This window comes from Pseudoalteromonas sp. S2721, from assembly GCF_005887425.1.
Classification (GTDB): Bacteria; Pseudomonadota; Gammaproteobacteria; order Enterobacterales; family Alteromonadaceae; genus Pseudoalteromonas; species Pseudoalteromonas simplex.
In genome coordinates, this window is sequence record NZ_PNCZ01000001.1 from 1 (window position 1) to 57,671 (window position 57,671).

General features: G+C 41.4%; 58 protein-coding genes and 1 tRNA gene (1 of these 59 running past the window's edge). 22 read left to right on the forward strand and 37 right to left on the reverse strand.

Annotated features, from left to right (window positions below; translation table 11 throughout):
* Positions 1–154: 154 nt before the first annotated feature.
* The 5 genes from ruvB to CWC02_RS00025 form a co-directional block, all read right to left on the reverse strand.
* Positions 155–1,159 carry a Holliday junction branch migration DNA helicase RuvB gene (gene ruvB / locus CWC02_RS00005; protein WP_054553011.1) on the reverse strand — a complete coding sequence of 335 codons (1,005 nt, stop codon included), beginning with the start codon at positions 1,157–1,159 and terminating at the stop codon, positions 155–157.
* Positions 1,160–1,166: 7 nt separating this feature from the next.
* Complete coding sequence (gene ruvA, locus CWC02_RS00010; RefSeq protein WP_054553010.1) at positions 1,167–1,787, reverse strand: Holliday junction branch migration protein RuvA; 621 nt, start codon at positions 1,785–1,787, stop codon at positions 1,167–1,169.
* 1 nt (position 1,788) lies between these two features.
* On the reverse strand, positions 1,789–2,313 hold the full coding sequence (gene ruvC / locus CWC02_RS00015) for a crossover junction endodeoxyribonuclease RuvC (RefSeq protein ID WP_054553009.1): 525 nt from the start codon (positions 2,311–2,313) through the stop codon (positions 1,789–1,791).
* A 137-nt stretch (positions 2,314–2,450) separates the two neighbouring features.
* Positions 2,451–4,952 carry an ABC transporter permease gene (locus tag CWC02_RS00020; protein ID WP_138615723.1) on the reverse strand — a complete coding sequence of 834 codons (2,502 nt, stop codon included), beginning with the start codon at positions 4,950–4,952 and terminating at the stop codon, positions 2,451–2,453.
* Entirely contained in the window at positions 4,942–5,661 is a 720-nt protein-coding gene (locus tag CWC02_RS00025; RefSeq protein WP_054553007.1) for an ABC transporter ATP-binding protein, read from the reverse strand. Before CWC02_RS00025 ends, CWC02_RS00020 begins: the two co-directional genes overlap by 11 nt.
* On the opposite strand from CWC02_RS00025, the gene CWC02_RS00030 reads away from it, so the two are divergent.
* On the forward strand, positions 5,662–6,279 hold the full coding sequence (locus CWC02_RS00030; RefSeq protein WP_138615725.1) for an arylesterase: 618 nt from the start codon (positions 5,662–5,664) through the stop codon (positions 6,277–6,279).
* A 105-nt stretch (positions 6,280–6,384) separates the two neighbouring features.
* Positions 6,385–6,461 (forward strand) — tRNA-Pro (locus tag CWC02_RS00035).
* Positions 6,462–6,952: 491 nt separating this feature from the next.
* On the opposite strand, the gene CWC02_RS00040 is transcribed toward CWC02_RS00035, so the two are convergent.
* The 15 genes from CWC02_RS00040 to lrp all read right to left on the reverse strand — a co-directional run bounded on the left by CWC02_RS00040 (position 6,953) and on the right by lrp (position 20,869).
* Complete coding sequence (locus tag CWC02_RS00040) at positions 6,953–7,240, reverse strand: hypothetical protein (protein ID WP_138615727.1); 288 nt, start codon at positions 7,238–7,240, stop codon at positions 6,953–6,955.
* Between the two features lie 114 nt (positions 7,241–7,354).
* Complete coding sequence (locus CWC02_RS00045) at positions 7,355–7,669, reverse strand: hypothetical protein (RefSeq protein ID WP_138615729.1); 315 nt, start codon at positions 7,667–7,669, stop codon at positions 7,355–7,357.
* A 116-nt stretch (positions 7,670–7,785) separates the two neighbouring features.
* A complete protein-coding gene (locus CWC02_RS00050; RefSeq protein ID WP_138615732.1) occupies positions 7,786–8,262 on the reverse strand; it encodes a hypothetical protein in 477 nt (158 codons plus the stop codon).
* Positions 8,263–8,382: 120 nt separating this feature from the next.
* Entirely contained in the window at positions 8,383–8,652 is a 270-nt protein-coding gene (locus CWC02_RS00055) for a hypothetical protein (RefSeq protein WP_138615734.1), read from the reverse strand.
* Between the two features lie 111 nt (positions 8,653–8,763).
* Complete coding sequence (locus tag CWC02_RS00060; RefSeq protein WP_138615736.1) at positions 8,764–9,204, reverse strand: hypothetical protein; 441 nt, start codon at positions 9,202–9,204, stop codon at positions 8,764–8,766.
* A gap of 423 nt (positions 9,205–9,627) precedes the next feature.
* Positions 9,628–10,158 carry a hypothetical protein gene (locus CWC02_RS00065; RefSeq protein WP_138615738.1) on the reverse strand — a complete coding sequence of 177 codons (531 nt, stop codon included), beginning with the start codon at positions 10,156–10,158 and terminating at the stop codon, positions 9,628–9,630.
* A 147-nt stretch (positions 10,159–10,305) separates the two neighbouring features.
* Positions 10,306–10,650: a Vch_cass14 family protein gene (locus tag CWC02_RS00070; RefSeq protein WP_138615740.1), complete on the reverse strand. Its 345-nt coding sequence runs from the start codon at positions 10,648–10,650 to the stop codon at positions 10,306–10,308.
* Between the two features lie 224 nt (positions 10,651–10,874).
* The gene (locus CWC02_RS00075; RefSeq protein ID WP_138615742.1) at positions 10,875–12,197 is read right to left on the reverse strand and encodes an ABC1 kinase family protein; all 1,323 of its coding nucleotides are present in this window, start codon (positions 12,195–12,197) and stop codon (positions 10,875–10,877) included.
* A gap of 178 nt (positions 12,198–12,375) precedes the next feature.
* Positions 12,376–13,920: an arylsulfatase gene (locus CWC02_RS00080; protein WP_138600078.1), complete on the reverse strand. Its 1,545-nt coding sequence runs from the start codon at positions 13,918–13,920 to the stop codon at positions 12,376–12,378.
* Positions 13,921–14,095: 175 nt separating this feature from the next.
* The gene (gene serS, locus CWC02_RS00085) at positions 14,096–15,400 is read right to left on the reverse strand and encodes a serine--tRNA ligase (protein WP_054552975.1); all 1,305 of its coding nucleotides are present in this window, start codon (positions 15,398–15,400) and stop codon (positions 14,096–14,098) included.
* A gap of 9 nt (positions 15,401–15,409) precedes the next feature.
* Complete coding sequence (crcB, locus tag CWC02_RS00090) at positions 15,410–15,796, reverse strand: fluoride efflux transporter CrcB (protein WP_082389253.1); 387 nt, start codon at positions 15,794–15,796, stop codon at positions 15,410–15,412.
* Complete coding sequence (locus tag CWC02_RS00095; protein WP_054552974.1) at positions 15,789–17,126, reverse strand: replication-associated recombination protein A; 1,338 nt, start codon at positions 17,124–17,126, stop codon at positions 15,789–15,791. Before CWC02_RS00095 ends, crcB begins: the two co-directional genes overlap by 8 nt.
* Positions 17,127–17,129: 3 nt before the next feature.
* Entirely contained in the window at positions 17,130–17,756 is a 627-nt protein-coding gene (gene lolA, locus CWC02_RS00100) for an outer membrane lipoprotein periplasmic chaperone LolA (protein ID WP_062565165.1), read from the reverse strand.
* Positions 17,756–20,248, reverse strand: coding sequence for a DNA translocase FtsK (locus CWC02_RS00105; protein WP_138615744.1), 2,493 nt, complete (start codon positions 20,246–20,248; stop codon positions 17,756–17,758). The genes lolA and CWC02_RS00105 overlap by 1 nt, the downstream gene beginning before the upstream one ends.
* A 141-nt stretch (positions 20,249–20,389) precedes the next feature.
* Positions 20,390–20,869 (reverse strand): leucine-responsive transcriptional regulator Lrp, encoded by a 480-nt coding sequence (lrp, locus tag CWC02_RS00110; protein WP_054552971.1) that lies wholly within the window; start codon positions 20,867–20,869, stop codon positions 20,390–20,392.
* Positions 20,870–21,011: 142 nt separating this feature from the next.
* Between lrp and ald the strand changes: the two genes are divergently transcribed.
* The gene (ald, locus tag CWC02_RS00115) at positions 21,012–22,133 is read left to right on the forward strand and encodes an alanine dehydrogenase (RefSeq protein ID WP_054561274.1); all 1,122 of its coding nucleotides are present in this window, start codon (positions 21,012–21,014) and stop codon (positions 22,131–22,133) included.
* Between the two features lie 96 nt (positions 22,134–22,229).
* Here ald and rluB read toward each other — a convergent pair whose 3' ends face one another.
* The 4 genes from rluB to CWC02_RS00135 all read right to left on the reverse strand — a co-directional run bounded on the left by rluB (position 22,230) and on the right by CWC02_RS00135 (position 24,979).
* Positions 22,230–23,102, reverse strand: coding sequence for a 23S rRNA pseudouridine(2605) synthase RluB (gene rluB, locus CWC02_RS00120; RefSeq protein ID WP_063704647.1), 873 nt, complete (start codon positions 23,100–23,102; stop codon positions 22,230–22,232).
* Complete coding sequence (scpB, locus tag CWC02_RS00125) at positions 23,099–23,689, reverse strand: SMC-Scp complex subunit ScpB (protein ID WP_054552968.1); 591 nt, start codon at positions 23,687–23,689, stop codon at positions 23,099–23,101. Before scpB ends, rluB begins: the two co-directional genes overlap by 4 nt.
* Before the next feature lie 130 nt (positions 23,690–23,819).
* On the reverse strand, positions 23,820–24,341 hold the full coding sequence (locus CWC02_RS00130; protein ID WP_138615746.1) for an EF-hand domain-containing protein: 522 nt from the start codon (positions 24,339–24,341) through the stop codon (positions 23,820–23,822).
* A gap of 206 nt (positions 24,342–24,547) precedes the next feature.
* The gene (locus CWC02_RS00135; RefSeq protein WP_138615748.1) at positions 24,548–24,979 is read right to left on the reverse strand and encodes an exonuclease III; all 432 of its coding nucleotides are present in this window, start codon (positions 24,977–24,979) and stop codon (positions 24,548–24,550) included.
* 243 nt (positions 24,980–25,222) lie between these two features.
* Here CWC02_RS00135 and xthA point away from each other — a divergent pair, with 243 nt between their 5' ends.
* Genes xthA through CWC02_RS00150 form a run of 3 tightly spaced genes read left to right on the forward strand, consistent with a single transcriptional unit; the run spans position 25,223 to position 27,473 of the window.
* On the forward strand, positions 25,223–26,032 hold the full coding sequence (gene xthA / locus CWC02_RS00140) for an exodeoxyribonuclease III (RefSeq protein ID WP_138615750.1): 810 nt from the start codon (positions 25,223–25,225) through the stop codon (positions 26,030–26,032).
* A complete protein-coding gene (locus CWC02_RS00145; RefSeq protein WP_138615752.1) occupies positions 26,029–26,679 on the forward strand; it encodes an energy-coupling factor ABC transporter permease in 651 nt (216 codons plus the stop codon). Before xthA ends, CWC02_RS00145 begins: the two co-directional genes overlap by 4 nt.
* On the forward strand, positions 26,676–27,473 hold the full coding sequence (locus tag CWC02_RS00150) for a putative RNA methyltransferase (RefSeq protein WP_138615754.1): 798 nt from the start codon (positions 26,676–26,678) through the stop codon (positions 27,471–27,473). Before CWC02_RS00145 ends, CWC02_RS00150 begins: the two co-directional genes overlap by 4 nt.
* Here CWC02_RS00150 and yfbV read toward each other — a convergent pair.
* The gene (gene yfbV, locus CWC02_RS00155) at positions 27,470–27,916 is read right to left on the reverse strand and encodes a terminus macrodomain insulation protein YfbV (protein ID WP_054552963.1); all 447 of its coding nucleotides are present in this window, start codon (positions 27,914–27,916) and stop codon (positions 27,470–27,472) included. The two genes, CWC02_RS00150 and yfbV, sit on opposite strands and share 4 nt — an antisense overlap.
* A gap of 290 nt (positions 27,917–28,206) precedes the next feature.
* On the opposite strand from yfbV, the gene CWC02_RS00160 reads away from it, so the two are divergent.
* The 7 genes from CWC02_RS00160 (at position 28,207) to CWC02_RS00190 (ending at position 34,842) form a co-directional block, all read left to right on the forward strand.
* Complete coding sequence (locus tag CWC02_RS00160; RefSeq protein WP_138615756.1) at positions 28,207–29,421, forward strand: acetate kinase; 1,215 nt, start codon at positions 28,207–28,209, stop codon at positions 29,419–29,421.
* Between the two features lie 4 nt (positions 29,422–29,425).
* Positions 29,426–31,582 (forward strand): phosphate acetyltransferase, encoded by a 2,157-nt coding sequence (gene pta / locus CWC02_RS00165; RefSeq protein WP_138615758.1) that lies wholly within the window; start codon positions 29,426–29,428, stop codon positions 31,580–31,582.
* 209 nt (positions 31,583–31,791) lie between these two features.
* Positions 31,792–32,184: an ACT domain-containing protein gene (locus tag CWC02_RS00170; RefSeq protein WP_054552960.1), complete on the forward strand. Its 393-nt coding sequence runs from the start codon at positions 31,792–31,794 to the stop codon at positions 32,182–32,184.
* Positions 32,185–32,187: 3 nt separating this feature from the next.
* Positions 32,188–32,685, forward strand: coding sequence for a PTS glucose transporter subunit IIA (locus CWC02_RS00175; RefSeq protein WP_054552959.1), 498 nt, complete (start codon positions 32,188–32,190; stop codon positions 32,683–32,685).
* Between the two features lie 5 nt (positions 32,686–32,690).
* Positions 32,691–33,035 carry an ArsC family reductase gene (locus tag CWC02_RS00180; RefSeq protein ID WP_054561266.1) on the forward strand — a complete coding sequence of 115 codons (345 nt, stop codon included), beginning with the start codon at positions 32,691–32,693 and terminating at the stop codon, positions 33,033–33,035.
* Entirely contained in the window at positions 33,035–34,165 is a 1,131-nt protein-coding gene (gene dapE, locus CWC02_RS00185) for a succinyl-diaminopimelate desuccinylase (RefSeq protein ID WP_138615759.1), read from the forward strand. The genes CWC02_RS00180 and dapE overlap by 1 nt, the downstream gene beginning before the upstream one ends.
* Entirely contained in the window at positions 34,162–34,842 is a 681-nt protein-coding gene (locus CWC02_RS00190) for a M15 family metallopeptidase (RefSeq protein ID WP_138615761.1), read from the forward strand. Before dapE ends, CWC02_RS00190 begins: the two co-directional genes overlap by 4 nt.
* Position 34,843: 1 nt before the next feature.
* On the opposite strand, the gene CWC02_RS00195 is transcribed toward CWC02_RS00190, so the two are convergent.
* Positions 34,844–35,716: a DMT family transporter gene (locus CWC02_RS00195; protein ID WP_249364061.1), complete on the reverse strand. Its 873-nt coding sequence runs from the start codon at positions 35,714–35,716 to the stop codon at positions 34,844–34,846.
* Between the two features lie 134 nt (positions 35,717–35,850).
* On the opposite strand from CWC02_RS00195, the gene CWC02_RS00200 reads away from it, so the two are divergent.
* The 4 genes from CWC02_RS00200 to CWC02_RS00215 are packed head-to-tail and all read left to right on the forward strand — an operon-like array spanning position 35,851 to position 38,751.
* Positions 35,851–37,215 (forward strand): COG3014 family protein, encoded by a 1,365-nt coding sequence (locus tag CWC02_RS00200; protein ID WP_138615763.1) that lies wholly within the window; start codon positions 35,851–35,853, stop codon positions 37,213–37,215.
* Positions 37,216–37,223: 8 nt separating this feature from the next.
* Positions 37,224–37,649, forward strand: a complete 426-nt coding sequence (locus tag CWC02_RS00205; RefSeq protein ID WP_054552954.1) for a YcfL family putative periplasmic lipoprotein — start codon at positions 37,224–37,226, stop codon at positions 37,647–37,649.
* A 10-nt stretch (positions 37,650–37,659) separates the two neighbouring features.
* Positions 37,660–38,271 carry a penicillin-binding protein activator LpoB gene (lpoB, locus tag CWC02_RS00210; RefSeq protein WP_054552953.1) on the forward strand — a complete coding sequence of 204 codons (612 nt, stop codon included), beginning with the start codon at positions 37,660–37,662 and terminating at the stop codon, positions 38,269–38,271.
* 12 nt (positions 38,272–38,283) lie between these two features.
* Positions 38,284–38,751 (forward strand): outer membrane lipoprotein, encoded by a 468-nt coding sequence (locus tag CWC02_RS00215; protein WP_138615765.1) that lies wholly within the window; start codon positions 38,284–38,286, stop codon positions 38,749–38,751.
* Positions 38,752–38,776: 25 nt separating this feature from the next.
* On the opposite strand, the gene CWC02_RS00220 is transcribed toward CWC02_RS00215, so the two are convergent.
* The gene (locus tag CWC02_RS00220; RefSeq protein ID WP_138615767.1) at positions 38,777–39,994 is read right to left on the reverse strand and encodes a pyridoxal phosphate-dependent aminotransferase; all 1,218 of its coding nucleotides are present in this window, start codon (positions 39,992–39,994) and stop codon (positions 38,777–38,779) included.
* A 93-nt stretch (positions 39,995–40,087) separates the two neighbouring features.
* Positions 40,088–40,432, reverse strand: coding sequence for an Hpt domain-containing protein (locus CWC02_RS00225; RefSeq protein WP_054552950.1), 345 nt, complete (start codon positions 40,430–40,432; stop codon positions 40,088–40,090).
* Positions 40,433–40,553: 121 nt separating this feature from the next.
* Between CWC02_RS00225 and CWC02_RS00230 the strand changes: the two genes are divergently transcribed.
* Both CWC02_RS00230 and CWC02_RS00235 read left to right on the forward strand, forming a co-directional pair.
* The gene (locus CWC02_RS00230; RefSeq protein ID WP_138600097.1) at positions 40,554–41,153 is read left to right on the forward strand and encodes a tRNA-uridine aminocarboxypropyltransferase; all 600 of its coding nucleotides are present in this window, start codon (positions 40,554–40,556) and stop codon (positions 41,151–41,153) included.
* Positions 41,153–41,929 (forward strand): CLCA_X family protein, encoded by a 777-nt coding sequence (locus CWC02_RS00235; protein ID WP_138600098.1) that lies wholly within the window; start codon positions 41,153–41,155, stop codon positions 41,927–41,929. Before CWC02_RS00230 ends, CWC02_RS00235 begins: the two co-directional genes overlap by 1 nt.
* Here CWC02_RS00235 and CWC02_RS00240 read toward each other — a convergent pair.
* The 5 genes from CWC02_RS00240 to apbC all read right to left on the reverse strand — a co-directional run bounded on the left by CWC02_RS00240 (position 41,895) and on the right by apbC (position 51,913).
* Positions 41,895–44,390, reverse strand: coding sequence for an EAL domain-containing protein (locus CWC02_RS00240; RefSeq protein ID WP_138615769.1), 2,496 nt, complete (start codon positions 44,388–44,390; stop codon positions 41,895–41,897). The two genes, CWC02_RS00235 and CWC02_RS00240, sit on opposite strands and share 35 nt — an antisense overlap.
* A 132-nt stretch (positions 44,391–44,522) precedes the next feature.
* A complete protein-coding gene (gene dcd / locus CWC02_RS00245) occupies positions 44,523–45,110 on the reverse strand; it encodes a dCTP deaminase (RefSeq protein ID WP_138615771.1) in 588 nt (195 codons plus the stop codon).
* A 228-nt stretch (positions 45,111–45,338) separates the two neighbouring features.
* Positions 45,339–48,290 (reverse strand): TonB-dependent receptor, encoded by a 2,952-nt coding sequence (locus CWC02_RS00250; RefSeq protein WP_138615773.1) that lies wholly within the window; start codon positions 48,288–48,290, stop codon positions 45,339–45,341.
* A 78-nt stretch (positions 48,291–48,368) separates the two neighbouring features.
* Entirely contained in the window at positions 48,369–50,513 is a 2,145-nt protein-coding gene (locus CWC02_RS00255) for a glycoside hydrolase family 16 protein (protein WP_138615775.1), read from the reverse strand.
* A 320-nt stretch (positions 50,514–50,833) separates the two neighbouring features.
* Positions 50,834–51,913, reverse strand: a complete 1,080-nt coding sequence (apbC, locus tag CWC02_RS00260) for an iron-sulfur cluster carrier protein ApbC (protein ID WP_138615777.1) — start codon at positions 51,911–51,913, stop codon at positions 50,834–50,836.
* A gap of 178 nt (positions 51,914–52,091) precedes the next feature.
* Here apbC and metG point away from each other — a divergent pair, with 178 nt between their 5' ends.
* Positions 52,092–54,116: a methionine--tRNA ligase gene (gene metG / locus CWC02_RS00265; RefSeq protein WP_138615779.1), complete on the forward strand. Its 2,025-nt coding sequence runs from the start codon at positions 52,092–52,094 to the stop codon at positions 54,114–54,116.
* A 92-nt stretch (positions 54,117–54,208) separates the two neighbouring features.
* On the opposite strand, the gene CWC02_RS00270 is transcribed toward metG, so the two are convergent.
* The gene (locus CWC02_RS00270) at positions 54,209–55,024 is read right to left on the reverse strand and encodes a hypothetical protein (RefSeq protein WP_249364062.1); all 816 of its coding nucleotides are present in this window, start codon (positions 55,022–55,024) and stop codon (positions 54,209–54,211) included.
* Between the two features lie 83 nt (positions 55,025–55,107).
* Positions 55,108–55,767 (reverse strand): signal peptidase I, encoded by a 660-nt coding sequence (gene lepB, locus CWC02_RS00275; RefSeq protein ID WP_138615781.1) that lies wholly within the window; start codon positions 55,765–55,767, stop codon positions 55,108–55,110.
* A gap of 186 nt (positions 55,768–55,953) precedes the next feature.
* Here lepB and CWC02_RS00280 point away from each other — a divergent pair, with 186 nt between their 5' ends.
* Positions 55,954–56,412 (forward strand): hypothetical protein, encoded by a 459-nt coding sequence (locus tag CWC02_RS00280; protein ID WP_054552939.1) that lies wholly within the window; start codon positions 55,954–55,956, stop codon positions 56,410–56,412.
* Positions 56,413–56,619, forward strand: a complete 207-nt coding sequence (locus CWC02_RS00285; protein ID WP_054552938.1) for a helix-turn-helix transcriptional regulator — start codon at positions 56,413–56,415, stop codon at positions 56,617–56,619.
* Between the two features lie 56 nt (positions 56,620–56,675).
* On the opposite strand, the gene CWC02_RS00290 is transcribed toward CWC02_RS00285, so the two are convergent.
* Both CWC02_RS00290 and CWC02_RS00295 read right to left on the reverse strand, forming a co-directional pair.
* Positions 56,676–56,936: a DUF2999 family protein gene (locus tag CWC02_RS00290; protein ID WP_054561248.1), complete on the reverse strand. Its 261-nt coding sequence runs from the start codon at positions 56,934–56,936 to the stop codon at positions 56,676–56,678.
* 53 nt (positions 56,937–56,989) lie between these two features.
* Positions 56,990–57,671: the 3' portion of a zinc-binding dehydrogenase gene (locus CWC02_RS00295; protein WP_138615783.1), read on the reverse strand. It continues 281 nt past the right edge of the window; 682 of the gene's 963 nt are visible here — the last part of the coding sequence; the start codon falls outside the window, past its right edge; its stop codon occupies positions 56,990–56,992.

Below are 57,671 nucleotides of genomic sequence, written 5' to 3' on the forward strand. Positions count from 1 at the left end.
TGGTTAGTGGTTAGTGGTTAGGACAAAGTAAAACTAATATCATCTATTGCAAGCTTTTTGTTTAATTAAACAAAAATAAAACCACCCTCTCGATCAACTGATATCTAACTTCTGAAATCTAACTACTAAAAACCCCGCTCCGCGGGGTTTTTAGTTATTTTTCTGGCGTTAGCCCAAAGTGTAAATAAGCGATGTCCGAAACCAGGCGTCCGCGTGGGGTGCGTTGTATAAAGCCTTGTTGAATTAAAAACGGCTCTATCACATCTTCAATGGTTTCTTTTTCTTCACCAATTGCAGCCGCTAGGTTATCAAGGCCAACGGGGCCGCCCATAAATTTTTCGATAATAGCTAGCAAGTATTTTCTATCCATGTAGTCAAAACCGCTTTTATCGACATCAATCATATCGAGGGCTTGCTCGGCAACTGTAGCATTCACTTTACCGTCTGATTTCACTTGGGTGTAATCACGAACGCGGCGTAATAAACGATTCGCTATGCGAGGTGTACCACGTGAGCGCTTGGCGATTTCTGTAGCGCCTTCATCACACATGGTTAAGTCTAAAAAGCTTGCTGAACGGGCAACAATTTTTGAGAGGTCTTCAACTGAATAAAACTCTAATCGCTGTACGATACCAAAACGGTCTCTAAGTGGTGAGGTAAGTGAGCCTGCACGCGTTGTTGCGCCAATTAAAGTAAATGGCGGTAAATCAAGCTTTATTGAACGTGCTGCAGGGCCTTCACCTATCATGATATCCAGCTGATAATCTTCCATTGCTGGATACAAAATCTCTTCGACTTGCGGGCTCAAACGGTGAATTTCGTCAATAAACAGTACGTCACCTTCTTCAAGGTTCGTTAAAAGTGCGGCTAAATCCCCTGCTTTTTCAAGCACTGGCCCCGACGTTGTTTTAATATTAACGTTAAGCTCGTTGGCAACAATGTTTGCAAGTGTGGTTTTACCAAGACCCGGTGGACCAAATATTAATAAGTGATCCAGTGCTTCGCCACGATGGCGAGCAGCCTCAATAAAAATTTCCATTTGCTGCTTAACATGCGGCTGGCCTGTGTAATCGGTTAACAGTTTTGGTCGTATGGCACGATCAACACTGTCTTCGTTACTTTGTTCACTCGCATCTATTAAGCGATCTGCTTCAATCATGGTTTACTCACAACATTGATTTTAGAGCTTCTTTAATTAGAACCTCAGTCGTCATATCTGGTTTGTTCACTGTTTTAACCGCTTTTTGTGCTTGCGGTAGCTTATAGCCTAATGCCACAAGTGCTGATACAGCATCATCAGCAGCATTATTTGCCACTAGGGTATCATCACTTGATGGCTCAATGACGGCATTATCGCTAAATGGTGTAAATAAGTCATTACCCCAATTTTTAAGCCGGTCTTTCATTTCGAGCACTAAACGCTCAGCCGTTTTTTTACCAACGCCCGGTAGTTTAACCAGTGTGGTCGCATCTTCATTATTAACACAACTTACAAATTGCTGCGCCGACATACCCGATAAAATAGCTAGACCAAGCTTTGGCCCTACACCATTGGCTTTTAAAAGCTCTCTAAATAAAGCGCGTTCGGTTTTGTTGTTAAAGCCAAATAATAGCTGGGCATCTTCACGTACCACAAAATGGGTATAAATAATCGCTTGCTCACCCACTGCCGGTAAATCATAAAAGCAAGTCATCGGCATTTGTACTTCGTAGCCTACACCACTTACTTCGATAAGAATTTCTGGTGGCTGCTTTTCAACAAGTAAGCCATTTAATCGACCAATCATATTACTTCCTTAATCGTCCTCTTACGGTTTTGCTCGCACTGCCCGCAAGTTTTATTAAATTTTGTTCTGAGTGTGCATGACAAATAGCAATTGCTAAAGCATCTGCGGCATCGGCTTGAGGGGTACCTGGCAGCTTTAAAATGTTTTTAACCATATGCTGTACTTGAGACTTATCGGCTCCGCCATTGCCTACAACGGCCTGCTTAATTTGCCTAGCTGAATATTCATAAACTGGCAGCTCTGCCATTGAAGCACCAACGATAGCAGCGCCACGTGCTTGGCCTAGTTTAAGTGCCGAGTCAGGGTTATGCGCCATAAACACTTTTTCGATAGCAAAACTGTCTGGGGAGAATTGCTCTACCAATTGACTGATCCCTTGGTAAATCATTTTTAAGCGTATCGGAAAATCGTGATCGGCCAATTTAATGCAGCCACTGCCTAAATAAGTGAACTTAGCACCTTGGTGAGCAATCACGCCGTACCCTGTTAATCGTGAACCAGGATCAATCCCTAAAATAATCGCCAACTAACTGACTCGTCTATTATCATTATTATCTGCGGTTAATAATGCCAGAGCACTGTATAAATTACCAGTAACCAATTGCAATTCATAAAAAATGCCCGCAATTGCGAGCATTTTATAGTCAACCTTAATTAAGCCATTTACGCGAGCGAGCGTAATAAGCCTTGGGTATTTTTTCGCATTGTGCGGGCTATCATCAAATAACCTAAACATGCCACAAATAAGCCCCCGACTGCTGGGCCAATAACCCAAATATGAGGGTGGAACTTACCTGCTAAATCGAACATTTGTTTTTGCACTATTAACAGAGCGATGTCACTGACAATGGCAGCCACTAAACCTGCAGTAACACCTAATAGTAAAAACTCATATAAGGTGGCATTTTTAATTAAGCGCCCTTTAGCACCTAAAGTTCGCAAAATAACAATCTCTTGCATTCGCTCACCCAAACTTGCTTGCACTTGTGAAATAAGTACTAAAGCGCCACAGGCAACCACAATCGCTAGTACAAAGCCAATCGCTAACGATACTTGCTCTATGGTTGAGCGAATTTGTTTAATGAAGCTTTCAACATCTATCACGTTAACCGTGGGGTATTGACGCATTAGCTCATTAAACTCTCGTTTTTTCTCTGCTTTTACATTCACTGATGAAATATAAGTAGCAGGAAAGCTCGCTAGCACATCAGGGCTTAAAATAATAAAGAAGTTTGGTTTAAGCGTTGTCCAATTAACCTTGCGCACACTGGTAATTTTTGCATCGAATGATTGTGCACCAATTAAGAAGGTAAGCGTATCGCCAATTTTTACATCAAGGCGTTCAAGCGTCGACTCTTCAACCGATGCCTCGGCTACTGAGTCTTCACTAAACCATGCACCGTCGATAAGCTCGTTTTGATTAGGCAAGTCTTTACGCCAAGTTAGGTTTAACTCACGGCCAATACCAGAGCGGGCTTCTTCATCTTTCTTTTCGTTGTCTTCTTGCGATACTTCGCGGGCAACCAACTCGCCATTAACTGCGTTTACACGGCCACGCACAACCGGATAGAAATCAGACGTTGGCATATCGTTTTGCGCTAAGAAGCTAGTAATAGGCTCTAACTCTTGCTCAGTAATGTTCACTAAAAATGAATTAGGTGCATTTTCAGGAAGCTGAGACTGCCAGTCCGAAATCATGTCGTTCTTAAGTACAATTAAAAACAGTAATAACTTGATAGCCAAAGCAAAGCTAATTAATTGCACAGCATTCACATTGGCACGCTTTTGAATTGACGCAATCGCCAATGACCAACTGTTGCCTGGACTCAAGCCAAGTTTGCGGCCCCCACCAAAAATAACCTTCGATAAAGCAAATAACACCGCAATTAAAAATGCCGTCGAAAGGAACAAAATTGCACTAATTTTGATGTTGTTACTAAATAACCACATCAGTAAAAACACAGTAAGCGCCGACATAGTAAGGTGCACTTTACTTACTAATAAACGGTCGCCTAAATTACGGCGAAGTACACGTAGCGGCGGAATATCAAATAAATCGAGTAGCGGTTTAATTGAAAACATAACCGCACAAATCACACCTGTGCTGATCGCAATAATCCAAGGTTTTGCCGATGCGCTCGGCAGTGCTGTGCCCATGGTTTGTGCCAAATAATCCGTGGCAACCGCTTGTAAACCATAACCAATCAATAAACCGACAATCACCGACATTGAACACACAAGGCTCAAATGTAATAAATAGATTTTACGGATCATAGCGCGGCTACCGCCAAGCGTTTTCATCATAGCAACTGGGTCGTACTGACGCTCACAATAACGTTTTGCCGATACCGCAATAGCAACAGCTGCTAAAATAATGCCTAGCAAACCAGCTAACAATAAGTAACTCTCGGCACGATTTAAACTATTAGAAATAGGTGACTGGCGGTCTTTAACACCATACCAACGCTGGTTTTCTTTCATCTGTGGTTTTAACCACGCATAGAAGGTATCTAAATTGTCTTTGTCGCCAGCATAAAGTTGGCGGTAAAACACCCGGCTGCCCGGCTGAATTACCTCTGTAACAGCAATGTCTGCTTCATTAATTAAGATTCGCTGGCTGCTCGAGAACACATTAAACGGTGCATCAGGCTCTTCGGCTACAACATGACTAGCCGTAAACGTAGCAGCACCAAGCTCTACTTTATCGCCCACTTTAATGTTTAGCGCATAAAACACAGATTCACTTAACCATACTTCACCACGACTAGGGATGTCGTTTGTTACTTGTGGTTGACCAGTCAGGCTAGTTTTTACTTTTAACTCGCCTTTTAACGGATAGGTGTTTGATACCGCTTTAACCGAGCCAAGTTGCATTTCGTCACCGGCAAATAACATGGTGTCGAAGTAAGTTATTTTAGCGGTGCGTAAGTTTTCTTGGTTAGCTTGTTCTAAAAACTCAACAGGTAAAGCATGGTTACTTGCTAAAACGCGATCAGCGGCAATAAAGGCACTGCTTTTTTCTTCAATACTTTGACCAATGCGGTCGGTAACCATAGACAATGTTAAAACAGTGAGCACAGCTAAGGCTATTGCTGCACTGATCACTGTTAATTCGCCACGCTTAAACTCACGTGAAAACAGTTTTAGTGCTAATTTAGCCCACATTCGCTTGCACTCCTTCGTTTTCTTTAACAGTTACTAGCTGCCCTGCTTCAATATGTAAAATTTGCTGGCACTTTTGTGCAAGCTGCTCATCATGGGTTACTAAAATAAGTGTCGTGCCGTGCTCTTTATTTAGCTCAAATAATAGAGACTCAATTAACTTACCGTTTTTGCTATCAAGGTTTGCTGATGGTTCATCGGCAAATAAGATTTTCGGTGTGCCTATAAATGCACGCGCAATTGCTACACGTTGCTGCTCACCACCAGACAATTGCGACGGGTAATGACCAACACGATGGCTTAAGCCTACTTTTTCAAGTAGCTCTAGGGCTTGTTGTTTAGCGTCTTTGCTTCCTGCAAGTTCAGCGGGAAGCATTACGTTTTCAAGGGCTGTTAAGCTTTGTACAAGCATAAAAGACTGAAATACAAAACCTACTTTTTCAGCGCGAAGTGCTGCGCGTGCTTCTTCATCTAATTCGTGTAATGCGGCTCCATCTAAATGAATACTACCGCCCGTTGATTGGTCAAGGCCTGCTAATAAACTTAATAAAGTAGACTTACCCGAACCAGAGGTGCCTACCACTGCAACTGAGTCACCCGACTTGACATTAAAGCTGATGTCACTGAGGATGGTCAGGTCGCCCTCAACCGTGGTGACCGTTTTAGAAAGTCCTTTAACTTGAATGATGTTTAATTGAGAAAGCGCTGACATATGATGCATCCAATCCTACGTTTTATATTCGTTTTACTGTTAGTAATCAAACCACTTACGGCAGCAGCTGACAACACAATTTTAATTCTAGGTGACAGTTTAAGCGCCGCTTACGGTCTTAAACAAGAGCAAGGCTGGGTTAAATTGTTACAAGATAAGTACGATGAAAAAGACCAATCTGTATACCTAGTAAACGCCAGTATTAGCGGTGAAACCACAGGCGGTGCTCTAAGGCGACTCGACGCGTTACTGAGCGAATTTGAACCCACTCATGTACTCATTGAGCTTGGCGGAAACGATGGTTTACGAGGTTTCCCTATTAAACGCCTGCAAGCTAACTTACGTGATTTAATTGCAAAAAGCCAAAAAATTGGGGCGAAAACCGCCGTAATGGAAGTACAAATTCCACCAAACTATGGCCCGCGTTATACCAAACTTTTCACCGATAGCTTTAAAACCATTGCCGATGAAACAGATTCTGAGCTCATGCCCTTTTTCATGCTTCGCATTGCAGGCCGCCCTGAACTTATGCAAAACGATAACTTGCACCCTAATGCCGATGCTCAACCATTAATACGCGACTTTATGTACAAAACGATCAACGATTGGCTAGACTAAACTCTAGCCCATTGATTTAATGTGGATTACCTGAACAATAAACAGGCAATCGAACTGCGGGGATATTGATTTTTATAAAAAAAGCCGTACTATGGCTTGCAACGTCGGCATATAGCGCAGCTTGGTAGCGCACTGTCATGGGGTGTCAGGGGTCGCAGGTTCAAATCCTGCTATGCCGACCATTTTTCTACACTCTATTCAATAAGTTACTGAACTTATCTATTTATTTTATCGCACCTTAAACATAGATTCCTTTATTCATATCGCACATTTATCGCACCATAGTTAACTAAATTTATTTTCTAATTTTTAGGTTAGATTATGTGTTGATTGGGGGGATATATAGGAAGACAGCTAATGGCATCTTTGTTACCTTCCCAAAGATAGAATTTTATAAAAGCATTTCAGATAAATAATGTGTAATAGACGGGCAATGAATTATAACAACTTATACATGACCTTTTGCTTTTAGCAATTAGGTTAGAAATGCTCCTGACTGATAGGTTTGAGCGAGAAGCAGACGGCCACTCTAACACGCTTTTGGACAAAAACACGTTAGAGTATTTAATCAGTAACGCCCGAATAATGGGCGGATTAGCTTGGCTATACTTAGCGAAGAATGAGCGCCAGCCAAGCGTGAGACGTCCATTATTAATTCGTTTGTTATGTAACGTTACCACGAAAAATGACTTACAGCTTCTTTATAGGAGGCTAACGCTTTGTATACAGCAAGTTTTACTCTCAACTTTTTGTAAAATACTTGATAGCAAAATACAGGTAAGAACCACACCACTAAAAGTAATACTTGAATAAAAAGAAGTACAAAAACAAATTCGTTGTAAATGCCATCTAACAAGAAGAAAGTTAAAACAAGTAAATTAAGCCCGACAAAAAGCCAGATACCCCAACGTGCATCTTTTATGAGTTCTCTTAATTCTTTAGTTTGACTCGGAGCTTTCACTTTCTTTAGTTACATAACGCCCCAATAATAAGTGAACCAAAAGCTGGCGGGCGATTTGCTCAGCAAATGGCATGACATGCCTTGGTGAATCTGATTCATTGTCTAGTTATATGGCTACTTAGCTAAACCAAAACCAACAATTATTAGTAATGAAAATATTAAGCCACCTAAGAGAATGTCCCATATTTTTGATAACACTCTAATGTGAAAATGCCTGAATTTCCGTATATCAGGTGAGTTTTTACGCGCCATTGCTAATTCAATATAAGGCTTCAAACGTTTGCTGTATTCAACCTTATCTCTTTTAAACTGGGTAGCGGTTGTTTCATTATCTGATATGTAACGTTCAAAGTTACTAAAGTTAACCTTGATAGCCTCTACCTCTTCAAGCTCAACTTGATTGAGATATTTCTTCCATTCATCTTCCATCGACTACATTCCCTGAAAGCCAAATAACGCCCGCATAAGTGGCGAAATAAAGCTTGGTTATACTAAGCGAAGAATGAGCGCAGCCAAGCTTTTTGCGCCCACCCTTAATGCGATTGTTATATTTCATTGTAAACCATTGGCTCACAAGGCTTTGGTTTATATTCACAATACCGATATTCAATGGTTACAATGTGAGCGACAGCTTGCTCTTTAGATACTTGAGTAAATAAACCATTCTTTAATACATAAAATAGCTCATTTTTATTAGCTGCTATTTTAAGTTGATTCCATTGACCAGCATCAACCAAGTTTGAATTGTGATTGAAGCGATATTGTATAGTTGAATCTTCGGCTAATGTAATTGAACTGTAGGCTCCAAAATATAGCTTACTATTAATGCCGTTAACTTTTACTTGTTGGTACGCACTCGGTTCTTGGTATGCAACCGGAGATATTAGATATACGATTGTACTTTCGGTACTAGGCAGAATAGGAAATTGATACTCAGCTGATTTGGATTTTAAAATTTCAGCAGGAATTCCAACGCAAGATATTAGTGCCGAAGCGACTAAAATAATGATTAGATTACGCATAGCTCTCCTTGCAATATAACGCTTGCCGTAAACGGCACAAAATAGCAGGCTAAAATTGGCGACGAAGGAGCACAAGCCTGCTGTTTTGTGTCCTTTGGTTTGGGCACTTGTTATGTAGTTTTATTCAGATTTTAAGCCAGACAACTTAACGCTTTCACCTTTTGAAATTGATTTTGCTTGGTCTAAAGTAAACTGAAACCAAAATTCAGTGCTATTCTCATAGAAATAACTAAAGCAGAACTCCAATTCATCAGCGTCAAAGCCACCAACAAACGATGGAGACTGAAACATATCGCTCGACTCTATTTCAAGCCATTGATGAGTTGAGTAGTCTTGGTTAACTATCTCAATACAAATAGATTTTAATTCATCTTCAATTGGTATATCCATCACCGACCTATTAGAGCCAAAGCCCGCATAATGGGCGGATTAAACAGGCTAAAATTATAGCGAGGAATGAGCGCCAGCCAAACTTTAGACGTCCCACACATAATTGACATGCTATATAGCAATATGTACCAGAGCCGCATCTCGGAATTCTTGGTAGTTGTCAGCATACTCCCAAATAAAAAATAAGTGCTCTCCATTTGAGTCGACTAAACAATACATTTGGCAATTAGCATATTCTTTCGAGTTTTTTAAATCACTCCAAGCATGGAATGATGATTGCCCGTTTTTACATAGAACGATTCCTTTAGAATCGAACGTAAAACTAAACTTTAAACTCCGAAGGAAACGAACCAATAGAAAGAAATATTTGCCACAAAAATAAACCAAAGCGCTACATAAGAAAAATAAAAAAGTTAAAGTTTGCCAATCACCATCCGCAATTCTATTGCTTGATAAGTAAATCATAGATAAAGGACCTAGTGCATAAACAGGCAAAAGTATGACTCCACAAATATAAGCCATTATTTGAACAGAGTTAGAATGTTGAACCATATTTCCCTTGGTATATAACAATTTTATAGTGCGCTCGTGCCGCATCTTTCTGCCGATGTTACACGCATGTATAAATAAGTCTATTAGTAACAAATAACTTAAAGCATCACCAACTATAATTTTTCTATTAGTACTAAAGATATTCAGAAAAAGAAAATGCGCTCGTCGCACATTTTCTTAAATATATGCGCGTACTGTAGAGTATGGAAATCAATTAACTCTTATTTTAAGCCAATCTCTATGTCTAGCTATCCCTGAGAATTGATATTTAGGGTATTTGAGTTAACTCATTTCTGGACAAAAATGAGTTAGAGTATTTATTCGGTAACGCCTCAAGCAGAAGCAACTTTTAAGCTGGCTAAAATTAGGAGCGCAGCGACGGGAGCCAGCTTAAAATTGTCCTGTTGACTTAGCATGTTATGTTTATTGATTAAAGTACTCTTTTAATTTCTTGTAACTAACTATACGTGAATCTATATAGCCTATTGTACAATTCCTAACTGGTACTGACTCAATTTTATAAAATTCACTCGGTAATTCTATAATCGTAGATAAGCGAGGATCCTCTGTTTCTAGACTGATAGTCAAATTTTCTCTGTTTCGACCATAAAGTTTCCAAAACGATCTACCTATTACTGATTGCTTATATTTGCCATCTTCAGTCTTTTTTAAAAATAAAAGGTGGTAACCATGAATATCATATAAGGCACTACTAACAGTGCTTAAATGCCAACTTACATTAATTTCATTAGAACTTTGAGAGCCTTTTAATAAATCAACTATTAATACCTTTGTCGTCCCATGACCATCATCGACTACTTCGATATTCTTAATTTTTACTAAAGCAACTATTTCAGAACCATCAACTAAACTTTCCCAAGTTACAGGTCCAATTTTTGCGTATAAAGCGGCTGGATAAAATAAGAATAAGAATATAATTAACCTAGTAGACACTTCCCCCTCCATAGAAACATAACACCCGCTTAAGTGGTGAGCAACGCATCCACAGCACTCAATTATTGCACCGTAAGCACAAAAGCCGATTCAAACCAAAACCGCCGAGCGTTGCGAATCCGTCTTAAAGCGTTTGTTAGGGCTATGCTAAAGACTAGCAAAAATACCTTTAAGATCTGCTATCGTAGTTGAGTTATTTACTTTAGCTACCATGTCACCTTTAAAACTGTCTTTTCGAATTTCAATAGTGTCATCATCATGCTCGTAACGGAAAGCATACTTCTGTGAATTCGTAGTAAACCACAAGATATTTCCAGTGGCACCTTGACTGCCTCTAACTTGTATGTCGGATTTATCATCCATTTTCAAAACAATCAAACCAAGTAGCGGATAAATCACTTCGCTCACATTAGGAGCATGGTGTTCTGACCGTTCGACAACACCAAAAAAATACTCTTTCAGCAACTCTACCTGATTAACTTTTACTGCCATATTTCCTCCAAACTTACATAATTGCCCTAACAATTTTATAGTTCGCTCGTCGCGCATTTTTCTGCCGATGTTACGCGCATGTATTAATAAGTCTATTAGTAACAAATAACTTAAGGCATAGCCAACTCTAATTTTTTATTGGTACTTAAATATATTCAGAAAAAAGAAAATGCGCTCGTCGCTCATCTTGGGGCAGAAATAAGTTACCCCAAATTCCCGTTCAATTACTTATCCATCTGTACTTCAAACTCCTTAAAAATACTGTTCACATTCACTTTTGCGCCTAGCTTTGCAGCGATTAAAAACAGGCCTGCTAGCTTTCTGTGAACGAACAAGGCATCTACGGGTGGTGCGTGCCAATGCTCTGAGGCGGTGCTCATTTTTAGGCCGAGTTCTTTAATGCGTTTTGGTAAGTCGCTATTTGCAAAATCATACTCATCTTGGTGGCGCAGTGGTTCGCAGGCGAGTAGAAATATATCAACGACATTATCTATATATTCTTGAGCAAGCCCTTGTTGAAAATAGCCAATTTGCTGTGCAGCTGTTGCAACGCTTGCCCTATCATTATTAATCGCAGCAGATAATAACTGTAAGTAACCAGCACTAATATGCTGAGGTAGTTCACGGGTGGCACCAAAGTCTAAAAGCACTAAGCGTTGATTGTCGATTTGATATTGATAATTAGCAAAGTTTGGATCTGTTTGAACTAGTTTAAAGCTAAATAATTCACGTAAAAATAGGCTGAGTAACTGTTCAACCGCTTTATTACGCAGCGCTTGCTCAGTGCTTGCCAGTTCATCTAGCTCTTGCCCTTCAACAAAGCTCATGACTAAAACTTGAGAAGAACTAAGCGAATCAACCACATTTGGAATAAGGTAATTGTCATCACCCTTTAAACACTCGCTGTAGCGTTTTAAAAAACTCGCTTCTAATTCGTAGTCAGCTTCGTTTATAAGCTGCTGTTTTGCTTCCTCGATAAGAGGCTGTATTTCTACCTCTTTGGGTAATAAGCCACTGAGCTTGAGAAGGTAAGCTAAGTTATCAACATCACTGGCAATGCCTTTTGCAATACCGGGGTATTGCACTTTAACTGCTAACTTTTCGCCCGATTCTCGATAAGCAATATGCACTTGCCCTATTGATGCCGCAGCAAATGGTCTGAGTTCAAAATGCGATAATTGTTCTAGCCACGCATCGCCCCAATGCTCTCGCATTACTTTAACTAGCTGCTTTTGTGGCATGGGCGTCGCTTCTGAACGTAGCCTTGCTAAAGTTGCTGACAGCTCAGGAGTAAGTAATTCGCCACTATCCATGGATAACAGCTGCCCCAATTTCATTGCAGCCCCGCGAAGATTTGCTAGCTGCTCAGCAAAGCGCTGAATATTTTTTGGCTGTAACAATAACTCTTGTCGCGATGTTTGCTTGCCGGTCGCCCATGCTTTTGTGCCTTCAAACAGCATATTACTCGCAACTTTACCTGCTAAAGAACCAAGCCGAGCCGCTCGTGCTAAGCGTGATGTTGGAACAGACTTTTGTTTATCACTCATATTACTTCACACTATTAACTTAATGCTTTGAATACGTTGGTTGTTCGAGTTTAGATCGACTTTAGCTTTACTATCACTTGTCTTCTAGCCAAAAGCAAAAAGCCGCATGGTTAGCTTATTTGCTTCCCGATGCGGCTATTTATTTAATTAACAAGCCAATAAATTGTTTTATTGAGAGTTACTGCTTTCCAGACATCAACTGTTCCATTAGCTGGCTAAAGTCGAAGCTTGCTGCTTTTTGCAGTGGTGGATACTCTGATAGCGATTTTATGTGTTCGCCAAGTAGATGTTGCACAGGCTCATTCAGCCATTGCTTAGCTTGCACTATGTCTGAGCGGTCGGTTAAACCATCAAAGCTTTCAAACGGATCCATACGTATGTTATAGAAAATTGGGAACTTTTGCTTTTCATAAGGAGCATAATAATTTTCGCTCGTTTCAAAGTGCAGCTTCCATTGCTTGTAGCGAATCGCTTTTATACTTGATTCGTAATAGTAGAAAAAGTGATCACGGGCGCTTTGGTCAGTTTTGCCAAGCCAGTAATTCAGGTTATTTACGCCGTCAATCGGTTGCTTATGCTCTTTCAGTGCTTTTTTCGCGATATTTGGTTCACCTGCTGCTGCAGCTAGCGTTGTGTAAATATCCATGTGCGATTGAATACCGTTTAATACTGTATTTGCAGGTACTTTACCTGGCCAGCGAACAATCATAGGCACACGTACACCACCTTCATAGGTCGTCATTTTCTCACCACGGAAAGGCGTTGTACCACCATGTAATCGAGCACTGTGCTCCGGGCCATTATCTGTAGAATAAACAACAATAGTGTTATCAAGCACACCCATATCATCTAGTGCAGCCATTAACTCGCCCACTTGTTGATCATGTTCAATCAGACCACTGCCGTATAAATCATGCTCTGTGGTGTATTCTTCTGCTAAATAACGGCTCTCATCACTTAAACGCGTGTACATATGCATTCGGCTTGGGTTAAACCAAACAAAGAAAGGTTTATCTGCTTTTTTCGCTCGTTTAATAAAGTCTATGCTTGCGTCCATAAACTCTTTATCAACGGTTTTCATACGCTCACGAGAAAGCTGACCAGTATCTTTAATTTTTTGCTTACCCACTTTGCCAAAACGTGGATCAACAGTTTTGTCATCTACATTTGTGGCGTAAGTATGTAAAACGCCTCGCGTACCATATTTTTTGAAGAATTCAGGATCTTTCGGGTAATCACGTTGCTCAAACTCTTCTTGGGTATTTAAGTGATATAAATTCCCGAAAAACTCATCAAAGCCATGCACGGTTGGTAAGTGCTCGTTGCGATCACCTAAGTGATTTTTACCAAACTGCCCCGTTGCATAACCTTGCTCTTTTAAAACCTCAGCAAGGGTATAAGAACCCGCTTTTAAACCAAGCTCAGCGCCTGGTCGGCCCACCGTTGTCATGCCACTACGAATTGGATATTGACCTGTAATAAGTGCAGCGCGCCCTGCAGTACACGATGGTTGCGCGTAATGATCGGTAAACATTGCGCCTTCGTGGGCAAGTTTATCGATGTTTGGCGTTTTATAACCCATGGTACCAAGTCCATAAGCACTTACATTTTGCCAGCCAACATCATCGGGGAATATAATTAGAATATTGGGTTTGTCTTTAGCAAAAGCGACAGAGCTTGCTAAATATAAAGCAGCGGATGCTACGGCGAGTAGTCTTTTCATAACAGCAGTCCTTCGTGTATTTTAATAAAATACTATGTAGTTTAGTTTTTAAACTTGTAGTACTTTTTTTAGTCTACTAAAAATACTGTGTACCGCAATTATTATTAATGCTAGGCATAAAAAAACCGTATTTTCTGATCAAAATACGGTTTTTAAAACGTTATTAACTTAAACGTTATTTAATAACTTCTAAGCCACCCATGTAAGGGCGCAATACTTCTGGTACAACAATCGAGCCGTCAGCTTGTTGATAGTTCTCTAAGATTGCTACCAGTGTACGACCAACTGCTAAGCCTGAACCATTTAATGTATGAAGTAGCTCTGGCTTTTTCTCACCTTGACGACGGAAACGCGCTTGCATACGACGCGCTTGGAAATCAACCATGTTTGAACATGATGAGATTTCACGATAAGTGTTTTGTGCAGGTAACCATACTTCTAAATCATAAGTTTTTGCTGCACCAAAGCCCATATCACCCGTACATAAAATCACTTTACGGTATGGAAGTTCTAATGCTTGTAAGATTTGCTCAGCGTGACCTGTTAGCTCTTCTAGCGCTTGCATTGAATCTTCTGGTTTTACTAGTTGTACTAATTCAACTTTGTCGAATTGGTGCTGACGAATAAGACCACGTGTATCACGGCCATAGCTACCTGCTTCACTACGGAAACAAGGCGTATGCGCTGTTAAACGAATTGGTAAGTCGCTTTCGTCGTAAATTTCGTCACGAGCACTGTTCGTAAGCGGTACTTCAGCTGTAGGAATTAAGCTAAAACCTGGTTGTTGCTGACCGTCGTCATCCACTAAACCTAATGTGTGGAATAAGTCACCAGCAAACTTAGGTAATTGGCTAGTGCCGTATAAGCTTGCGCTATTAACTAGGTAAGGCACATACATTTCTGTATAGCCGTTTTGCTCTGTGTGCGTATCAAGCATGAACTGCGTTAGAGCACGGTGCATACGTGCAACTTGACCACGCATAACAGTGAAACGCGCGCCACTGATTTTAACGCCCATTTCAAAGTCTAGGCCGTTTACGTCTTGACCAACATCAACGTGATCTTTTACTTCAAAGTCGTATGACTTAGGCGTACCCCAGGTTGAAATTTCAACGTTTTGATCTTCGTCTTCACCTACAGGAACAGACTCATCAGGTAAGTTTGGAATAGCAAGTGCAATTTGCTTAAGCTCTTCAAGTACTGCGTCTTGCTCTGCTTTTACGCTGTCTAGTTGATCGCCAAGGTTACTTACTGAATCAAGCAGCTGTTGTGCTTTTTCGTGCTCGCCTTTCGCTTTTGCTTGGCCGATAGCTTTGGAACTTGCATTACGCTCGCTTTGAAGTTCTTGCGTTTTTACTTGTAATGTTTTGCGTTTTTCTTCAAGTGCAGTTACCGCTGCAGTATCAAGTTCGTAACCGCGTGATGCTAAACGTGCAGCCGCTTGTTCGATATCTTGACGTAAATATTTAGAATCTAACATGTTCGATTTTTAACCTTTTTGCATTACCAGCTGAAGGCCCAGCCAAGCCATAAATATACACACCACCACGTTTAAGGTGATATTGAGGGCCATTTTAAAAAAGTGACCTTGTTGCAAGAGCAACAACGAATCCATTGAGAATGTTGAAAAGGTGGTCAATGCACCTAAAAAGCCAATACCAATTAAGGTTTTAGCGGGGCTAACAGCGATTATTTCTTTTTCAATCAAGCCGTATAAAATGCCCATTAACAATGAACCAAGAATATTAACTGTCAACGTGCCAAAAGGGAATCCCCTACCGAGCAGTTTTAGCATGGTTTCGCTAAGAAAATAACGTAAACATGCCCCTGAAGCGCCACCCATTGCAATCATCATGTAAAGTTTCAAACTATTCATAACGTTTAATATCACTTTGCTCGTTGCGCTGGGTTAAATAGTCCAGCTTTTGTTTTATTTTTTGTTCAAGCCCGCGGTCGGTTGGGAAGTAATACTGGCGATCATTAATTGCCTCAGGGAAATACTTTTCGCCTGCTGCAAACGCACCTTCCTCATTGTGTGCATACCGATATTCAGCGCCATAACCTAAGTCTTTCATTAAGCTGGTTGGTGCATTACGTAGATGCTCTGGCACCGGATGGCTCGGCTCATTTTTAGCATCTTGCATTGCTTGATTAAACGCCATATACACAGCGTTACTTTTCGGGGCACTGGCTAAATAAATGGTGGCTTGTGCAATAGCGCGCTCACCTTCACTTGGGCCAACGCGTTGAAAAATATCCCACGCATTGAGTGCGACTTCCATTGCTCGCGGGTCGGCATTACCGATATCTTCTGTAGCAATCGCTAATAAACGCCGAGCTACATAAAGTGGGTCACCGCCGCCAGCTAAAATACGGCAATACCAATATAAAGCGCCATCAGGTGAACTACCTCGCACTGACTTATGAAACGCTGAAATCAAGTCGTAGAACTCATCGCCGCCTTTGTCGTACTTGGCTAAGTGAGTTGGTAAAACTTGGCTTAACACATGTTGATCAACAAGGTATTTGCCCTGCTGCTCAGTGGTTAAGTCAACCGCTTGTTCTAACAGGTTAAGCACTTTACGCGCATCGCCATCACTTGCTTGGCAAAGCGCTTGCTTAGCGTTATCGGCAATATCTATATTTTTTTGGCTGAGCTCTACGTCTTCACGTAAGGCGCGCTCAATTACGTTAAATAAATCAGTTTGCTCAAGTCCTTTTAAAACATATACACGAGCACGAGACAGTATCGCGTTATTAAGTGCAAATGATGGGTTTTCGGTGGTCGCGCCAACAAAAATAAAAGTACCGTCTTCAATATGCGGTAAAAATGCATCTTGCTGAGATTTATTAAAGCGATGCACTTCGTCTACGAATAATAAGGTGCGCTGCCCTCGCCCAGCAAGGTTTGCTTTTGCTTCGCTTACGGCCTCACGAATGTCTTTGACACCTGCTGTGACTGCCGACATTTGAATAAGGCTGGCATCGGCATGGTTTGCAATAATCTGCGCTAATGTGGTTTTACCAACGCCTGGCGGCCCCCACAAAATGAGGCTGTGGCATCTGCCTGCAAGAATGGCTTGGTAAAGAGGTTTATCGGGGCTTAAAAGGTGCTGCTGACCTATGTAGTCATTGAGTGTTTCGGGTCGCATGCGCGCCGCAAGTGGGCGCACATCAGGACCAAAATTAAATCCGAGATTACTCAAGCCTTAATCACCTTGGCTTTGGTCGTCAACTTCAACGCCTTCTGGAATGGTAAATTCAAAGGTTTGAGTTGCAAGTGCTTCGTTTACTTTGGCATCTTTAAAGGTAAATAAAGACTGCTGACCAGAGGTATCTAATACTGTCAGTGATGCTAGACCTTGTTCTTTAGCGTTAAAGCTAATGTCTAACTTTTCAACTTGGCTCTCAACGCCTTTGTTTGGTGTGACACTAAAGCCTGCATCAGTTGCCACAACTTGGTATTTAGCCCACTGCTCTGGATCTTTTGAGGTCAACAATACAAACGGTGTTGAATCAATCAGGCTGTGAGTATTCATAATTGTTACTTGCTCAGCAAAGCTGTCGAAGTAATACGTTTTGTCGCCATTTGATACAAACAAAGTATCGTCTGGGCTTTGCTGTTGCCAGCGGATCATCATAGGTTGCTGAAGGGCTATATTCCCCTCACCTTGCATGATAGCTTCGCCTTGCGAATCGGTAACCTGCTGTGAAAACTCTGCTTTAAAACTTTTAATCGCGGCCAGTTGTTGTTGCAACGCTTCGCTGTCGTCTGCAAAACTTTGACCGCTTAATAAACAACCCATAATTAGGGCTAGGTATTTAATTTTTTTCATTAATTTGCTCCACCATTTGGCACTAAGACTTCGCGGGCACCGTTATGTCCTGGTGCGCTAACAATGCCTGATGTTTCCATTTGTTCAACTAAGCGTGCTGCGCGGTTATAACCTACACGAAGCTTACGCTGTACACTCGATACCGACACTTTGCCGGTTTCAATTACAAATGATACTGCTTCATCGTAAAGCGGATCTGACTCTTCATCACCGTCTTCACTGGTTTCTCCTGGTAGTAAAATTTCTTCTGTGGCATCGCCACTTAAAATTTCATCAATATAATTTGGTTTGCCACGTTTTTTCCAATCGTCTACAACTGCATGAACTTCGTGGTCGTCAACAAACGCGCCATGTACACGCACAGGTACACTGGTACCCGGCGGTAAGTAAAGCATGTCACCCATACCAAGTAAGTTTTCAGCACCTTGCTGATCTAAAATGGTACGCGAGTCAATTTTACTTGAAACTTGGAACGCCATACGGGTTGGAATATTCGCCTTAATCAAACCTGTAATAACGTCAACCGATGGGCGCTGTGTTGCTAGCACTAAGTGAATACCTGCAGCACGGGCTTTTTGCGCGATACGTGCAATCAGCTCTTCCACTTTTTTACCCACGATCATCATCATGTCGGCAAATTCGTCAATGACCACCACAATACTTGGTAGTTTATCTAGCTCTTCAGGGCCATCGGCCATACCGTCGGTGTCTTTAAACAGTGGATCTAGAATCGGTTGGCCCGCTTCTTTGGCATCCAACACTTTTTGGTTGTAACCTTTTAAATTACGCACACCAAGTGCCGACATAAGCTTATAACGACGTTCCATTTCGCCTACACACCAACGCAATGCATTGGCAGCTTCTTTCATATCGGTAACAACTTCACATAATAAATGTGGGATACCTTCGTACACAGAAAGTTCAAGCATTTTCGGGTCGATCATGATCATACGAACATCATCAGGGCCCGATTTGTACAGTAAGCTTAATATCATTACATTAACGCCCACTGACTTACCTGAACCTGTGGTACCCGCAACAAGTAAATGTGGCATTTTGCCAAGGTCAGCGCATACCGGCTCGCCAGCAATGTCTTTACCTAACACCATAGTCAGTGGTGATGGGTTTGATTCAAACTTAGGTGCGTTAATCACTTCACTTAAACGCACTATTTCACGGTGTTTGTTTGGCAGCTCTAAACCAACATAGGTTTTACCCGGAATAACTTCTACTACACGTACGCTTACAGCAGACAGTGAGCGTGCTAAATCTTTCGCTAGGCCAGTGATTTTAGCAACTTTAATACCCGGCGCTAAATCAAGCTCAAAGCGCGTTACAACCGGACCTGGGTACACACCCACAACCGCAGCTTGAATGTTAAAATCAAGTAATTTGGTTTCAACTAGACGCGAAATACCATCAAGCTCTTCTTGAGATAATGGGTTTTTCGCTTTGTCTGGGCGGTCTAATAAATCAAGAGACGGTAACGGGTTTGCAGGCGGCTGCTCTTCAAGCAGTGCTTCGAACTTTTCTTTTGCCGTTGGCGGTGGCTGATACGCAGGTTTTGGCTTAGGCATAGGGCGCGCAGGCGAAACAACCGTTGTAACAGGTTTTTCTGGCTCAACAACTGGGCTCTGATCAAGCGCATTCAGTGCCGATACGGTATCGAATGATTCATCATCAAGGGCACTAAAACCAATTTCTTGGTCAAGAATATCGTCTAGTTCATCAAAGCCTTTAAAATCATCATCGGCTTTTTCAGCAGGCTTTTGCTTAGGCTTAGTAGGCTTTGATTCTTCTTCATCTGCATCATTAAAGCTAATTGCTGGCTCGTTTTCTGGCTCTACAAAGTTAGCGTCTGGCTCTGTCGTGGCAATATCTTTAACAGCTTCTTTTTCACGATGTAACCAAGCAGAAAATTGCTCACGTAAAAAGTAAAATGCTTTCATTACCCACTTGCCGACAAAATCGACAAATTGCACCCACGAAATACCGGTTAATAGGGTTAAACCGGCAAAGAAAAAACACAGTAGTAAAATTGAGGTGCCAGTAAAATTAAAGGTTGGCATCATTGCTGTCGCAATAACATCCCCCACTACCCCACCAGATGAGAAGTTATAAATATCATCAAAATTAATGCTGCTGATGGCAGTCGCTGAAGTAATAAACAGCGCAAAACCAATGACACGTAAGGCAAGCGTGGTGTAATCAAGCTGGAAAATACGGTGTGGTTGTTTAAATAATAAATAACCGAACAATTGAATAGCAACAGGCACTAAATAAGCAAGCCAGCCAAAAGTGAGTAATAGGATATCTGCAACCCAAGCTCCCGCTGTGCCGGTAATATTCTTAACATTAACAAATTCACCGGTTTGCGACCATGAAGGGTCCGCAGGATCAAAACTGATTAATGCACATAAAATAAATACTGCAGCAAAGGTGCTGATGATTAGCCCCGTTTCTAACAGTCTTTGAACACCATTTAGGCGCATAGCTCCCTATTCCTTATTATTCTTTACTGATCGATTAGCAGTGAAATACCTTAGCAGGAAATGCCGTTTGATGCACTTTATCTTAGCCTTGATGGACTGATAATGAACAAGTTTTTGTTACTCAATGTATATTTTAACAGTTTAGGCAATATATGGGCGAATAATGACCCCTTCTTCACCTTTTACTTCTTCCATTACCACATAAGTTCGGCTTTCACTGACATTTGGTAGTTTTAGTAGAATATCACCCAGTACATTTCGATATTCCGACATATCATTTACACGTGTTTTTAATAGAAAGTCGAAATTACCCGATACTAGATGGCATTCGATTATTTCGTCGTGCTTTTTAACTGCAGCGTTAAATTCTTCGAAAACATCTGGTGAGGTTTTAGTGATGGTTACTTCTACATAAACCGACAAACCTTGGCCAAGTTTAGCAGGATCCACTACCGCTTTATATCCGAGTATATACCCCTCTCTTTCGAGCTTTTTTACCCGCTCCAAACAAGGGGTGGCACTTAATCCTACACGCCTTGCCAGCTCTACGTTAGAGATCCGACCATCGAGCTGTAATTCCATTAAAATTTTACGGTCTATTCTGTCGAGTAATTGATGCATAAGCCAAACCAGAGTTTTGCACTGTTTAAAATATATTTTTAGATTATATCACTAGAATAGCACTTAAAAAAGGTGAGACACACTGGCTGGTCATGAATATAATAGTCAAAAATTTTATCCCGTTCTATTAAGGCGAAAAACTATGATTATTGGTGTACCTAAAGAAATCAAAAACCATGAATACCGTGTAGGTATGGTTCCTGCGAGTGTTCGTGAACTAGTAAACCATGGCCACCAAGTGTTTGTTGAAACTGATGCTGGTATGGGCATTGGCTTCACTAACGAAGATTATGTTGCAGCTGGTGCTGAAATTTTACCAACAGCAGCGGACGTTTTTGCTAAAGCTGAAATGATCGTTAAAGTAAAAGAGCCACAAGCTGTTGAGCGTGCAATGTTACGCGAAGACCAAATTCTATTTACTTACCTTCACTTAGCACCGGATCTTCCACAAACTGAAGACCTAGTTAAAAGTGGCGCAGTGTGTATCGCTTACGAAACAGTAACTGATTCACGTGGCGGTTTACCTCTTCTAGCTCCTATGAGTGAAGTTGCTGGTCGTATGTCTATCCAAGCTGGTGCACAAGCGCTTGAAAAATCAAACCACGGTCGTGGTATGTTACTTGGTGGTGTACCAGGTGTTGAGCCAGCTAAAGTTGTTGTTATCGGCGGCGGCATGGTTGGTCGTAGCGCAGCGCAAATGGCTGTTGGCCTAGGTGCTGACGTTGTTGTTCTTGACCGTAACATCGACGTACTACGTGCATTAGACGCACAGTTCGGTAATAAAGTTAAAGCTATCTACTCTACTGCTGACGCACTCGAAAAACACGTACTAGAAGCTGACCTTGTGATCGGTGGCGTACTAATCCCAGGTGCAGCAGCGCCTAAACTAGTGACAGCTGAGCACATCAAAGCAATGAAGCCTGGTTCTGCAATCGTTGACGTTGCAATCGACCAAGGTGGTTGTATCGCAACGTCTAAAGCGACAACTCACGCTGATCCTACTTATATCGTTGATGACGTTGTTCACTACTGTGTTGCTAACATGCCAGGTGCTGTTCCACGTACTTCTACGTTCGCACTTAACAATGCAACATTACCGTTCATCATCAACCTTGCTAACAAAGGCTATAAGAAAGCGCTTCTTGACGATGCAAACTTCTTAAAAGGCTTAAACGTGATCAAAGGTAAAGTTACTTATAAAGAAGTAGCTGAAGCTTTCAACATGGAATATGTTGACCCACGTACAGCAGTTGAAAATGCTTAATTAGCATTGTGAAACAAAAAAAGCAGCGAAATCGCTGCTTTTTTTATGCCTGTTTGCAAATAAATTAGTTTATCTGCAAACAATTATATTTTCTGATTAACGACGCTTAGTTTGTTTAGCGCGTTGATTGTGCTTTTTAACCGCTTTACGGATTTGGTTAATTTTAGCACGTTTGTCTTTACGCTTTTCAGGAATAACCGACAGCTTAGTTTGCGTTTCGCGGCCAAGTTGTACTGTTTTACGTAAATAGTTAACCGTGTCTAAATCAAGCTCAGCCCAACCACCTTGTGGCAAACGCTTATCAAGCTCTAACTTACCGTAACGAATACGGATAAGACGCGATACTTCAACATCTTGTGATTGCCATAAACGACGAACTTCGCGGTTACGACCTTCTGTTAAAGTCACATTGAACCAACGGTTGATACCTTCACCACCCATAGGTTTGATGTTTAAGAATTTCGCAGGACCATCATCAAGCTCAACGCCTTTTGTTAGAGTGCGTAGCGTTTCGTTAGTCACTTCACCAAACACACGAGCTGAGTACTCACGCTCTACTTCGTAGCTTGGGTGCATTAAACGGTTAGCAAGTTCACCATCGTTAGTAAACAGCATTAAACCTGCGGTATTAATATCTAATCGGCCAACTGCAATCCAGCGTTCGCCATCAACACGTGGTAAACGGTCAAATACCGTACGACGACCTTCTGGGTCTTTACGCGTACATAACTCACCTTCTGGTTTGTTATACATAAGCACACGACAAATACGGTCGGCTTTGTCTTCGATTTTCACTACGTGACCGTCAACACGAATTACATCGGTTGCTTCTACGCGGTCGCCTAAACGAGCCACTTTACCATTCACGCTCACGCGGTTGGCATCGATGTATTTTTCCATTTCACGACGTGAACCCACGCCAGCACGGGCTAATACTTTTTGTAACTTTTCAGTTTCTACATTACTCATTCAGATAGTTCTCTCACAGAAGGATCGCTCAATAGCTGGTTGATTTTACTCTCCTGAAGTTCAGGTAACGGCGGTAATTCATCTAAACCAGCTAATGAAAAATAATCTAAGAAAGCGGATGTTGTGGCATACAACGCTGGGCGCCCGGGCACCTCTTTATGGCCAACAACTCTAACCCACTCTCTTTCTAATAAGGTTTTAATTATTCCTGAGCCAACAGCGACCCCCCGTACTTGTTCAATTTCACCACGGGTAATAGGTTGTCTATAGGCAATCAAGGATAACGTTTCTAGTAGTGCTCGTGAGTATTTAGGTGCGCGCTCTTGCCATAAGTTTGCCAGCCAAGGCGCTAAACTAGCGCAGGCTTGAAACCTGTAACCGCTGCCTACTGCAACAAGCTTAATGCCTCGGGTTTGATAATGCGTTTGAATTTGTTCAATTGCATTATTAATGCGCGGCATAGATACGCTTAAATCAGCTAATACTGTCTCTTTTAAATGACGTTTAGACACAGGTTTTCCAGCAACAAAAATCGCGGCTTCTATGATTTCGACTAACTGTTCATCACTGATACGTTTTGTGGCCATTGCTACTAAAGGTCATTTTAAATCACTAACGCTCTATTATGACAGAAGTCGGCCAAGGTTGGAAAAATTATTGTAAAAAAGCCAGTGTAAAACACTGGCTTTGGGGGATATTTATAAATGAATTTTGAAATTAGCTATTTTTAACCATTTCAAGGGCATCATCTTCGGCAACGTCGCTGCCATATTTGCTAATGTAATTAACAAACTCAGTGCGGCTTATACGCTTATCTTTGTTGCTATCCATATAGCCAAAGTGATTTGCGATATCGTCGTCATCGGCTTCTTCAATTGAAACATAACCATTTTTGTCGTTATCTAACGATTTAAAGTCATTTTCGATTAGGTCAAATTTAGCGATTTCAGCTTTAAATGCTGATTCAGATACCTCACTATCAGCTGCCACCTTGCCTGTATTTAATTGCATATATGCATTAAATTCAGTACGGCTGATTTGCTCGTCCATATTGGTATCGATGTTTGAAAAATGCTCCCAAATTGCATCATCGTCAGCTTCTACCTTAGAGATATAGCCGTCATTGTCATTATCTAGACTGCCAAAATCGCTGTCGATTTTTGCTAAAGAGTTACTTGCAGAACATGCTGAAAGACTTAGTGCTGCTAAAATTGTAGATGCTAAAGTTAACTTTTTCATAAGACATTTCCTTGTAGTCGATTAGATTCAATTAGACTATTTCAAGTTGAATGCCAAAATGCCTTATTGACTAAAATCAAGCACTTACAATCTAGTTAAGTTACTGTTAAGCCTATGATTTAGCAAGCTTTTCATAGGTTGCTGTAATTTTTTCATAAAAAAAGCGCTCCGAAGAGCGCTTTTTACAAATAACAAAAATGCCGTTATTAGATAGCTGCGTTTTGGTAACGCTTAACGAAGTCTGTTACTGCTTCGCCATTACATTTTAACGTGTTTAAGTTGCCAATTTTTTCACGCACAGGTGTTAAACCTTTTTTGAGTGCAGTGATGCAAAGTTGAGTTTCTTTTTGCTCATTTTTAGCAAACACTTCAATCGATGCTTTTGCTACTTCTTGTGATTGTGCTTTTTTTGCAATTTCACGAATGTCAGTACCGTTACATAAAATGCTTTTTGAAAAACGTGACATTGAAATGCCATGCTTTGCTGCTTCTTTACGTGCAGCGGTAAACCCTTCGTTTGCACTTAAGCTACATAACTTCGATTCAATACTGTTATCAGCTGAAAAGTAGTGCGGGTTGCTTGCTAATGAGCCAAATGAGATACATGCAAGAGAAAGCATCACTAATTGTTTTTTCATGGTTTACCTTTAAATAGTACATAATATGAACGGGTGGTTTGCGCGCATTATATAAACAAAAATAAGCAGATCAACTGAATTATTTATTTAATTTAATAATTAATAGTGAGTTAACAATGTTTTTAAATTAAGCAGCAATTGATCAACATTTACCCAATTTGATTTTCGTAATTAGCTTATGAATAAGCCCTAGTTTGATGATAGAATTGCGCTAAACACTGAAACAAAAATAATAGGTGCACCATGAAGGTAATCTCATTTAACATTAACGGCCTGCGCGCTCGTTTACACCAATTGCAAGCCGTAATTGATAAACATCAACCAGATATTATTGGCTTACAAGAAATCAAAGTACATGATGAAGCCTTCCCTCTCGAAGACGTACAAAAAATGGGTTATCACGTTTATTTTCACGGTCAAAAAGCACATTACGGCGTGGCAATGTTATGTAAACAAGAGCCAAAATCAGTTGTTAAAGGCTTTGCAACCGATACCGACGAATCACAGCGTCGTATGATCAGTGTTACCGTGACACAAGAAAATGGTCGTGACCTAACGGTGATGAATGGCTACTTCCCACAAGGCGATAATATTGCCCACGAAACCAAATTCCCTTATAAGCGTCAGTTCTATAAAGATTTAATGACTCACTTAGAAGATAACCACACGGCTGATCAAGATGTTATTGTGATGGGCGACATTAATATTTCACCGACCGATCTCGACATTGGTATTGGTGAACCAAACCGTAAGCGCTGGTTAAAAACAGGTAAGTGTTCTTTCCAACCTGAAGAGCGTGAATGGTTAAGCACTTTATTAAACTGGGGCTTTAAAGATACCTTCCGTGAACTTTACCCAGAAAAAACTGAGCAATACTCGTGGTTTGATTACCGCTCAAAAGGTTTTGATGACAACCGTGGTCTACGTATTGATGTGATCTTAGCAACTCCAGCTCTTGCTGAGCGTTGTGTTGAGTCTGGTATCGATTACGAATTGCGAGGTATCGAAAAACCATCTGATCATGCGCCAATTTGGTCAACATTTAACGCATGATAGACACATTGCAATGGCAGCTCCCTTTATGGAGCTGTGTGGCTATAATACTCTGGCTCAGCTTTGATAAGCAAAGCGCATCACAATTATTGGCAACGCCAATAAGACAAGTTGGTGTGCTCGCATGTGCTTTAGTACTTGCGGTACTGTGGCGCATTAAAGCGGGGATATTGCCAGGCCTCGAATTGCATATTTTAGGGGTTACTTCAGTGACCCTAATTTTAGGTTGGCGACTGGCTATTTTTGCAAGTACCTTGGCGAGTTTGTTGTTAGTGCTGGTTGCACAATTGCCAATCAGTTTATTGCCTGTGCATTTGTTATTTACAGCGTTCATTCCAATTACATTGAGCTATTTGTGTTTTGTGGTTTGCTATAGCTACCTGCCGAGACACTTTTTTATTTATATCTTTTTATGCGCGTTTTTAACCGCTGCTGTTATCGCCTGTATTAAAATAGTTACCAGCGGTGTGTTTTATTACTTGCTTGGTGATTACAGTTTTATTGAGATTTCAGAAAACTATCTGATTCTGTGTGCCATAATTTGGTTTCCTGAAGCAATGCTCAATGGCATGGCCATTACCTTGATGATCACCTATCGCCCTCATTGGGTTAAAACCTTTTATGATAAGGACTATTTAGACTCATGAGTCTTCACTATCACTGCCCGCTTTGCAAACTTGAACTTACTCTAAACGACAAAACTTACCGTTGTGACAATAACCACAGTTTTGATATCGCCAAAGAGGGTTATGTCAATTTACTTCCCGTGCAAAATAAAAAGTCGAAACAACCGGGCGATAACCTTGAAATGGTGCAGGCTCGCCGCGCTTTTTTAAGTGCCGGACACTATTCGTTTTTACAGCAGGCTTTAGCTGAGTTAGTGGCATCTCTCGAACCAAGTTCAGTGATTGATTTAGGCTGTGGTGAAGGTTTTTATACTCAAGCTATAGCAGCGCAGTCGAGTGCCGATGTATATGGTGTCGATATTTCTAAGCCCGCGGTAAAATACGCCGCTAAGCGCTACGAAAATGCGCATTTTAGTGTCGCGTCGATTAGCCAAGCCCCTTTTGCAGATGCGCAGGCTGATGTGCTTGTTAGTGTGTTTGCCCCTTTATTTGCACAAGAGCTTGCCCGCCTTGCCAAGCCGCAAGCTAGTTTAATTGTTGCAAGCCCTGGGCCTTGGCACCTTAAAGAGTTAAAAGCGTTTATTTATGCCGATGTAAAACCGCATACTGAGATAGAACCACCAGCAGGCTTTAGCAAAGAGTCGATAAACTTATTAGAGCAACAGGTGCTGTTGTCTGTCGATGAGATTAAACATTTAATTATGATGACGCCGTTTGCTTGGAAGTTTCGCCCAGAGCATTGGCAACAGATAGAGCAACAAGGCCCACAAAAAGTAACGTTATCGTTTTATGTGAGCCAGTTTGTTCGCGATTAGAAGTGCTCTTTAGTGAAGGCTTTATCCATTTTTTCGAACATATCTTTTAATAATTGAGCTAAGTCAGTGTAGCGTGGTTTTTCAGTCGTTAATTGTGACTGATAACCATGCGCCTTCATTTTACTGTGCAGCTCGGTATACCAACTTAGCATTGCTGGCTCTAAACGGGTTTCTGCACGGCGGCCTAGCCACAACAAACCTTGCAGCGGTAATGATAAAAAGAAAAGCGCGATCGTGATAGCTTGTGGAAAATAATCACTACCTAAGTAATTAACTTGCATAAATACGGTCAGCATTGCCAATATTGGCATCACTGTAATTGCCAGATCAGTGGCCTTGATCACTCTAAATTCGGCAAACAATGGAGCGAGCTCTTGTCGCATCGGCCATTTTTTAGCGTACTGACGACCTGTTTGCACTTGTGACATGACACCTTTTTGCATCATCACTCCTAGGGTTTTCAACTTGTTTCACAACCGAGTGTAACACACTCCCGGATACAATCCCTGCAAAACCTGTCCTAGTTTTAATACCAAATTAATGGTTAGGAGACTAACGTTTAAAGTCTAAATGAGATAAAATGTTATCGGCTTAAGTCAACCAGACTTTAGTATAATTACAGCCTAGCTTTGTTAAGTGTAGCAACAAAATACTTATTTACTATACTGGCAAAGAATTCTAATTATCAAGCCTTAATATACACTGACTGATATCGTACTTTTAGGACCTAGCTATGTCGACGCCCCTTTGCTCACCACAACATGTTTTAGTACTGAACTGTGGTAGTTCAAGTTTAAAATTTGCCATTTTAGATGCCGCCACTTCTGACGAAGTTATTTCTGGTTTAGCTGAGCGCCTTGGCTCAGACACGCCTTCAATCAAATATAAATATAATGGTGAAAAACAACTTATTGAGCTTGCAAAGGGCCAAGCCCACGATGCAGCCATTGCTGAGCTTGTGAAGCTTGTTAATGAGCAAGGCCTTGCGGATAATTTAATTGCTGTGGGTCATCGTGTTGTACACGGTGGTGAGCATTTCACTGAATCTGTGCTTATCGACGATGATGTACTTGCAGCTATCGAAAAAACAGCGGCACTTGCTCCACTTCATAACCCAGCCAACTTATTAGGCATTCGCACTGCACAGCAAGCGTTCTCAGCGCTGCCACAAATTGCGGTGTTTGATACGGCATTTCACCAAAGCATGCCAAATATTGCTTACTTATACGCCCTGCCTTACTCGCTTTATAAAGAGCACGGCGTAAGACGTTATGGCTTCCATGGTACAAGCCATTATTATGTTGCAGGTGAAGCGGCAAAAATGCTCGGCAAAGAGCGCGACCAAACCAATGTGATCAGTGCGCATTTAGGTAATGGTTGTTCAGTGTGTGCGATTAAAGATGGTAAGAGCGTTGATACCAGTATGGGTCTAACACCGCTTGAAGGCTTAGTGATGGGCACGCGCAGTGGTAGCATCGACCCGGGTTTATTCACCTTTTTAACTCAGCAACTAAATTATTCAGTGCAAGAAATTGATGACCTACTTAATAAGAAAAGTGGCTTATTAGGTATTAGTGAACTATCAAATGACTGTCGCACTATTGAAGAAGCCGCTGTTGAAGGTCACCCGCAAGCGAACCTTGCACTCGATATTTTTTGCTACCGTTTAGCAAAACAAATCGCCGCATTCTTAGTGCCTGTGCAGCGCCTTGATGCGCTTATTTTCACCGGTGGTATTGGTGAAAACTCAGATATCATTCGCGACAAAGTGATCACCCAATTAGGCTTTTTAGGCCTTGAGTGTGACGAAGCTGCAAACTTAGCGGCACGTTTTGGTAAAGAAGGCTTAATTTCAAAAGGCCAAACGCATGCTAAAGCGTTTGTGATCCCGACCAACGAAGAATGGGTTATTGCTAACGATGCAGCCCGCATTGCAAAGGAGGGTTAAGTAAATGGCACGTAGAATTATGTTGATCCCTATTTCGACTGGGGTTGGTTTAACATCTGTTTCTGTTGGTTTAGTGCGTGCGCTTGAGCAAAAAGCGCTCAAAGTGAACTTTTTCAAGCCAATTGCACAGCCACGTTCTGGCGATACAGGCCCTGAAAAGTCGACGCAAATTGTCACCCATGGCTCACCAATTAATCCGCCGACACCATTTGAGCTTAGCTATGCAGAGCAAATGATTGGTGATGGTAAAGGCGACGATTTACTAGAAGAAATCGTAGAGCGCTTTGAAAGCACTATTAAAGAAGACGAAATTGCTATTATCGAAGGTATGGTGCCAACACGCCGTCAGCCTTATGCAGGCCGTGTAAACCGTGAAATCGCGCAAACACTGGGTGCTGATATTGTTTTTGTTTTAACGCCTAGTAACGATAGCAACGACCAAATTGAAGACCGTTTAGAAATTGCCTCAGGCAACTATGGCGGTGTTAACCACCCTCGCGTGTTAGGCTGTATTTTCAACAAAGTTAATGCACCTTTAGATGACGAAGGTCGCGCACGTGCAGATCTTGTTGAAGCTCATGAGCCAGAGCAACTTGAAAACGAATTAAACCGTTTAGCATCATTGCCTATTTTCAGAAAACACCCATTTAAGTTATTAGGTTCAATCCCGTGGGATTTCGACCTAGTGGCGCCGCGTGTGCGTGATTTATGTGAATACCTAAAGGCCGAAGTTATTAACGAAGGCGACATGGCTCACCGTCGTTTACGTCGCGTTACTTTCTGTGCTCGCACTGTATCGAATATTTTAAGCCACTTTACCCCAGGTGCATTACTGGTCACTCCGGGCGATCGCTCTGATGTATTAGTTGCCGCTTGTTTATCAGCTATGAATGGCACCAAGCTTGGGGCTATTTTATTAACCGGTGGCTTTAAGCCTGAAGATCGCATCATGAAATTATGCGAACAAGCGATGGATACCGGCTTGCCAATTCTTGCAACAGAAGAAGATACGTGGCGCACGTCTTTATTACTGCACAACTTCAATATGGAAGTACCGTGTGATGATGATCAGCGTATTGATAAAGTAAAAGATCACAACGCCAGCCACATTGACTCTGATTGGTTAGACAGCCTAGCGCAAAGTGTTGGTCGTACTCGTAAAATGTCTCCACCAGCGTTTCGCTTCTTACTGACAGACAAAGCTCGTCAAGCGAATAAAACGGTTGTTTTACCAGAAGGTAATGAGCCGCGCACAATTAAAGCTGCAGCAATTTGTGGTCAACGTGGCATTGCAAAAACAATCTTACTTGGTGACAAAGAAGAGATTTTACGTATCGCTGAACAACAAGGTGTGGAGCTTAACGATAACGTAACTATTGTTGAGCCAAGTGATGTGATCAACGATTACGTTGCGCCTATGGTCGAAATTCGTAAAAACAAAGGCTTAACAGAAGTGGTTGCTCAAGAACAACTACTGGATAACGTGGTGCTTGGTACTATGATGCTTGAGCAAGGCAAAGTAGATGGCCTAGTGTCGGGTGCTGTTAACACTACAGCGAATACGATTCGCCCGCCGTTACAGTTAATTAAAACTGCACCAGGTTCATCGTTGGTATCGTCAGTATTCTTTATGTTGTTACCTGATCAAGTTCTGGTTTACGGTGACTGTGCAATCAACCCAGACCCAACGGCAGAGCAACTGGCCGATATCGCGATCCAGTCAGCTGATTCAGCGGCTGCGTTTGGTATTGAACCTCGTGTTGCAATGATCAGCTACAGTACGGGGACTTCGGGTTCAGGTGCTGACGTAGAAAAAGTGCGTGAAGCCACTAAACTTGCCCAGCAAAAGCGCCCTGATTTAGTGATTGATGGCCCGCTTCAGTATGATGCTGCAATTATGGAAAACGTCGCAATTAAGAAAGCACCAGACAGCCCGGTTGCAGGTAAAGCAACGGTGTTTGTATTCCCTGATTTAAATACCGGTAATACAACTTATAAAGCCGTACAACGTAGTGCTGATTTAATTAGTATTGGCCCTATGCTGCAAGGTATGCGTAAGCCGGTAAATGACTTGAGCCGTGGTGCATTAGTAGACGATATTGTTTACACCATTGCCCTTACAGCGATTCAAGCTAAGCAAGTTGAAAGCTTAGAAAATTAACCCTTCAAAATTTAGGCTAATTTATAAAATCCTTATAAATTAGCCTATTACCTTCTTTATACTGACCTATTCCCATATTTATCCACAGAATCTGTGGACAACCTCAACAGCGATATTGGGCAAAACCTCAGCAATCAAAATTATTGCGCTTTATCTTAACTTTGTTTACCTATACTATAAATTCAAAGGCTTCAAAGATAGGATCGCAGATGTCAAAACAAACGTTACAACTTCATAGTGAAGAACTTACCATTCATAGTTTAGATGTCGATGCAACGATTGACCCTGCCTTACTCCAACAAGCTATTTTCTTTATTGCAAAAACGGCTGATGAGCTGTCTATTGTCTGCCCAAGTAGTTTCCAGCTCGACAGTCTGGACCAAGAAACCGACTGGCAAGCACTGGAAGTCATTGGCCCACTTGGTTTTTCATTAACAGGTATTATGGCGAACATTTCTGGCGTGCTAGCAAAAGCGTCAATTTCGATTTTTGCTTTATCAACTTACGATACCGATTATGTATTGGTGAAAAAGCAAAGTATGGCAAAAGCCATTACAGCTCTGAAAAAAGACGGTTACCATGTGCTAGGTGATGTTAAATAAGCCATGACTAACGAAGTTCAATACTTACCCGAACGCAGCCTCAGAAAAGCGCGCTGCATGGCCATTAAAAGCCCATTTACCGGGCGTGTAAAAAGTATTAACGAGCATCCTGAGCCATTTTTTCGTTTTGCTACCCTTGGCCCAGGGATTAGTGTTGAACTAACTAGCCACAACATAATTGCGCCATTCGATGGCACCCTATTACAAGTTAAAAATGCTGGTAAAGAATACATTTTACAAGCAAAAAACGGTTTAAAAGTTTTATTAAATTTATCGTTTTCATCGGTTGAAGAACATATCAACCACACCAATATTGCTAAATTAAACGGCAGTAAAATTAGCCAAGGTGAACGATTAGCCTATTTTGATTTACGCGAGTTGAGCAGCCCTATGCTTGGCACACTATGTGTTCTCAATAGCCAGCACCTTGGACCCCTTTATTATTCACTATCTCAGGTCACTGCTGGGGTAGACACATTACTCACTGTAACTAAAAAGTAGAATTTATGACTATCATGTACGGTATCAGCAACTGCGATACAATTAAAAAAGCCAAAAAATATTTAACTGATAACAATCAAGAATTTACTTTCCATGATTACCGTAAAGACGGCATTAGTGCTGAGCTAGTTAATGAGTTTGCAGCGCACATTGATTGGCAAGATTTAGTTAATAAACGCGGCACAACTTACCGTCAATTATCTGATGAGCAAAAGCAAAACCTAGATAAAGAATCTGCATTAGCATTGCTGGTTGAGCAACCTGCGATGATCAAGCGCCCGGTACTTGTGCATAACGGCCAATACCACTTAGGTTTTAAAGCCGCTCAATACGATGAGATTTTTGCCTAATGACTCACCCTGTTATTGAACTTGCTCAAGCGCTTATTCAGCGTGAATCAGTAACGCCTGAAGATGCTGGTTGCCAAGCGTTAATGAACGAACGCCTTGAAAAACTAGGCTTTAATATTGAATCACTGTTTTTCACTGATACGCTAAATACTTGGGCTCGTAAGGGAGATGCGTCACCGCATTTTTGTTTTGCTGGTCATACAGATGTTGTACCAACAGGTCCTGCAAAAAATTGGCAGCACCCGCCTTTTTCTGCACTGGTAAAAGACGGTATGTTACATGGTCGCGGCGCAGCCGATATGAAAGGCTCTTTAGCTGCCATGGTGGTTGCCACCGAGCGTTTTGTGGCTAAGCACCCAGATCATAAAGGCTCAATTTCGTTTTTAATTACGTCTGATGAAGAAGGCCCGTTTATCAACGGCACAACCCGTGTTATCGATACTCTTGAAGCACGTGGTGAGAAGATTGATTTATGCCTAGTTGGCGAACCCTCTTCACGTGATGTACTTGGCGATGTGGTAAAAAATGGACGTCGCGGTTCATTAACTGGCTTTTTAACCGTGAAAGGTGTGCAAGGCCATGTTGCTTACCCGCATTTAGCGCAAAACCCGATTCACCTAGCCGCCCCTGCGTTAACTGAGCTGAGTCAAACTGAGTGGGATCAAGGTAACGAATTTTTCCCTGCAACCAGCTTTCAAGTTTCTAATATTAACGGCGGCACCGGTGCTGGTAATGTGATCCCAGGTGAACTTGAAATTCAATTTAACTTTCGTTTTAGCACTGAAGTAACTCACCAACAGCTACAGCAGCGAGTGGTTGATATTGTTGAGAAACACAACCTCAATTACGAGCTAAATTGGATTGTAAATGGACTGCCGTTTTTAACCGATCATGGCCCGTTAGTTGATGCCACCGTGCACGCTATTAAGCAGGTAACTGGACGCGACACCGCGCTTGAAACCACCGGCGGTACTTCTGATGGTCGCTTTATCGCGCAAACGGGTGCCAAAGTCATTGAGCTTGGTCCGCGTAATGAAACCATTCATAAAGTAGATGAATGTGTTAGCACCGATGATTTAATTCAACTTGCTGATATTTACGAAGTGATTTTAGAGCAGCTGCTTACATGAACCAAACAGAGCTTAAGCAATGCGCCACTGGGTTGAGTAGCTCACATTTAGTTGAGCTACAAAATCATCGCTTGCATCGTAATATTGTCGATGATTTTTTAGCTCTGCAGCAAGGGGCAAAACAAGCAGGTATTGATCTGACAATTGCCTCAAGCTTTCGTGATTTTTATCGTCAAAGTGCAATTTGGAATGCTAAATTTCAGGGCCTTCGACCAGTTTACACCCTTGAGCAACAAACGGTAGATTTAAAAAGCCTAAGTGATACTGAAAAGTGCCACGCTATTATGCTTTACTCGGCACTCCCTGGGGCAAGTAGGCACCACTTTGGTACCGACCTCGACATTTACGATACCCGCCCTATTGACGATGATTACCAGCTGCAATTAACCCCTGATGAGTATTCGCCCACAGGGCCCTTTGCCAAGCTTGCTGCATGGCTTGACGATAACCTAGAAAAGTATGGTTTTTATCGCCCTTACCAAGAATACAAAGGTGGAGTTGCCCCTGAGCCTTGGCATATTAGTCATATTGGTGCAGCTGCTAAGATGATGCAGTATTTGTCAGTTGCAACATTACAGCAATGTATTGAACAAAGTGAGCTTAGCGGCAAACAAGCGATACTAGCCGAACTAAACACCCTGTATGAACGCTACGTATTAAATGTTAATAAGCCCTAATCTAGACTCTGCGCTTTTTAGCCATTAAAAACACCAGTACAGCGCCAAGAATTAAGGCGCTGGCTACAACTAAACGCGCTGTTAATTGCTCATCTAATACCACCACCCCAGCTAATGTGGCAAGCACGGGCACGGTTAGCTGTACCACACCTGCTTGGCTACTTTTAAGCCTAGGTAGTGCAATGTACCAAATGCTATAACCAAGCCCAGATGCAAGCGCTCCTGAAGCTATCGCCAAATAAACGCCAGTTGCTGTGATACCCTGCCAATCAACCACGGCTAGAAAGACTAAAATTGGCACAAGTATTAAACTTCTTAGAAAGTTAAAGCTGGTTGCTTGCAAAGGTGAGCTGCATGATTTTCCGCGAATACTGTAAACACCCCACGCCACACCACTTAACGCCATGAGCATTGCCGGCATGAAAGAAGGCACCGTGGCTGAGGGTAGCATTAAGTATATAAACCCCGCAAAAGCGACAAACAAAGCCCCCCACTGCACTTTACTGAGTGGTTCTTTATTTAAAACACTATGGCCTATCATGGTTAACTGTACTGCTGAAAATAAGATAAGTGCGCCTGTGCCTGTGTTTAAATCAACATAGGCAACTGAAAAGCACAGCGCGTAAATAAATAAACTAAGCGCATTGATATTGCTACCTTTATCGGTTAAAGGTTGTGCTGATTGTGATTTTGATCTCAATAAAGTTGTTTGCCATAAAAGTATACCAAGCAACATAAACGCCCCACTCACTAAGCGAATGACGGTAAAACTTAACGGATCAATATCACCACTTTGCAATGCCATCCGGCACAGCAAAGAGTTAGCTGCAAACGCACAAAGTGCAATCAAGGTATAAAGTACAGTGCTTAACAAATACGGTGTTCCTTTAACATAAAAAATAAAAAGACCAGAAAGTTGTCTATTAACTTACGATTTTTTACATAATTTATCATATAAGGTTAAGCCGCGTATGCTAATCTGAGTACATTGTTTAAAAGGAGTGTTCAGTGCATCGACGTTTATTTATTGGAGCTGCTTTACTGTTATCTGGTTGCAGTACCATAGGTATTACTGATCTATTCCAAGATTATGCGACGCAGCTAAGACCTGTGCGCCAAGCTGTTTCTCAAAATAACATTGCAAGTGCTCAGCAACTTTTGCCAAGTAATAGCCGAGGCCATAGTAACTATTTGTTAAATCAGCTTGAAACGGCCCGTCTTGAGTTTTTGGCAAAACAAAATTTGCAGGCTAATGAGACCTTTGAAGCTGTATATCAAAGTATGGAAAAAAAGCGTCAAGCAGCCAAAGTACAGCTAAGTGCAGGCCTTGAGCAAACAAATTCATTATTAACCAATGACTCAGTGATTGGTTATGAGCCAGCAGCCTATGAAATGACCATGCTGCATAGCTACAAAGCACTGAGTTATGTATTTGATAAACAACTTGAATCTGCATTAGTTGAAGTTAGACGCGCTAATAAAGTGCAAGAAGATGCACTAAAAGATAATCAAGCCGCACTTGATGAACAAGCGGAAAACTCCGCTGAAGGCTACCCTGATATGGCCGAGTTAATTGGTAATGTCAAAAATGGCTTTCAAAATGCTTTTACGTTTTATTTATCGGCCCTACTTTATGAGGCAGATAAACAATTTGATGATGCCTATATCGACTATAAGAAAGCGCTCGAAATAAACAGTGAGAATAGCTACTTACAGCAAGCAGTGTTACGCCTTGCCAAAAAACAAGGTTTTGATCAGGACTTTGAAGAATTTAGCAAACGCTTTGGCAAATTAAAGCAAGCTCAAGCAAACACAGGCCAAGTAATTGTAATTGCAGAGCAAGGTTTAATACCAGCAAGGCAAGAGTTTAATTTACGGTTACCTATTTATACTTCGCGTGGCGATGCACGCTTTTATAGTGTTGCCATGCCAGTTTATCGCGCTGCGCCCTATGCGGCCAGTGATAAAACAGTGACTCTCGATGGCGAAAATTTGCCACTGACGCCCATTGTTAGGCTCGAAGCGCTAGCGGCGAAGACATTAAAGGATCAAAGTGCTGGCAGAATAACCCGACAAGTAATGCGTCTGGTAGCAAAAGAAAAGGTACGTGCAGAGTTAGCAAGAAGTGGCGGCGATGTTGGTAACATTTTAGCCAACATTTATAACGTTGCATCTGAGCAAGCTGATACACGAAGCTGGTTGACTTTACCAAGCCAACTTAGCATTGCTCAGCACCCAATGCCCACAGGTCAGCACACTTTAACTGTGCCAGGGCATGGCGAAATAACTTTTACGGTTGGTAAGCAAGGGTTAACCTTGATTTTTCTAACTTCCATAAATAACTACTACGACACACACGTTGTACAACTCTAGGAGCAATGATGAAATACTTAGTGCCACTATTAACCATTTTACTTGTTGCGGCTTGCTCCTCACGCCCTACCACTTCTGGCATTGGGGTTGAGCAGGCATCACAACAGTATAACCAACAACTGATTGTTAATAACCCTGAACTTGGCAAGAAATTAGCCATTACAGATGTAAAAACACGCCAAACGAACGGCTTAACTGATGTGGTTGTGACACTGGCAAGCCAATATAAAAAGTCTCAATACTTACAATATCAATTTACTTGGTATGACGCTGATGGCTTTGTTATTCGTGGCAACCACTCACCTTGGCAACCCATTACTTTATTTGGATTTGCTAAAACTCAATTACCGGGCCTAGCCCCGACAGCAAATGCTGTCACCTTCTCGCTTGCAGTGCGTGAAGTGTCAACAGAAGCACAAGAATTTGAAGATTAAGGATACTACAATGAAATTACTTTCTGTTAAGTCGGCTGCGGCCGTTGCAATGACAAGCGCTTTGTTACTATCTGGCTGTGCTAATAAAGCCGTTGTTAGCTATGGTGATGCGCAAGCTGTTGAAACCACAGATATCAATTTTGGCTCAACGGATCTACAAAAAGTAGCAAGCCAAATGACAGACTCGTTACTTGCTTCACCTGTGGTTGGCACCATGACAGCAAATACTCGCCCTATCGTGTTTGTTGAGCGTATTAAAAACAAAACGAGCGAGCATATTGATACTGAATCAATTACTGATTCAATCTCAACACAGTTATTACGCAGTGGTAAGTTCCGCTTTGTTGATATGACCCGTGTTGAAGCTGTGCGCGAACAACTTAATTTCCAAAACGTCGATCCACTAGTTGATCCAAATACCGCTATTGCCTTTGGCCAGCAAGTTGGTGCGCAATATATGTTATACGGCAACTTATCGAGCATTGTTAAATCAAATGCTGACAAGGCTGATGTGTATTACAAATTCACTATGCGTTTAATGGATTTAAAAAGCGGGCTAGTTGAGTGGGCTGATGAAACTGAAATCCGTAAAACACGTGAGAAATCAACTTTTGGCTGGTAGCCAGGAGGGTTTATGAAATACCTAGTAGCAATCTTAGCAAGCTGTTTATTACTGAGCTCGCCTAGTTATGCTGACTACCAGCGTAACAAAGCAGTACCAGTACAACAGGTGTTGTTTGGCTCAGTACAGTCAGTACGAGCCATTACTGAACAAGAACTGGTCAAAGACAGAACCAACGGCTGGGAAACGTTTGGCGGTGCACTTATTGGCGGTGTTATCGGTAATCAGTTTGGTGGCGGTAGTGGCCGTACTGTAGCAACCATTTTAGGTTCGATGATTGGTGGCTCTGTTGCTCACAACCGTCAGCAAAACAGTCGCGTAATACAATATCAGCTCGTTGAATTAATGATCAAAGTAGAAAGCGGCGAACAATTTATGGTTGTGCAAGATAAAGACAACCAAATGCTGTTTAGCCAAGGTGATAAAGTACGCTTGGTGTACCTCAATGATAACACGGTGCGTGTTGATAAAGCGTATTAAAAAAGCGAGCCTCGGCTCGCTTTTTTTAGCTTTGTCGATAATCAGCGAAAAATCGCTGCATCTTACTCATGGCTTCTGTTAAATCATCTTTGTTTGGTAAAAACACCAATCTGAAATGATCAGGATCTGGCCAATTAAATGCACGGCCATGCACTAATAAGATTTTCTCCGTTTTGAGTAAATCTAAAATCATGCGCTCATCATCTTTAATATTAAAGTGCGCGGTATCTACTTTCGCAAATGCGTAAAGCGCCCCTTTAGGCTTTTTACAGCTAATACCATCAATGGCATTTAAACCACGCCATGCAATATCACGCTGAACGTAAAGCCGACCACCTGGGTTTATCAGGTTATCGATTGACTGCACACCACCTAAAGCTTGTTGAATAGCATATTGTGCTGGTACATTGGCACATAAGCGCATTGATGCCAGCATATCTAGGCCACGACTCAAGTCGTCCATCATGCTAGTGCGACCGCTTAGCACCATCCAGCCCATTCGCAATCCCGCAGCGCGGTACGTTTTTGCTAGGCCATTAAAGGTGATAATTGGTACATCATCACACAGTGCGCCAATTGAGCTGTGGCTGACACCGTCGTACAAGATTTTCTCGTAAATTTCATCGCTCAATAACAATAATTTATGCTCGCGAGCAATGTTGATCAGTTCCATCAACAGATCATCGCTATATACCGCACCGGTTGGGTTATTTGGGTTAATAAGCACCAATGCTTTGGTCTTTGAGGTGATCTTCGATTTAATATCAGCAATATCAGGAAACCAATCTTGTTCTTCATCACAAAGATAATGCACAGGGTTACCCCCTGCTAATTTAACCGATGCAGTCCATAGCGGATAATCCGGTGCAGGAATAAGCACTTCATCGTCATTATCAAGTAGTGCTTGCGTGGTCATTTGAATGAGTTCGCTGACCCCATTGCCGATATAAATATTATCGACATCAAGGTTATATAAGCCGCGTTGCTGATAGTGTTGATAGACTGCCACACGGGCTGAGTAGAGGCCTTTAGAGTCACAGTAGCCTTGGGCTGAATATAAGTTACGAATGATATCTTTGTGCATATCTTCAGGCATATCAAAGCCAAAGGCAGCTGGATTACCAATGTTTAGCTTTAATACTTTTTGCCCTTCGTCTTCCATTTTTCGAGCTTGTGCAAGCACAGGCCCACGTATGTCATAACAGACACCGTCTAGTTTGTGACTCTTTTTGATTTGTGACATGGTTACCTCTACTAATTAACCTTAAGACTACCCCAGTAAAGGGGTACCACGCCAGAGGATTTTTGCGGTTATAACTGAAATAAATTCAAGTTTTTAGCGAGTAGCGAACCAAGCTTGTAATTTTTCTACAGAGCCAGAAACTTGCTGATCGATACTTGCACTGTTTTGCTGTGCTATATCAGCATTCCCTTCATTGAGTGCATGCTCAATTGATTGAGCGAGCTCAGATAGACTTTGGGCTCCAAATTGGGCAGCATTTGATTTTAAGCTATGAGCATGACGCGCTGCAGCTTCGTTGTCTGAACCAAGATTAGCGTGCACTTCAGAGCCTAACCTTTGAAACTCGCTACAACAAAAAGAAAGCGTGTCAGCAAATTGATCACCCAGTAGCGACTCCATTCCTTCAAGCGCACTTTCATCGATAGTGATAGTCGTCATCTTTATCCCTTAATAAAACCAAATATTTAAATCGCAATTTTAGCTGTCTGCTTTAAAAATGCAAAATTACAGCTCTAGCTCATGTATACTAAAGAGACTTCAAATGTATACAAGAGTATCTATGGCTAGAGAATTATGCTCACATTGTGGCTTTTCAATTAAAACCTGTTTATGTGATTCAATAAGCATAATCAATAATAAACTAAAAATCATTATATTACGCCACCCAAGTGAGGAAAAAGTCACTAAAAATACGGCCAATTTACTGAATTTAGGTTTAGAAAATTGCCAGATCATCGCTGGTGAGTCAGAGCAAGACTTTTTACAGCTTGCAACATTGCCAAAAGCAACAACAGCGGTTCTTTACCCTACTGAGGATGCCTTAAGTCTAGATGAGCACACTGCCACTACAGATGCTTTCAAACAGTCTTTAAATCATTTAATCGTAATTGATGGTACATGGAAAAAAGCCTACAAAATGCTGCAATTAACCCCTAGCCTCCGTGCATTTCAAACGGTGAGTTTTAAGCACATACCACAAAACAAATACGTCATCCGTAAAGCACCTCGAGCAGATAGTTTATCAACTTTAGAAGCTGTAGCTCATAGCCTTAAATTAATTGAAGGCATTGATGTAACACCACTATACAGATTATTAGCAGCACTGGTCGATAAGCAAACTCAGCATATGCCGGATGATGTTAAGGCACGCTATCTATAATGCGTGTATCAAAACGACTAAGCGCAGGTTTTCATCGTAAGGGACCCGATTATCGCTTTGATGATCAGGTCGATTTTGACGATATTCGCGACACCTTTGGTTTTCGCACTATGGTGGTTGGTAATTGGGTTAATAAGCAAGAACGGCTATTAGCGGCGAATTTAATTTACGATGCTTTAGCCGATCTTGCGCAAATACTGACTTTACCGCCAACGGCAATTGGCCTTAGAGGGAAACTCAATTTTGCTTTTGGTCATGGCGGACAAAAAGGTGTGCAGGCTCATTATAATGCTCACAGCCAAACCCTTGCGCTGGCTAAAAATGCAGGTGGTGGCGCACTCGCCCATGAATGGTTTCATGCTTTTGACCATCATATTTGTCAGCACTTATTTAGCGGCAGAAAGAGCATGCAATTCTGTTCGGCGCTGTGGCTTGAACAGTCACCAGACTTGAGTCATCCACTTAATCAACGCTTAAATGAGTTTTATCATCAGGTATTTTTAGATAACTCTGGTAAAAATCCAAATGAATTCGTAAAACAATCTATCGCTTTTGATAAGCAAGTAAAGCAACTTTATATGAGTATGCCAGAGGAACTAGCTGCCCGCTGTTTTGAAAAGTGTATTAGCGTCCACCCTAACATCAAAAATAGCTTTTTAGTGAGTGGCTTATCGAAAAGTGGCTTAATCTACCCGGATGAGCAGCATACGATGAATTGTTTTGAAGCCTTGCTTAAATATTTTAATCAGCTAGGTTCGCTGTTGCATCAAGATTAAGGTCAAGTTTTTTTACCTCGCTTATCCAGTCTAAATAATCATCTGCAGCAAGGGGTTTTGAAAAATAATATCCCTGTCCAAACTGGCAACCATAGCTTTGTAACATAGCGAGGCTTTGCTCATCTTCAATACCCTCAGCAACAACATGTGCACCTAAAGTAGTGGCGATATCACAGGTTGCCTTACAGATACTTTGATCATTAACCGAAAACGGCAGATTTAACACAAATTGTTTATCTATTTTGACTTCATCAAAACCAAGTTGGCTTAAATAGGCAAGTGATGAGTAGCCTGTACCGAAATCATCAATAGCGAGTTTTAAACCTATTAAACGGTAATCATCAAGCATGGCTTTAATTTTTTTACTTTCTTCTAAGGTCGCTGATTCAGTGAGCTCTAACATCACTGATTCAGCCGCCACATTTTGCTCATTTAAAATGGTAATTAGCAGCACAGGTAAATTTTTATTTAATAAATCCTTTGCAGAAATATTGATGGAAATAACATGATCGGGTATCAGTTTGCAAAACTTCGCTTGCCATTCAACCCCCTTTTCAACGACCCACTCTGTTAGCTGATTGATCACCCCTGCTGACTCTGCAATTGGAATAAATATCTCAGGACTAACAATACCAAAAATTGGATGTGTCCAGCGCAGTAATGCTTCACAGCCAACTACTTTGCCCGTTTTCAAACATATCTGCGGTTGAAAGTGCAAACTTAGCTGATTTTCATCAATCGCAATTTTAAGCGCTGCCGCAATGGATAACCTTTGTTCAGAAAGCCGCGCACTTTCTGAGTCGAACATACGCCAACGTTCACCTTGTAGGCGCTTTTCAGTCATTGCTTGTATTGCACATTGCAATATTTGTTTCGCGGTATTGCCATGCATCGGGTAATAAGCAACACCAATATCAACACGGTCGACTAAATTAATATCTTCATGGGTGAGCCCTTCTTCAAACACACCATGGATCATGCAGGCAAATTGCTCAATATGGCTTAATTCTAGTTCGCCCAAGATCAAACACCCAAATGTACTATCGTCAATATGAGCAAGCCATGTGCTTCTGGTGGCTTGAACTTCCAACTTTAATGTATTCATGGTCTGCATCTGAATGTTTAATATACTTAGTTTTTCATTGATACAAATATTAGCTTGCTCAAACCCAAAGGTAGAACGTGCATTTGAGAGTACATGAGGTTTAAATAATAAAACTGAAAAATGTTGCTTTTGCGACACTTTTTTCATCATTTGAGCGAGTAAAAATTGTTTATTTGGTAGCTTCGTATCCGCATCGTGCAGCATCGAATAACTAAATGCTGAAATTTGCTGACGGTCTTTTAATAACAGTACGGAGCAGATCGCCAATGATGTGAGCAATAAAATGGTGTTATGAATTCCATGGTAGCCAATACCAAATCCATTCCATAAAAACAGACTTAACACCTGAATAACAATAATTAGAAGCATAAAAATACGCAGATGAGTACGATTACCCTTACGCTTAATCAAACTATAAAATATTACAGAGGCAAAGCACAAAAAGCCCAAACAGCTGACTATAAATAACCACTGACGATTAAAATGAGGCAATAGTGATGACAATAAAGCTGCATTGAATAAACACAGCATCATTGCTTGCCAGGCCTTTTTAAACTTTGCTGTATAGGTATGGATCGCTAAAAAATGATATAAAAAATAGCTCACAAAACATAATGCGAACTCATTAACAGGCCATTTAGATTCCCAATTAAAACCACCAATTAGATAATTTATTAATCCGTTATCGATTAAAAACCCAATGGTGACCAATATAAAATAGGCATTTAGGACTAAGTATTTTGTTCGCTGGGATACAAAAAAGTAAACACCACAAACAAACATACACAAAATCAGCCCCCCTAAAATCGCACCGTAACTCAAAATAGTTTGATGTAAGTCAACTTCAAAACTTTTTGCTGTTTCGACACCTAGTTCTAATGTTAGAGATCTTTTGTGCACGAAGTTAACTAGCGCCCAGCGAGCTCCTTGGCTGTGCTCTATTAACCAATGAGGTCGCACATTCGATAAACTTTCTAGAGAAGCAAGCCGCTGATCATTGGTGGACTGATAATTTTCATCTAACAGATAAAACTTTGCCCACGTTAAGTTAGGCTCACTAAGATAAACAACATAGTTTTTATTTTCAGGCAATTGCTGTAAATCGATAATTAACCAATAAGAGGTTTGTGCTGCGAGGCGAACCGTATTGTTTTCTAAAGCATTTAAAAGCTCAGCATTTTGCAGTGATACTTCGAGTGTCTGACTAAGTTTGGCTAAAGGCTGTTCTGAATCAAGTACCCATACCGGTAAGTTATTGCTTGCAGCATTAATACTGGCACTATGAAGCAATACGCAGCCCAGTAAAACGAGCAAATTTTTTATAACCTGATGGATCAGCTTGCCAATAAAGTGCATTTTAGCTCCGTGCTTTAAACACCAGCTAAAAGTATGGGATGAATACGCTTAAATTGCCAATTTATGAGAATGCAAATAAGTAAAAAGTTTAACAAATAATGATATGTGGCCCAAAGACCACATGTTGAAGGATTATTTATTATCGTCACTAATGCGGCTTGCTACTGCCGTATTTTGATCTTTATATTTAGCATCTTTACGCGTGTTATAAGGGTTCTGTGCTGGGCTTGTCATGGTTTCAAAACTCATGGCACCAATTTTCATCATTGGACGAAGCGCAAGTGGCAGCTTGCCTGAGTTATAAAACTCTAAAACGATATTACCCGACCAACCTGGATCAATACGATGCGCTGTTACATGTACCATCAAACCAAGGCGTGCTAACGACGAGCGACCATCTAACCAACCAACAATATCTGCTGGTAAAGTAACTTTTTCATGAGTAATAGCCAATGCTAATTCACCTGGATGAAGGAAAAAAGCTTCTTCTTCATCAAGCACAATTTCATCACTCATAATTGATTCCATTGCCTTATTAAGCTGATCTTTAGGGCCACTTAAATCAACATACGCAGCAGTATGATCTTGGAAAACACGAAACTTATTGCCCAAACGCAGGTCAACCGTGACACCCGAGATCATTTCATTACTTGGTGCTGGCTCTATAACAATGCGGCCTTCGTCAATATATTGCTGAATATGAGTATCTGATAATCTCATTTATTATTCTACCTAAACAACTTAAACATTTGATTTAAAGTTGGAAAAAACGATAACTTTAACAAAAAACACAAACCTTTTGCGTCTACGAAAAGCTAATTATAGTGGACTTAGTGAGGCATATATTACACAAATCAACTGTGCGTTGCTTCAATAATTATTAATTAATTAAAATAGATAATAAAAAGCCGCTCAACGAGCGGCTTTTGTTCCTTTTGAGATCACATATTAAAAGCTATAACGGGCACCGATTGTGTAACGTGGTCCATATTGACGAGCAAATAAGAACTGCTCTTCGTAACGGCCATAGCCACGCTCAGTTTCGTTGTTAAGGTTTATACCTTCAAAGAAAACAGTCATGTTTTCGTTAATGTCGTAGTTAACACTCAAGTCCCACTGACCATATGTATCGCCAAATTGTGGCGGCGCATCAGATGAGCCTTGTGCTTGACCAACACCAATTAAGTAAGAGTCACGCCATGCGTAAGTCACTTTCACAGATAAACCATCTTTATCGTAAAAAGCTTGGAAGTTAGCTGAGTCACTTAAGCCAGATAAAGGAGCTTGTTGAGTCAAACTTGCTACATCAAATTCAACATCACCATCAACAAACGTAGCATTAACCCCTAAACCAAAGCCGCTTTCACCAAATAAGTGTTGAACAGCTAGTTCAAAGCCATCAACTGATTTACTATCCGTGTTTTGTGGTTGAGAAATATTCCATACCATCAGTGGATCAGAACTCGTTGGTTCAATAGCACCATCCGCATTACCATAACCTAATGCCAGCATTTCATTGAACACAGCGTCACTTGTAGCTTGCTCACCACGAGCTTCTACAGATGCCACAGCTTCAAGGTAACGAGGACCATTTAAGATATCGTATAAACCATCAATGGTTGTTTCAGTTATTTGCGTTTGAATAAAGTTATCTACGTCTTTTTTGAAGTAACCAACCGACGCGTAGCTACCTTCGCCGTAGTAGTACTCAAGTGATAAATCGAGGTTAGTTGATTCAAATGGCAATAGATCAGTATTACCTTGGCTACCTGTACGCGAACCTGGTTTCGGGCTACCCGTTAAGCTACGGCCACCAGCCAAATTACCCAGCGGCGCACGTGCCATGGTTTTACCCCATGAAACACGACCAACAAGCTCGTCTGTAATTTCAACTTTTACGTCGATGTTCGGCAACCAGATATCATAGTTACCTTCTTCTTGATAAAAGTTATCTGTACCGCCAGTTTCGTACTGCATGATCCACTCAGATGCACTCACCCAGTTAACTTGGCTTTCAACACGTTGACGAACCGTACTGGTCACATCCGTTTCTTCATAACGAAGACCTGCGTTAATCTGTACGAAGTAATCAGATAATTCAAACTCCCATAAGCTGTTCACATAGAAGCTTTGCGTTTTCTCTTCTACGTAGCTTTCACTGTCGATACCATCAAAGAATGGATCAATTGAGTATTGATTATCGCCCAATAAGTCTTCATTCAAATAAGCAAGTTGACGCGCTAACGCTTCTTCAAAGCTATAGGTGTAATAGTAATTTGGTTCAAGGGCACTACCACCACCAGAGAATTGATCTAGCATGTCGCCTGTATCATTATAAGTGAACATGCCATCAGGGAAGATTTCGGTGAATGATGGGTTAAAACCAGGGCCGCCACGTAAGCCACTCCATGCAGTAAAACCGCCCATAGTTTGCTTAGTATTGGCAGCACCGAATTTCACTTTAACAAGTGGAATTTCAAAGCTTTCATTAAACCAGGTTGCATGAAGCTGAGCTTGCTCAACATTAGACTCACCAGGCGAGTAAATAAACTGACTGAAGTTTGAATCAATCTCACTTGGATCAAGCACTGTTGAGCCATTGTTCCAATTAACGTAGGCATGCGGAACTTCACCAGTGCGATAATCATATACTTTGCTCTGTAACTGATCTGAGCCAAGAATGATTTGACCATCAGAACCTAAGCCATCATCTGCGCCGTTATCTGTTTCGTTTTTCGAATCATGATAATCAAACTCAACTTCCCACTGGTCGTTAATTTGCCACTCTAGGTTTAAACCAATTGAACGTGCTTTAACTTCAGTAGTGCCACGGCTTGCTGTAAATGAACCATCATTACCACTGATATCGGCATAAATCGCTGTACCATTTTCATCAAGCTCATAGCTGTTAATGTTACTGCCAAACTCATTCCAAATACCCCAACCCACGGTATTCACACCGGTGATTGCACGACTCGCCGTGTAATCAACCGTTGCAGTGAAGCTTTCAATTGGCGAGTACTGTAAAGTTACTTGGCCATTAGTGCGCTCACGTTCAACATCAGCAATGCTGTAGTTCATGTCTTTCGGAAAGAAATGATTACCGACACGGTTGCCTTCGCTATCGACTGCACGAGGGTCAATGTAGTCAGCTTCATCAAGGGTCGGTAAATCAACATTGGCTTGCCAACCTTGAATATTGGCGTTTTGCTGTTGAAAATCACGTTCTTGATGTGAGAATGATGCCGCAAAACCAAATGTATCATCAACATAAGTATTGCTGTACATTGCAGAAAACTCTGGGGTTACATCATCACCGGCCTCATTAGATGAATCGTGAATAGCCTTAATAGACGAGCTAAATTTCTCGCCAGGGCTATTTAATGGGCGCGTAGTAATAATATTTACCGTAGCACCTAGACCACCACTTGGTACATCTGCTTGCCCTGATTTCGCTACTTCAAGTGCACTGACACCGTCAGCGGCAATATTCTCAAGGGCGTAAGAACGGGTGTAACCCGTACCTGGCATTTGACGGCCATTCAGCATTACGAGGTTAAACTCAGGACCAAAACCACGTACCGTAATTTCGCTACCTTCGCCGTTAGAACGACTCACTGATACACCGGTAATACGTTGTAATGATTCAGCTAAGTTAGTATCTGGGAATTTACCCATCTCTTCTGCTGAAATCGCATCTACAACACCTGTTGCATCACGTTTCATATCCATGGCGCGGATCATACTGCCACGAATACCTTTAATTTCGATAACTTCAATATCGTTATCAGCTTTCTCTTGTTCATCTTGTGCATAAGCAGACATAGTGCCCAGCCCTGCAGTTAAGATCATCGCAACTGACGCTGCAAGAGGTGTTTTAATAAATTTTGTGCTTTTCATGATTTACCTGCTTTTGCAATATGTTGTCATGGATACTGGGTGCCATATTCAGCACCCATCACTTGTTGCCAATGTTAATTATGGGTTTGAAATAACTGCATTATCAATACGGAACACAGCTCCCTCACCTTGACTCCACGCAGGAAATACCATGATGACATCAATTGAACTTATGTCTAAACCGGCTTGTAACAATGAATTGACCGTAAAAGTATAGGTTTGCCACTCACCTGCAACAGGGTCAACACCTTCTATGCTGGTATTAAGGTTAACTTCAACTGCAGTACCACCATTATCAGGGCCACCACTAGATTCTACTTTAACAAACCAAGCTGCATCCGGTGTTGATGATAAAGAGGTGATCTTCATCTCAAATTGCAATACACCCTCATCAATTAAAGATGATGCATCAAATTGACTGCCACTGCCGCCTGATGTAGTACGGTTGTTAAAGCCAACAACGGTTGGTTTTGGTCCAATCGAAAATTCAGCAGTCAAACCATGTTGCTCATCATCGACGGCCTCAATAGGTGCTAAATCACCACAACAGTTCCAAAGTGGCCAATCAAGATTCATCTCGTCAGCAAAAAGAGTTAATGTTGCAGGAGGTGCATCATTTGTGATCTCTACATTATCCACACGATAAACAGCACCATCACCTTGACCCCACGCAGGGAAAATCATGATCACATCAATCAGCGATACATTTAAACCCGCATCAGCTAATGTTTGCAGTGGGAAGGTATAAGTTTGCCATTCACCAGCAACTGGGCTAACACCTTCAGTGCTAGCACTTAGGTTTAGTTCAACGGCTGTCTTGCCTTCATCACTTTCAATTTTGAAAAGCCAAGGTGCATCTGGAGTAGAAGGTAATGAAGTCACTTGCATATCAAAACGCACAAAACCATCTTCTAACATAGCGCTGGCGTCATAAGGAGTGGCTTCACCATTTTCATCGGTAATAAAGAGAGCACGGCTAATAAAGCCATTTACTGTAGGTTTTGCACCTACAACAAACTCAACTACATTACCACGCTCTGCATCTTCAACAAGCGCAGGTGTTGATTCACCGCAACAATCCCATGCAGGCCAGTTAGGGTTAAAACTGCTATCAAAAATAGTAAGCGGCGTTACCGTGCCATCACTTGGTGGTGTTGGAGCCGGAGCTTTGCCTTGCACAAGTGCATCGTCTAAGTTGTCGTAACCCGGGCGCACGGTTTCACAGCCTTTACCTGTGTCAGGGTCTTGTGCACATTCGTAAACACGTACATAGTCAACTTCAAAAGTTTGACCATTTTCGAATGCAGTTGCATCAACACCCAGGGCATTAACGTTTTCAGGCCAATCACCACCCACTGCGAAGTTCAGGATTAAATAAAATTCTTGATCGTAAGGAGATGCATCCCAAAAAGTCGTTAACTCTCCGGTTGTTTGATCGAAGTACTCTGAATACCAGCCTCTGTGCTTAAGTGCAATCTCATTGCCCTTCGCATCATAAAGCACTTCTGATTGGCGCTGTGTAGCATATAAATAATCATCTACGTACCAACGAATTTCCCCCTCTTGCCACTCGATAGCATAAGTATGAAAGTCATCAGCAGGATTAGAATCTTGCGCGAAGGTATAAGCTTTGCCACTGCTATCATTATTTGGCCACTCTTGGCCGTAATGTAATGTGCCGTAGATATTTGATTCTACACCGTCTTCGGTTGGTACTTTTAAATTAACCGACTCAACAATGTCGATTTCTCCTGAACGAGGCCATCCACCATAAACTTCATCGGTAGGCATCATCCAAAACGCAGGCCAAGAACCTTGCCCACTAGGCAGCTTTGCGCGTACTTCAAAGCGACCATATTTAAAATCAGCTTTGTAACGAGTATTAATACGCGCAGAGGTATAAGGCTTATCAGCACCGTCTTCTGCAGGCAATGCAACGATATTAAGAATACCGTCTGCAATAAAGGCGTTTTCGTCACTGTCGGTATAACATTGTTTTTCGTTATTACCGCCACCCGCACAGTTTATTTCGAAACTCCATTTTTTGTCATCGATAGCATCGCCATCAAAATTATCTTCCCAAACCATCACCCAGTCTGAAACAGGCTCAGTTGGGTTGACAGTATCAATTTTCGTATCTGTGGCAGAGCCGCCGCAGCCAGCTAATGTCGCTACTGAAAGCGCCATTGTAAGTTGTGTTAAGTGTGTTTTGAATCTGTTCATTGCATTGAACCCTAACATTATGTGTTTGTTAGTACTCAACTGATTTATATGAATATTATTCTAACCAGTCAATTGTAAGCGCTTACATTTAAAGATAAATAAAAAACCCCATAAATGTAAGCGCTTTCATTAGACTATGATAAGGTTATTAAAACGTCAATAAAATATTAACATTTGTGGCGATTTTGTTTTTTGGACATGTTTAACGAAAATGTAGGCTATATACGGCTAAAAGAGGGGTTTAAGAGCAAAGTTAATGATAAAGAACCACCCAAGATTTTGTTAATAAGAAAAATCCATTAACAAAATCTTTGCAACAATCAATCTTCAGTAATGACTATTTCAACTGCGCTTGTGTGCGCCTGTTGATAATACAAGCTACTGGCAAGTACACGGGCAGCGGTTTTGTAGGTTTCGCTTATTTGAGCCGCGTTGTCTTTGGCAATTAAATCGCCCTGCTCCGAGCTTTCACGAATTTCAATGGCCAGTGGAATATTTGCCAGCACAGGCACACCATGACGATGTGCTAATTTTACGGCACCATCTTTACCAAATACATGATTAGGCTCACCACAATGACCACATAAGAAGTAGCTCATGTTTTCAATTAAGCCAAGCACAGGCACGTTCACTTTATTGAACATGGCAATGCCCTTTTGTGCATCGGCTAGGGCTAAATCTTGAGGCGTGGTGATGATCACCGCACCACTGGCTGGCACTTTTTGGCTCATGGTTAATTGAATATCACCCGTGCCTGGAGGCATATCAACGATGAGATAATCAAGCTCTCCCCAAGCGGTCTCGTTCATTAATTGATTAAGTGCACCTGATGCCATTGGTCCGCGCCAAACGGTTGCATCATCGCTTGGTACTAAAAAGCCAATCGATTGCGCTTTGAGGTTATGCGCCTCAAAAGGAAGTAAGTTTTTATTATCGGCTGTTTTCGGCTCAGCCCCTTGTAGGCCCAGAAGCAGTGGAATAGACGGGCCATAAATGTCGGCATCGAGAATACCCACTTTGGCACCTTCTTGCTCTAAAGCTGAGGCAAGATTCACCGCTGTGGTTGACTTTCCAACACCCCCCTTTCCTGAAGCAACGAGCACAATATGTTTGATTTGCTTAAAACTAAATGTGCTTGGTAATTTCACTTTAGCGCTAATTGACACAGGCACTGATAGTATATCGGCGACAAATTTTTCAATGTCGTTGATTTCGCCCAAGCCAGCAAAAGGGAGGTTTAATTTGACTTGCCAGCTTTTATCGCTGTTTTGATTAAGCCCTTCGAGCCAATCTTGCTCAATACCAATGGCAAATGCGCTACTACGATAAGCGGCTAAGGCAGCAATGATAGGTGCTTTTTCAGCCGATTTACTTGAGAATAGTTTTGACAGTCCAAACATAGCAATAAATTAGCGTTTCTTTGATGAAAAGTGCTGCGGAATTATGTAACATTCAAGGCATTAAAACCAGACAATTAGATAATATCATTGCTTTAGGTTGCATATAAGCAACTCACAATGAATTAAATAATGATATTCGAGCATATTTGCATCGAACTAATCTCAACTCGGAATGATTATGGCACAGCGAAAGATCCTGATTACTAGCGCATTACCTTATGCCAATGGCCCGACTCACTTAGGTCATTTACTAGAATATATCCAAACTGATATTTGGGCGCGTTTCCAAAAACAACAAGGTCATGAAACCTATTACGTTTGCGCGGATGATGCTCACGGCACACCAATTATGCTTAATGCGCAAAAGCAAGGGATCTCGCCAGAAGAGATGGTTAAAAACGTGAGTGTTGAACGTCAACGTGACTTTGCTGATTTCAACATTGAGTTTGATAACTATCACAGCACGCACAGTGAAGAAAACCGTCATTTCAGCGAGTTAATCTACAACCGTTTAAATGAAGCGGGTCACATTAAAAAGCATACTATTTCTCAACTTTTCGACCCAGAGAAAGGTATCTTCTTACCAGATCGTTTTGTAACAGGTACTTGCCCAACGTGTAAGTCAGAAGATCAAAACGGTGACAGCTGTGATTCTTGTGGTGCAACTTACAGCCCAACTGAGCTTATTAACCCACGCTCTGTAATGTCGGGTGCTGAGCCAATTTTAAAAGATTCTGAGCATTACTTCTTCGACCTACCTGCTTTTGAAGACATGCTTAAAGAGTGGTTACACTCAGGCACGATTCAACAAGAAATGGCGAACAAGCTTGATGAATGGTTTGCAGATGGCCTGCAGCAGTGGGATATCAGCCGTGACGCACCTTACTTTGGTTTTGAAATCCCTGGTGCACCGGGTAAATATTTCTACGTGTGGCTCGATGCACCAATCGGCTACATGGCAAGCTTTAAAAACCTGTGTGATAAAAAAGGGATTGATTTTGATGCATTCTGGCGCGAAGACTCAGATGCAGAGCTTTACCACTTCATTGGTAAAGATATCATCTATTTCCACAGCTTATTCTGGCCTGCAATGTTAGATGGCGCAAAATTCAGAAAGCCAACAAATGTATTTGCCCATGGTTTTGTAACTGTGAATGGCGCGAAGATGTCTAAATCAAAAGGCACTTTTGTTAAGGCGCGCACTTACCTTGATAACCTAGATCCTGAGTATCTTCGTTATTACTACGCAGCAAAACTAAACAACGGCATCACTGACCTTGATTTAAACCTTGAAGACTTTGCACTACGTGTAAACTCAGACTTAGTAGGTAAAGTGGTTAATATCGCAAGTCGTTGTGCAAGCTTCATCACCAAGAAGTTTGACGGCAAGCTTAGCGACACCGTAATGGACGAAGCGCTATTAGGTGAGTTCCAAGCGGCTTCTGCAAGCATTGCAAATCACTACGAAAACCGTGATTACAGCCGTGCAATTCGTGAAATCATGGCCCTTGCTGATAAAGCAAACCAATTCATCGACGCTAAAGCGCCATGGGTGTTAATTAAAGACGAAACAAAACAACAAGAAGCACACGATGTATGCTCACTTGGTTTAAATATGTTCCGTGTACTTATCACCTACTTAAAACCTGTTCTACCTGGTATGGCTGCAAACGTTGAAGCCTTCTTAAACGACGGTTTAACATGGCAAGGCGCGCAAACAGCGCTGGTTGGTCACGCAATTAATAAGTTCAAACCGTTAATGCAACGTGTTGAAATGGATAAAGTAAACAAAATGATTGAAGAGTCAAAAGAAAGTCTAGTTGCTGAAAAAGATAAAGTTGATCCAAACAGCCCACTAGCAAAAGAACCTATCAGCCCAGAAATCGAATTTGATGATTTTGCGAAAGTTGATTTACGCGTAGCAAAAATTGCTAAAGCAGAACACGTTGAAGGCGCAGATAAGTTATTAAAACTAACTTTAGATTTAGGTGGCGAAACGCGCCAAGTATTTGCAGGTATTAAATCGGCGTATGCACCAGAAGACATTGAAGGCAAGCTAACGGTAATGGTAGCAAACCTTAAGCCTCGTAAGATGCGTTTTGGTATGTCTGAAGGCATGGTGTTAGCAGCAGGCCCTGGCGGAAAAGAAATTTATATTCTTAACCCAGATGAAGGCTCAGAGCCTGGCATGCGTGTAATGTAATTACACAATTGCTAGTTAATATAAAAAACCGTTGTGTTTAGGCACAACGGTTTTTTTGTATTTAATGAATGCTTTAGATTAATGTTGTTAGCTTAAGAGCTGGGGCATGCAGGGTATTCAGCAAGCACTTGTGTAATTATTTGCCCAAACTGCTGGTGTTGCTGTTCGGTAATCGCAAAAGCAGCATTGTAAGCTAGGGTATCTGCAAGCTCACCTGTTATAACTTCATAAAAAGTCATCGCGGTCAGTAAGTGCCCTGCATCTGAAGCATGATTACCATCTGCGCTGTAAAAATTAAGCCCAGGTAATGCGGCGATTGCTTTGTCCCAAACTAAGCCGATTGGTGCAACACAGCTTGCCTCTTTTTCGCTAATCGACAAATGCAATTGATAAACAAGCTCCCCTTCTTTGCTATCACCTCTTTGCGGATGCTCAGGAAACAAAATAGGTGTAATTTCCAGCTCTTTTGCACTGGCAATTAATCGCTCAGCCTCATTTGTAGAATAATTAACAGAGCCAGACTGAGAATACTTTTGACCTTGAAAAATAGCATGGCTCCAATTGGCTTGCTGTAGCTTTTCAACATTGCCCGATGTGTTCACTATTTCATCTAAAAAGCGACCACTGACGGTAAGCGTTGAAACTTGAGCGTTGGTTAACTCACTGGAAATAAGCTGTTCAAGCAAATCCCCTAATCTAGCACTATGGCTATTGCCATAAATAATAATTTTATAGTCAGCACTACCACTGTTATCGACAAGCTCAACACCTGTATCCGGTGTTGAGCTGTTAGTGTCATCAACTTTTGTAGATTCGTTTTTTGAGCTCGAACCACATGCAACTAGGCTAATTGAAAAGACGAGTAATAAATAACATCTAATTAATTTCGCAAACTTATCAATTATCATACTTTACCTTTTGGCTTATTATTTTTATGTCGTTAATATTGAAACATAAAATTATAAATTGCCAATTTTTGTACGATTTTTATCTAGGGTGCTAAGTATAAATCATGTAAAAGCCGTTCTTTTCGAGGTAAGTAATAGTTATCATAATCGAGTGACACTATAACTCTTTTAGCTTTACCTAATAACTCACTGCGAGGCACGAGCCCAATCACTCGCGAGTCTGCACTGTGGTCTCGGTTATCACCCATCGCTAGATACATATCCTTTGGAATAACGACAGGTGCAAAATGCTGCATCACCGAGGGCGTTTTTGATACCTGAATAGCGTGCTGAACACCGGCAAGATTTTCAATCAGTGTTTGCTGCTGTTGCTTGTCATCAGCTAATAAATAATCAAGCGCTTTACCGTTAATGATCAATCTATTATCGACTAAAGTCACTGTATCTCCCGGCACGCCAATAACACGCTTTATCAAACGGTTATTTGCAGCCTTAGAATCAAATACAATAATATCGCCGGCTTTTGGCTCATCAGTACGCATTAGCGAAATATGACTAAATGGTACACGCAGATCATAAGCCATTTTATCCGTTAAAATACGGTCCCCTTCAACGATGGTCGGATTCATAGAACCTGTTGGCACTTCATACCAATCAGCCACTGCACTTCTAAACACACTCATCAAGCAGATAAATAAAATCAATGAGCGATTATTTTTCCATACCTTTAAAAGCCAGTTCATATTCGTTCCTTATTTATTGTTTGTGTCATTAGGAGTCTGAGCGGTACAAATTAGTTCTTAACTAAATGTAACGAAATGCGTCAATGATAAAAATACCATACATGATGTTAAAAATATTTGACACAGCAAGCAATGAGTAGTTTACTTAACACCAAGTCAAATATTTTTTACATAGGGTGGAAGAAAATGAGCTACAAAGAAATGACAATTTGGGGCACCTTGGTGGTAACCATAGGCCTGTTAAGCTATTACCTGTTAGGTATTAATTCACTACAAGCCGCGGGTGCTCTAAGCCAAGAGACCATGGTGTCTTATTTGTATAGGGTTGCCGTAGTTGCGGTGATCCTAGAGATAATTATGCAATCTGTACTTGCTGGTATTAAACACAAAGAAGCAGACTTAGGGGATGATGAGCGTGATAAGCTCATTGACCTAAAAAGCACCAAGCTTGGTCACTGGTTTTGCTCTGCAACTATCTTAATATGTGTATTTTTAGCGACGCAAATTGAGCGCGTATCTGGACGCATGCTGTTACCTGAGGTCTCAGATCTATATAATATTATGCACTTTCTTATTATTGGTTTTTTAGTCAGTGAAATTATTACTATTGCCAGCAAAGCGTATTTATATCGAAGAGACAGCTAGATGACAAAACAGCTCAGTAATACCATTCGGGAACTTCGATTTCATCACAATGAAATGACTCAGCAAGCATTGGCAGAGGCTGTTGGAGTTTCAAGGCAAACCATAGTAGCGATTGAAAAAGGTAAATACTCACCGTCGCTCGAGGTGGCTTTTAAGATTGCTCAACTGTTTGATAAAAAACTAGACGACGTGTTTTCGTATCAGTAATTCACAAAAAAGGTTAGCCGAAGAGCTAACCTTTTTTATATTCGTATCATTTAATTTTATGACTGCTGATTTTTGAACTGCGCTTTGGCCTGCTCAACTTCATCATCACTGATACCTACTGATTCAGCTGCTTCTTTAATAAGGTGTGGCTGTGTCATCACTAATGCCATCAACTGTTGAAGCTTTTCTGGTGGAATACCTAACTGTTGAACCAGACCCATTGCCATCATTGGGTTTTCCATAAACGCTTGAAACAGCTCACGCACTTTCTCGTCACTTACATTGTGCTCTTTGAGCATTGCAATAATAGGGTTCATATTAACCTTTACTTTTAACTACTAATAAAACCAATAATATGGGCAAATTGATGTTATTCAACTAACATCACCACTTTTCCCGAGTTTTCGTTGTTATCTAAAATACGGTGAGCCTCATTCGCTTCTTGCCAATTTAAGGTTTTATAGATATTACAATCGAACAGCCCGTTGGCCAAGTCATCATAAAAACGCGAAATAAACTGCTCTTTTAAATCACGTTTAAATTCAATTGAACGGTTACGCAAGGTTGATGCATGAAAGGAAATACGTTTGCTAAGCAGCCTTGCAAAGTCAACCTCAGCAAAGCGCGCATCTAAAAAGGCTAACATCACAATTTGGCAATCCATTGCTGCAACGGCAGCATTTTTATTTAAATAGCGTCCTGAGACAGGATCAACAATAGTATTGGCCTGTAAATTATTGGCTTTGAAGTACTCCACAAAATCAGTGGTTTTATAATTAATGGTGTGATCTGCACCAAGCTGTTTGGCATGCTCACACTTTTCATCGCTACCTGCAGTTATCACTACTTGAGCACCCGTGCGTTTTGCCATTTGAATTGCCGCCCCACCGACACCACTGGCTCCCGCATGGATCAGTGCCGTTTGCCCCGCTTTGAGCTGACCAAATTGAAATAAGGCAGAAAAAGCCGTTAAATAAACTTCGCTGATTGCAGCGCCTTGGGCCATTGTCATTTCATCTGGTAACGGCATCACTTGTGCAGCATCAACGGCA

Bases quoted from the DNA above. Each gene is read 5' to 3' on its own strand.
- ruvB (WP_054553011.1), bottom strand. From the start codon at position 1,159: ATGATTGAAGCAGATCGCTTAATAGATGCGAGTGAACAAAGTAACGAA.
- ruvA (WP_054553010.1), bottom strand. From the start codon at position 1,787: ATGATTGGTCGATTAAATGGCTTACTTGTTGAAAAGCAGCCACCAGAA.
- CWC02_RS00020 (WP_138615723.1), bottom strand. From the start codon at position 4,952: ATGTGGGCTAAATTAGCACTAAAACTGTTTTCACGTGAGTTTAAGCGT.
- CWC02_RS00025 (WP_054553007.1), bottom strand. From the start codon at position 5,661: ATGTCAGCGCTTTCTCAATTAAACATCATTCAAGTTAAAGGACTTTCT.
- CWC02_RS00030 (WP_138615725.1), top strand. From the start codon at position 5,662: ATGATGCATCCAATCCTACGTTTTATATTCGTTTTACTGTTAGTAATC.
- CWC02_RS00045 (WP_138615729.1), bottom strand. From the start codon at position 7,669: ATGGAAGATGAATGGAAGAAATATCTCAATCAAGTTGAGCTTGAAGAG.
- CWC02_RS00050 (WP_138615732.1), bottom strand. From the start codon at position 8,262: ATGCGTAATCTAATCATTATTTTAGTCGCTTCGGCACTAATATCTTGC.
- CWC02_RS00055 (WP_138615734.1), bottom strand. From the start codon at position 8,652: ATGGATATACCAATTGAAGATGAATTAAAATCTATTTGTATTGAGATA.
- CWC02_RS00060 (WP_138615736.1), bottom strand. From the start codon at position 9,204: ATGGTTCAACATTCTAACTCTGTTCAAATAATGGCTTATATTTGTGGA.
- CWC02_RS00070 (WP_138615740.1), bottom strand. From the start codon at position 10,650: ATGGCAGTAAAAGTTAATCAGGTAGAGTTGCTGAAAGAGTATTTTTTT.
- CWC02_RS00075 (WP_138615742.1), bottom strand. From the start codon at position 12,197: ATGAGTGATAAACAAAAGTCTGTTCCAACATCACGCTTAGCACGAGCG.
- CWC02_RS00080 (WP_138600078.1), bottom strand. From the start codon at position 13,920: ATGAAAAGACTACTCGCCGTAGCATCCGCTGCTTTATATTTAGCAAGC.
- serS (WP_054552975.1), bottom strand. From the start codon at position 15,400: ATGTTAGATTCTAAATATTTACGTCAAGATATCGAACAAGCGGCTGCA.
- crcB (WP_082389253.1), bottom strand. From the start codon at position 15,796: ATGAATAGTTTGAAACTTTACATGATGATTGCAATGGGTGGCGCTTCA.
- lolA (WP_062565165.1), bottom strand. From the start codon at position 17,756: ATGAAAAAAATTAAATACCTAGCCCTAATTATGGGTTGTTTATTAAGC.
- CWC02_RS00105 (WP_138615744.1), bottom strand. From the start codon at position 20,248: ATGCGCCTAAATGGTGTTCAAAGACTGTTAGAAACGGGGCTAATCATC.
- lrp (WP_054552971.1), bottom strand. From the start codon at position 20,869: ATGCATCAATTACTCGACAGAATAGACCGTAAAATTTTAATGGAATTA.
- ald (WP_054561274.1), top strand. From the start codon at position 21,012: ATGATTATTGGTGTACCTAAAGAAATCAAAAACCATGAATACCGTGTA.
- rluB (WP_063704647.1), bottom strand. From the start codon at position 23,102: ATGAGTAATGTAGAAACTGAAAAGTTACAAAAAGTATTAGCCCGTGCT.
- scpB (WP_054552968.1), bottom strand. From the start codon at position 23,689: ATGGCCACAAAACGTATCAGTGATGAACAGTTAGTCGAAATCATAGAA.
- CWC02_RS00130 (WP_138615746.1), bottom strand. From the start codon at position 24,341: ATGAAAAAGTTAACTTTAGCATCTACAATTTTAGCAGCACTAAGTCTT.
- CWC02_RS00135 (WP_138615748.1), bottom strand. From the start codon at position 24,979: ATGAAAAAACAATTAGTGATGCTTTCTCTTGCATGTATCTCATTTGGC.
- xthA (WP_138615750.1), top strand. From the start codon at position 25,223: ATGAAGGTAATCTCATTTAACATTAACGGCCTGCGCGCTCGTTTACAC.
- CWC02_RS00145 (WP_138615752.1), top strand. From the start codon at position 26,029: ATGATAGACACATTGCAATGGCAGCTCCCTTTATGGAGCTGTGTGGCT.
- CWC02_RS00150 (WP_138615754.1), top strand. From the start codon at position 26,676: ATGAGTCTTCACTATCACTGCCCGCTTTGCAAACTTGAACTTACTCTA.
- yfbV (WP_054552963.1), bottom strand. From the start codon at position 27,916: ATGCAAAAAGGTGTCATGTCACAAGTGCAAACAGGTCGTCAGTACGCT.
- CWC02_RS00160 (WP_138615756.1), top strand. From the start codon at position 28,207: ATGTCGACGCCCCTTTGCTCACCACAACATGTTTTAGTACTGAACTGT.
- pta (WP_138615758.1), top strand. From the start codon at position 29,426: ATGGCACGTAGAATTATGTTGATCCCTATTTCGACTGGGGTTGGTTTA.
- CWC02_RS00170 (WP_054552960.1), top strand. From the start codon at position 31,792: ATGTCAAAACAAACGTTACAACTTCATAGTGAAGAACTTACCATTCAT.
- CWC02_RS00175 (WP_054552959.1), top strand. From the start codon at position 32,188: ATGACTAACGAAGTTCAATACTTACCCGAACGCAGCCTCAGAAAAGCG.
- CWC02_RS00180 (WP_054561266.1), top strand. From the start codon at position 32,691: ATGACTATCATGTACGGTATCAGCAACTGCGATACAATTAAAAAAGCC.
- dapE (WP_138615759.1), top strand. From the start codon at position 33,035: ATGACTCACCCTGTTATTGAACTTGCTCAAGCGCTTATTCAGCGTGAA.
- CWC02_RS00190 (WP_138615761.1), top strand. From the start codon at position 34,162: ATGAACCAAACAGAGCTTAAGCAATGCGCCACTGGGTTGAGTAGCTCA.
- CWC02_RS00205 (WP_054552954.1), top strand. From the start codon at position 37,224: ATGAAATACTTAGTGCCACTATTAACCATTTTACTTGTTGCGGCTTGC.
- lpoB (WP_054552953.1), top strand. From the start codon at position 37,660: ATGAAATTACTTTCTGTTAAGTCGGCTGCGGCCGTTGCAATGACAAGC.
- CWC02_RS00215 (WP_138615765.1), top strand. From the start codon at position 38,284: ATGAAATACCTAGTAGCAATCTTAGCAAGCTGTTTATTACTGAGCTCG.
- CWC02_RS00220 (WP_138615767.1), bottom strand. From the start codon at position 39,994: ATGTCACAAATCAAAAAGAGTCACAAACTAGACGGTGTCTGTTATGAC.
- CWC02_RS00225 (WP_054552950.1), bottom strand. From the start codon at position 40,432: ATGACGACTATCACTATCGATGAAAGTGCGCTTGAAGGAATGGAGTCG.
- CWC02_RS00230 (WP_138600097.1), top strand. From the start codon at position 40,554: ATGGCTAGAGAATTATGCTCACATTGTGGCTTTTCAATTAAAACCTGT.
- CWC02_RS00235 (WP_138600098.1), top strand. From the start codon at position 41,153: ATGCGTGTATCAAAACGACTAAGCGCAGGTTTTCATCGTAAGGGACCC.
- CWC02_RS00240 (WP_138615769.1), bottom strand. From the start codon at position 44,390: ATGCACTTTATTGGCAAGCTGATCCATCAGGTTATAAAAAATTTGCTC.
- dcd (WP_138615771.1), bottom strand. From the start codon at position 45,110: ATGAGATTATCAGATACTCATATTCAGCAATATATTGACGAAGGCCGC.
- CWC02_RS00250 (WP_138615773.1), bottom strand. From the start codon at position 48,290: ATGAAAAGCACAAAATTTATTAAAACACCTCTTGCAGCGTCAGTTGCG.
- CWC02_RS00255 (WP_138615775.1), bottom strand. From the start codon at position 50,513: ATGAACAGATTCAAAACACACTTAACACAACTTACAATGGCGCTTTCA.
- apbC (WP_138615777.1), bottom strand. From the start codon at position 51,913: ATGTTTGGACTGTCAAAACTATTCTCAAGTAAATCGGCTGAAAAAGCA.
- metG (WP_138615779.1), top strand. From the start codon at position 52,092: ATGGCACAGCGAAAGATCCTGATTACTAGCGCATTACCTTATGCCAAT.
- CWC02_RS00270 (WP_249364062.1), bottom strand. From the start codon at position 55,024: ATGATAATTGATAAGTTTGCGAAATTAATTAGATGTTATTTATTACTC.
- lepB (WP_138615781.1), bottom strand. From the start codon at position 55,767: ATGAACTGGCTTTTAAAGGTATGGAAAAATAATCGCTCATTGATTTTA.
- CWC02_RS00280 (WP_054552939.1), top strand. From the start codon at position 55,954: ATGAGCTACAAAGAAATGACAATTTGGGGCACCTTGGTGGTAACCATA.
- CWC02_RS00285 (WP_054552938.1), top strand. From the start codon at position 56,413: ATGACAAAACAGCTCAGTAATACCATTCGGGAACTTCGATTTCATCAC.
- CWC02_RS00290 (WP_054561248.1), bottom strand. From the start codon at position 56,936: ATGAACCCTATTATTGCAATGCTCAAAGAGCACAATGTAAGTGACGAG.